The sequence below is a fragment of the Streptomyces zhaozhouensis genome (assembly GCF_900230195.1).
In the GTDB taxonomy this organism is placed as follows: domain Bacteria; phylum Actinomycetota; class Actinomycetes; order Streptomycetales; family Streptomycetaceae; genus Streptomyces; species Streptomyces zhaozhouensis.
In genome coordinates this window covers 57672-110598 of the sequence record NZ_OCNE01000004.1, presented here as the reverse complement: position 1 = coordinate 110598, position 52927 = coordinate 57672, and the positions used below count along the sequence as shown (strand labels likewise).

The following is a 52927-nucleotide window of genomic DNA, read 5'->3' as shown; positions in this document are numbered from 1 at the left end:
GGCGTCTCCCGACGCCCCCTCAGCACGCGATTCCAGACTCCCCCAGGCCGGCCCGGCGCGCCGCCCGAGCGCGTCCCCCCGGTACGCGCCCGGCCTCGCCGGTCGACGCAATCCACCCTTTCTGTCATATATGCCCGTAACCTGACCGGTAGCGCATATGCCCTCCCCGGGGGGAGCGGCAGAAGGGAAGGGAGCCGCCCGCGTATGCCCGCTGATCTCGCCGTTCTCGGCCTTGGGCCCATGGGACTGCCCGCCGCCAGGGCGGCCGCCGCCGCCGGCATCTGTACCGTCGCCTTCGTACCGGATGCCCGGCTCGCGTCGGGCTTGAACGCGGGCCGGCCGCCCGCCGACGGCTCGCTCTCCGCGCCCGCGCTGCGGCGGATGCTGGCCGGCGGCTTCCGCGCCGCCAGCGACCCCGTCGTGCTCGGCCGGGTCCGCACCGCGCTGATCTGCGCGCCGACCCCGCCCGACGACCGGGGCGCCCCCGACCTCACCGGCGTACGCGAGGCCGCCGCCGCGCTCGCGCCCCGACTGCGCCCGCGCACGCTGGTGGTGCTGGAGTCCACGGTGCCGCCCGGCACCACCGAGGGCGTGCTGCGCCCGGTCCTGGAGCGCGGCTCGGGGCTGCGCGCCGGGCGCGACTTCCAACTGGCGCACGCCCCCGGACGCTCCGGCCCGCAGCCGGCCGGCGGCCCCGCCACCGCCCCCCGGGTGATCGGCGGCCTCACCCCCGACTGCGTCGAGGCGGCCGCCGCGTTCTACGGACGGCTCACCGACAAGGTGGTGCGCGCCCGTGGCCTGCGCGAGGCGGAGGCGGTGAAGGTGCTGGAGACCAACGTGCAGCACGTCTCCGCGGCGCTGATCAACGAGATGGCGATGTTCTGCCACGAGCAGGGCATCGACCTGTGGGACGTCGTCCGCTGCGCCGAGACCCGCGCCCCCGCGCCCGGCGTGCGCCGCCCCGGTCCCGGCGTCGCGGGCCCGGACGCGCCGGTCAACCCGGGCGAACGGCTGCGGCTGGTGGGCCTGGCCCACGAGCTCAACGCACGGATGCCCGGCTATCTGACCGGCCGGGCCACCGCCCTCCTCAACGAGCACGGCAAGTCGGCCAGGGGCGCCGACGTCCTGCTGCTCGGCGTCGCCCACCCCGAGCTGCCGGAAGCGGAACGCGGCGCCGCACGCGAGATCGCCTCCCGGCTGACGACGCTCGGCGCGCGGCTGACCTTCCACGACCCGGGCGTCGCCGAATGGCGGGTCGCGGGCCGGCGGGTGCCGCGCGCCGACTCACCGTACGAGTCGGCGGCGGCGGCCGATCTGACGCTGCTGCTGCACCACCACGGCACCTACGACCTCCAGGGCCTGGCCGCCAAGGCGCAACTGCTCTTCGACACCAGGGGCGTCACCCCGGCGGGCGCCGCCCACCGGCTGTGAGACGGCCGGCGGGGCGCCCTGTCGCTCAACGCGAGCGCGCGACCGTGACCTCGACCCGCTGGAACTCCTTCAGCTCCGAGTAGCCCGTGGTCGCCATCGCCCGGCGCAGCGCGCCGAAGAAGTTCATCGAGCCGTCCGGGATGTGCGAGGGGCCCGCCAGCACCTCGCGGGTGGTGCCGACCGTCCCCAGGTGCACCTTCTTGCCGCGCGGCACGTCCTCGTGCACCGCCTCCATGCCCCAGTGGTGCCCACGCCCCGGGGCGTCGGTGGCGCGGGCCAGCGGCGAGCCCATCATCACGGCGTCGGCGCCGCAGGCGATCGCCTTCGGCAGGTCACCCGACCAGCCGACGCCGCCGTCGGCGATCACGTGGACGTAGCGCCCGCCCGACTCGTCCAGGTAGTCGCGCCGCGCGGCGGCGACGTCCGCCACCGCCGTCGCCATCGGCACCTGGATGCCGAGCACGTTGCGCGTGGTGTGGGCGGCGCCGCCGCCGAAGCCCACCAGCACGCCGGCCGCCCCGGTCCGCATCAGGTGCAGCGCCGCCGTGTAGGTGGCGCAGCCGCCGACGATCACCGGGACGTCCAGCTCGTAGATGAACTGCTTGAGGTTCAACGGCTCGGCCGCGCCCGAGACGTGCTCGGCCGAGACCGTGGTGCCCCTGATCACGAAGATGTCGACGCCCGCGTCGAGCACCGCCTTGGAGAACTGCGCCGTCCGCTGCGGGGAGAGCGCCGCGGCCGTGACCACGCCCGCGTCCCTGACCTCGCGGATGCGCCGGGAGATCAGCTCCTCCTGGATCGGCGCCGCGTAGATCTCCTGGAGCCTGCGGTTGGCCAGCTCCTCGTCCAGCCCGGCGATCTCGGCGAGCAGCGGCTCGGGGTCCTCGTAACGGGTCCACAGCCCCTCGAGGTTGAGCACCCCGAGCCCGCCCAGCTCACCGATGTGGATCGCGGTCCTCGGCGACACGACGGAGTCCATCGGCGCCGCCAGGAACGGCAGCTCGAAGCGGTAGGCGTCGATCTGCCAGGCGATCGAGACCTCCTTCGGGTCGCGGGTGCGGCGCGAGGGCACCACGGCGATGTCGTCGAAGGCGTAGGCGCGACGCCCACGCTTGCCACGCCCGATCTCGATCTCAGTCACAGGTAGAGCCCCTTCATACGGTGTGCGCCCCCCAGTATCACCGATGCCGTCCCGGCGGCATCGGGCCCACTACCGCCGCGAGTAGTTGGGGGCCTCCGTGGTCATCTGGATGTCGTGCGGGTGGCTCTCCTTGAGGCCGGCCGAGGTGATCCGCACGAACTGGCCGCGCTCCTTGATCTCCGGCACGGTCCGCCCGCCGAGGTAGTACATCGACTGGTGCAGCCCGCCCACCAGCTGGTGGACCACGGAGGCCAACGGGCCCCGGTAGGGCACCTGGCCCTCGATGCCCTCGGGGATCAGCTTGTCGTCGTCGCCGACGCCCTGCTGGAAGTAGCGGTCCTTGGAGTAGGAACGGCGCTCGCCGCGCGACTGCATCGCGCCGAGCGAACCCATGCCCCGATAGGACTTGAACTGCTTGCCGTTGATGAACTGCAACTCGCCGGGGGACTCCTCGCAGCCCGCCAGCAGGCTCCCCAGCATCACCGTGTCGGCGCCGGCGACCAGCGCCTTCGCGATGTCGCCGCTGTACTGGAGGCCGCCGTCGCCGATCACCGGGACGCCCGCCTCGCGGGCGGCGAGCGACGCCTCGTAGATCGCGGTGACCTGCGGCACACCGATGCCGGCGACCACCCGGGTGGTACAGATCGAACCGGGGCCCACGCCCACCTTGATGCCGTCCACGCCGGCGTCGACCAGCGCGCGGGCGCCGTCCCTGGTCGCCACGTTCCCCGCGACGACGTCGACGCCCGCGTGGCTGCCCTTGATCTTGGCGGCCATCTCCGGCACCAGCCGGGAGTGGCCGTGCGCGGTGTCCACCACAACGAAGTCGACACCGGCCTCGATCAGCGCCTCGGCCCGCTCGTAGGCGTCGCCCGCGACGCCCACGGCCGCGCCGACGATCAGCCGGCCCTCGGCGTCCTTGGCGGCGTTGGGGTACTGCTCGGCCTTGACGAAGTCCTTGACCGTGATCAGGCCCTTGAGCCGGCCCGCGCCGTCCACCAGCGGCAGCTTCTCGATCTTGTGCCGGCGCAGCAGCTCGACGGCCTCCTGCGGGGAGATCCCCACCTGGCCCGTGACCAGCGGCATCGGCGTCATCACGGCCCGCACCTCACGGGAGCGGTCCGTCTCGAAGGCCATGTCGCGGTTGGTGACGATGCCCAGCAGCCGGCCCGAGTCGTCCGTCACCGGCACGCCGCTGATCCGGTAGCGCCCGCACAGCTCGTCGGCCTCGCGGAGGGTGGCGTCCGGACGGATGGTGATCGGGTCGGTGACCATCCCGGACTCCGAGCGCTTCACCCGGTCGACCTGGGCGGCCTGCTCCTCGATCGACAGGTTCCGGTGGAGCACCCCGGCGCCGCCCTGGCGGGCCATGGCGATGGCCATCCTGGCCTCGGTGACCTTGTCCATCGCGGCGGAGAGCAGCGGAACGTTGACCCGGACGTTGCGCGAGATCCGCGAGGAGGTGTCGATCTCGTCGGGTGCCAGATCCGCCGGGCCGGGCAGCAACAGCACGTCGTCGAAGGTCAGCCCGAGCGCCGCGAACTTCTGCGGCACCTCGCCCACGTGATCAGTCATGACACCACTTTTCCGAATGAACCGAACGATCCGAACACTCCCCTCGGGCTCACTCGGCCGGGGTGTCCAGCTTACGACCCTCGGAACACCCGGACGGCCTACCGTCCGGCGAGCGCCCGCAGCCGGGTCAGCGCCCGGTGCTGCGCCACCCGGACCGCGCCGGGGGACATCCCGAGCCGGTGCCCGGTCTCCTCCGCGGTCAGCCCGACGGCCACCCGCAGCAGCACCAGCTCGCGCAGATGGGCGGGGAGGTTGGCCAGGAGCTTCCGGGCCCACTCGGCGTCGCTGCTGAGCAGCGCGCGCTCCTCGGGCCCCAGCGAGTCGTCGGGCCGCTCCGGCATCTCGTCCGAGGGCACCGCCATGCTGCCGGGATGCCGCAGCGCGGCGCGCTGGAGGTCGGCGACCTTGTGCTGGGCGATGGCGACGACGAAGGCGTCGAACGGACGGCCGGTGTCCCGGTAGCGCGGCAGTGCGCAGAGCACCGCCAGGCACACCTCCTGCGCCAGGTCGTCCACGAAGTGCCGCGCCTCGCCCGGAAGTCGGGAGAGCCGCACCCGGCAGTAGCGCAACGCCAGCGGGTGCACATGGGCCAGCAGATCGTGGGTGGCCTGGGCGTCGCCCGTGGCCGCACGATGCGCCAGGGCGGCGATCGCCGAGGTGTCGTCATCGCGCATCGGTCCATGGTGCACCCCCGCCGACCGGTCCGTGACCGTCGAGGCGGAGTTGTGCACCGAAGCGTTATGCGCGGGAGCGCTGAAGGTCACGATCCTGGCCCTCCCCTTCACACCCGGCTGGCTCGTCCCCAAGGAGCTTCATACTTCCAGGATGCGACACCGGTGGACCGTTTGCGTCCCGCCTCCCGCCGGACGGGGTGGAGCGCCGCCGGCGAACACCCCGTCCCGTCCCGGGCACCGCCTGCGGTCAGCGGACCAGCCCCCACCGAAAACCCAAGGCCACGGCGTGTGCCCGGTCCGAGGCGCCGAGCTTCTTGAAAAGCCGGCGGGCGTGGGTCTTGACCGTGTCCTCGGAGAGAAACAACTCACGGCCGATCTCCGCGTTCGACCGGCCGTGGCTCATGCCCTCCAGCACCTGGATCTCCCGGGCGGTGAGCGTGGGCGCCGCACCCATGTCCGAGGACCGCAGCCGGCGGGGGGCCAGCCGCCAGGTCGGGTCGGCCAGGGCCTGGGTGACCGTGGCCCGCAGCTCGGCGCGTGAGGCGTCCTTGTGGAGATAGCCGCGGGCGCCGGCGGCGACGGCCAGGGCCACGCCGTCGAGGTCCTCGGCGACCGTCAGCATGATGATCCGGGCGCCCGGGTCGGCCGAGAGCAGTCGGCGGACCGTCTCGACACCGCCGAGTCCCGGCATCCGCACGTCCATCAGGATGAGGTCGGAGCGGTCGGCACCCCAACGGCGGAGGACCTCCTCGCCGTTCGCCGCCGTCGTGACCCGCTCGACGCCGGGCACGGTCGCGACCGCGCGACGGAGTGCCTCCCGGGCGAGCGGGGAGTCGTCGCAGACAAGGACAGAAGTCATGGCCGCCCTCCGCAGCTGATGCGCGTCACCTTGAGCCTCCAGGGAGTGTGATTCGTCGTCCTGGCGATTGACAGCCGCGCCAACCGCCTCCGCCCTCTCAACGACGGTCACCCGAAAGAGTTACGGCTTCCAACCTCGCAGCATCAGCACTGTACGTGACTGATCCATCACCCCGAAGCGGGGGTCCGGCAAACACGCCGGGGTTTGAGTTTTGCCCTATTTAGACCTTCTTTTCCGCTTTGACGTGTCTAAGGCTATATTCGGCTGGTAGTCATATTTACATCTACTTCCTGGGCTCCTCGCTGGCTCAAGGGCTGGTCGTGCCGACGACCCCGATGACGATGGGACATGCCATGGCAGATTTCTCCCGCCTACCCGGCCCCAACGCCGATCTGTGGGACTGGCAGTTGATGGCCGCCTGTCGGGGGGTGGACAGCTCGCTGTTCTTCCATCCCGAGGGGGAACGCGGGGCCGCGCGCAGCGCCCGGGAGGAGGCGGCGAAGGAGGTCTGCACCCGCTGCCCGGTGCGCACCGAGTGCGCGGCGCACGCCCTCTCCGTCCGCGAGCCCTACGGGGTCTGGGGCGGGCTCACGGAGGACGAGCGCGAGGAACTGCTGGGGCGGGCGCGGCGCGGACTCGCCGAGAGCGGCGCCGTGCGCCGCGCCTGAGGAGCGCGGGGCGGTGCGGACGCACCGCGACGCGGCCGCTACCGTCGCCCCATGACGACCGCATTGGTGACCGGGGCGAGCGCGGGGATCGGCGCGGCCTTCGCCCGCAGACTGGCCGGCGACGGCCTGGACCTGGTGCTGGTGGCCAGGGACGAGGAACGGCTGGCGGCCCAGGCCGCCGAGCTGGCCGAGCGCCACGGCGTCTCGGTGACGCCGCTGCCGGCGGACCTGGCCTCCGACGAGGGCGTCGAGGCGGTGGCCGCACGGCTCTCCGACGCCGACCGTCCGATCGACCTGCTGGTGAACAACGCCGGCTTCGGCCTGGGCGGCGGCTTTCTGCGCGCCTCCCTCGACGACGAGCTGCGGATGCTGCGGGTGCACTGCGAGGCCGTGCTGCGGCTGACCTCGGCCGCCGTGCCGGGGATGCGGGAGCGCGGACGCGGCGGGGTGGTCAACGTGGCCTCCGTCGCCGCGTTCGTGCCGCGCGGCACCTACGGCGCCTCGAAGGCGTGGGTGGTCAGGTTCACCGAGGGCGTCGCGCTGGAGCTGGCCGGCAGCGGGGTGCGGCTGATGGCGCTCTGCCCGGGGTTCGTGCGCACCGAGTTCCACCGGCGGGCCGAGATGGACATGACCTCGCTGCCCGGCTGGATGTGGCTCGACGCCGACCGGGTGGTGGCCGTCGCGATGCGGGACCTGGCCCGGCGGCGGGTGGTGAGCGTGCCGTACTTCCGCTACAAGGCGCTGCTGGGCGCGGCGAAGCTGCTGCCGGTCGGCGCGTTGGGGCGGGTCTCGGCGCGGGCCGGGCGGGAGTTCGGGCCGCGCCGGCGCGGCGAACGCCCCGGGGCGCTGGCCAGGCGGGCGGCGGCCCGCGACGCGTCGGCCTCCGGCCCGCGCCCCGAATAGGTCCGGGCGCGCGGTCCGGCGCGGAAACGGCGAACGGCCGGCCCCGGCACCCCTCGCGGGGCGCGGGACCGGCCGTCGTGCGCTCTGCCGGTCAGGCGGGCCGTGGGCTCAGTGGGAGTGCCCGTGGCCGTGGCCGGCGGCGGCCTCCGGCTCCTCTTCCTTCTTCTCCACCACGAGGGTCTCGGTGGTGAGCAGCAGCGAGGCGATGGACGCCGCGTTCTGCAGGGCGGAGCGGGTGACCTTGACCGGGTCGATCACGCCGTCCTTGACCAGGTCGCCGTAGGAGCCGGTGGCCGCGTTGTAGCCCTGGCCCTTGTCCAGCTCGGAGACCTTGGAGGTGATGACGTAGCCCTCCAGGCCCGCGTTCTCCGCGATCCAGCGCAGCGGCTCGACGGCGGCGCGGCGGACGATCGCCACGCCGGTGGCCTCGTCGCCGGTGCGGTCCAGGTCGTTCTCCAGGACCTTGGCCGAGTGGACCAGGGAGGCGCCGCCGCCGGGGACGATGCCCTCCTCGACCGCCGCGCGGGTGGCCGAGATGGCGTCCTCCAGACGGTGCTTCTTCTCCTTGAGCTCCACCTCGGTGGCGGCGCCGACGCGGATCACGCAGACACCGCCGGCGAGCTTGGCGAGGCGCTCCTGGAGCTTCTCGCGGTCCCAGTCGGAGTCGGTGGCGTCGATCTCGGCCTTGATCTGGGCGACCCGGTCCTGGATGGCGGCGGCGTCACCGGCGCCGTCCACGAGGGTGGTGTCGTCCTTGGTGACCGTGACGCGGCGGGCGGTGCCCAGCACCTCGAGGCCGACCTGGTCGAGCTTGAGGCCGACCTCCTCGGAGATCACGGTGCCACCGGTGAGGGTGGCCATGTCGCCGAGCATCGCCTTGCGGCGGTCGCCGAAGCCGGGGGCCTTGACCGCGACGGAGTTGAACGTGCCGCGGATCTTGTTGACCACCAGGGTGGAGAGGGCCTCGCCCTCGACGTCCTCGGCGATGATCAGCAGCGGGCGGGAGCCGCCGGACTGCATGATCTTCTCCAGCAGCGGCAGCAGGTCCTGGATGGACCCGATCTTGCCCTGGTGGATCAGGATGTACGGGTCGTCGAGGACGGCCTCCATGCGCTCCTGGTCGGTGACCATGTAGTGCGAGAGGTAGCCCTTGTCGAAGGCCATGCCCTCGGTGAAGTCCAGGTCGAGACCGAAGGTCTGCGACTCCTCGACGGTGATCACACCGTCCTTGCCGACCTTGTCCATGGCCTCGGCGATCAGCTCGCCGACACGCTTGTCCTGGGCGGACAGGGCGGCGACAGCGGCGATGTCCTCCTTGGAGTCGATCGGCCGGGCGCTGGCGCGCAGGTCGTCGGCGACGGCGGCCACGGCCGCGTCGATGCCGCGCTTCAACCCCGAGGGGGAGGCGCCGGCGGCGACGTTGCGCAGGCCCTCGCGCACGAGCGCCTGGGCGAGCACGGTCGCGGTGGTGGTGCCGTCACCAGCGATGTCGTTGGTCTTGGTCGCCACCTCCTTCACCAGCTGGGCGCCGAGGTTCTCGTACGGGTCCTCGGCCTCGACCTCGCGGGCGATGGTGACGCCGTCGTTGGTGATGGTCGGGGCGCCGAACTTCTTGTCGATCACGACGTTGCGGCCCTTGGGGCCGATGGTCACCTTGACCGCGTCCGCCAGCTGGTTGACGCCGCGCTCAAGGGCCCGACGGGCGTCCTCGTCGAATTTCAGGATCTTCGCCATGGGTCTTGGGTGTCCCTTAGTTCCTCTAGGAGTCAGGCCTCAGGGCCGTGGAGTCAGGCCGTGGAGTCAGGCCGCGGCCGTGGAGTCGGGGCCGCGAACGGGCCGCGAACGGGCCGCTCGCGTCAGACAGCGCCCCGGCCCCGGCAGCCGGTACGGCGCGGGTCCGGGGCGCGGTCTGACACAGGCGTCGCGTGTTACTTCTCGACGATGGCGAGAACGTCGCGGGCCGAGAGAACGAGGTACTCCTCGTTGTTGTACTTGACCTCGGTGCCGCCGTACTTGCTGTACAGCACGATGTCGCCGACCTTGACGTCGAGCGGCAGGCGGTTGCCGTCCTCGAAGCGGCCCGGGCCCACGGCCAGGACGGTGCCCTCCTGGGGCTTCTCCTTGGCGGTGTCAGGAATGACCAGGCCCGAGGCCGTGGTCTGCTCGGCGTCGAGCGGCTGGACCACGATGCGGTCCTCAAGCGGCTTGATGGCAACCTTGGAGCTGGCGGTCGTCACGATCCGACCTCCCCCTTCGGAGATCTCACGGGGTTTTCTAGGGCTGGATGGCGACCTGGTGGACCCGTCGTCGCGGGTGCCGAGTCCGCCTGTCGCGCGGTTGGCACTCCTTGAGTGAGAGTGCCAGCCACGAGAGTATGACGCGGTTAGCACTCAGTCAACTAGAGTGCCAATGAGGCGCCGTCCGGCGGGTTTCGGAGCGACCACGGAGCCGGGGGGCGGGCGGGGCGACCACGGAACCGGGGGGCGGGGGCGGTCGTCGGCCCCGGGCGCGCGAGGGTTGCTCGCGCAGTTCCCCGCGCCCCCTCTGTCCCCCCGGGAACGCCGTTACCCGCGGGATGCCGGGCGGGGCGACCAGGGGCGCGCGAGGGTTGCTCGTGCGGGTCCCCGCGCCCCCTCCGTCCCGCGTCCCTTCGGACTTGGCTGGGGTGGCGTCAGAGGTAGTCCTCCAGGCGGGCGATGGCGAAGCCCTGGTCGGTGGCGGCGTCCACCAGTCGCCGGACCATGTCGGTCATCGCCGCGTCCCACTCCGCCTCGCCCCGGAAGTGCGTGAGCACGATGTCCCCGGGGTGGAACTTCTTGTCCGCCCGCCCGTACTCGATCCGGTCGGGGAACGCCTCGGACGCCCACAGCGGCACGACCTCGATCCCGCAGTCGGCCGCCGCGCGGAGCGTGGCCTCGTCGTAGGCGCCGTACGGCGGCCGGAACAGCTTCGGGCGGTGGCCCAACTCCCTTTCCATGTTGTCCTGTTGTCCACAGATCTCGGCGCGCTGGGCGGCCTCGTCCAGGGTGTTCATCTGCCGGTGGTTGATCGCGTGGTTGTGCATCGCGAAGCCCTCGCGCTGGGCCTCGCGGAAGTAGCCGTAGTCGGCACGGGCCACCTCGTCGGAGAGGAAGCCGCTCATCGGGATGTCGAGCGAGCGCAGCATCCGCAGCAGCGCGGGGTCCTTCTCCTCGCCGTCGTCGACCGTGAGGAAGATGACCTTCTCGTCCGTCGGGACCTGGACGATCACCGGGGGCAGGCCCTCGCCCACGATGTGCCCCGGCTCGGTGGTCAGCTTCGGCTTCTTCTCGGGGGGCGCGGGTGCGCGCAACGGCGCGCGGCGCAGTTTCCAGTCCTTGGCGGCCGCCCCCCGGCGCGCTTCGGCGCGTTGGAGCTCCTGGGCGTACGCCTGGAGTGAACGCGCGATGTCGGGCGCCTGCACCCGCTGCGCCACGCCCCGGAAGGCTCCGTTGACGGGGCTCGCGACCTCCGCCGCCAGCGGGCGCCACCGGGGGTCGTCCGAGGACGGTCCCGCGTCCGAGGGCGGCGGCAGGCCGACGCCCGAGCAGACCACGGCGAGCACACCGGCCCCGGCCAACGCCCCGTACCGCCGCAGCCGCGCGGTGACCGCCGGGGGCGGCCCGCCGGCCATGCCCGCCAACCGGCGCGCGGGCATCACGCGGGGGCGTGCGTGACGGGGAGCGCGGGCGCGCCCCCCAAGCCAAGTCCGCCAATAATTTTGTACTACTTGTCGGATTAGCTTCATGGTTCGGGATCGTGCCACCGGGAAGGACCACTCCCCCGCAGGCCCCACCGGGCGTCCGGGCAGAATGACCCGGGTGGCCCCACCCCCAGCGACCTCGGCGGAGTCCGAGCGACCCGACGCCCCAGCCGCCTTCGCGGCCCTGCTCACCGAGCGGGGACAACAGCTTCTGGAACGGGTGCGCGAGGTCACCCCGGCCGAGGAGTTGGCCGTCGCCACCCGGCTGCGCAGGGAGCACCCGCCCGCACTGGTCGCGGCGGCGTTGGGTCAGGCGCGGCTGCGGCAGCGCGCGGTCGCCAAGTTCGGCGACCGCGCGGCGGCGATGTACTTCACCCCCGACGGCCTCGAACAGGCCACCAGGACCGCCGTCGCCGACTGGCGCGCGCGGCGCCTCGCGCGCGCCGGCGCGCGACGGGTCGCCGACCTGTGCTGCGGCATCGGCGGCGACGCGCTCGCGCTGGCCGAGGCCGGGCTCACGGTGCTCGCCGTCGACCGTTCCCCGCTGACCCGCGCCGTCGCCGAGGCCAACGCGGCGGCGCTCGGCCTGGCCGACCGGATCGAGGTGCGGGAGGCGGCCGTCGAGGACGTCGCGCTGGACGACTTCGACACGGTCTTCGTCGACCCCGCGCGGCGCGGCGGCCGGGGCCGGGTCTTCGACCCGGCGGCCTACTCACCGCCGCTGTCCTGGGCCGTTCGGACGGCCGCCCGGATGCCGAACGCCGCGCTGAAGATCGCGCCCGGCGTGCCGCACGAGGCGATCCCCGCCGAGGCCGAGGCCGAGTGGGTCTCGCACCGGGGCGAGGTGAAGGAGGCGGTGCTGTGGTTCGGCGGCGACGCCGCGCCCGGCACCCGCAGGGCCACCCTGCTGCCCGGCGGCCACTCGCTGACCGGGACGCCGGAGCCGGCGCCCGTCGGCGCCCCCGGGCGCTGTCTGTACGAGCCGGACGGCGCGGTCATCAGGGCCGGTCTCGTGGGCGAGGTGGCCGAGGCGATCGACGGCCGGCTGGTCGACGCGAGCATCGCCTATCTGACCACCGACGCGCCCGCGCCCACCCCGTACGCCACCGGTTACGAGATCACCGACGTGCTCCCGTTCCACCTCAAGCGGCTGCGGGCGCTGCTGCGCGAACGGGGCGTCGGCACGCTCACGGTCAAGAAGCGCGGCTCCGCGATCAGCCCGGAGGAGCTGCTGCGCCGCGTGCGGCCCAGCGGGCCGAACGCCGCGACCGTCTTCCTCACCAGGGTCGCCGGCGCCCCCACCATGATCCTCGGCCGGCCGCTGTAGCCCCCGGGGGCGTTCTCAGGGGTCGACCGGGGTGAACCGCCAGCGGTGCGGCGGGCGGGCCACCAACTCCTCGGGAGGCTCCGGCAGTTCGGGGGGCTCGGCGACGTGCTCCGGCCACCAGGTGATCACCAGCACCCGGTCCTGGGGCGCGGTGAACGTCTCCCGCCGCTCCGGCGCCGGGTCAAGCGACCGGGCGCGGGCCCACTCCAGCAGCGCGGCACCGCGCCCCGGCGCCGCCTTCGCCTCCCACATCAGCGCCGACGCCATCAGCCCGGCTCCCCCGCCGGCACCAGCGGCTCCGTCACCGGCAGCGAGGAGTCGGCCGGCAGGTCGAGCGCCGAGGCCGGGCGGTTCCGCGCCACCATCTCGGCGCCCAGCGCCGCCACCATCGCGCCGTTGTCCGTGCACAGCCCCGGCCTCGGCACCCGCAGCGTGATGCCGGCGGCGGCGCAGCGCTCCTCTGCCATGGCGCGCAGCCGGGTGTTGGCCGCCACCCCGCCGCCGATCATCAGATGGTCGACGCCCTGCTCGCGGCAGGCGCGGACGGCCTTGCGGGTCAGCACGTCCGTGACCGCCTCCTGGAACGAGGCCGCCACGTCGGCCACCGGCACCTCGACGCCGGCCCGCCGCTGCGCCTCGACCCACCGCGCCACCGCCGTCTTCAGCCCGGAGAACGAGAAGTCGAACGGCGCGTCGCGCGGACCCGTCAGGCCACGCGGGAAGGCGATCGCCCCCGGGTCGCCGTCCCGGGCCCGGCGGTCGATGGCGGGACCGCCGGGGAAGCCGAGCCCGAGGACGCGGGCGACCTTGTCGAACGCCTCGCCCGCCGCGTCGTCGATGGTGGCGCCCAACGGCCGGACGTCCGTGGTGATGTCCGGCGCCAGCAGCAGCGAGGAGTGCCCGCCGGAGACCAGCAGCGCCATCGTCGGCTCGGGCAGCCGCCCGTGCTCCAACTGGTCGACGCAGATGTGCGAGGCGAGATGGTTCACCCCGTAGAGCGGCTTGTCCAGCGCGTAGGCGTACGCCTTGGCGGCCGAGACCCCCACCAGCAGCGCCCCGGCGAGTCCCGGGCCGGCGGTGACCGCGATCCCGTCCAGGTCGGTGGCGCGCACGCCCGCGCGGGCGAGGGCCCGCTCGATGGTCGGGACCATCGCCTCCAGATGCGCGCGGCTGGCGATCTCGGGGACCACACCGCCGTAGCGCGCGTGGTCGTCCACACTGGACGCGACGACGTCGGCCAGCAGCGTGGTGCCCCGCACCACGCCGACGCCCGTCTCGTCGCAGGAGGTCTCGATACCGAGGACCAGCGGCTCGTCAGCCATCCTCGCGCCCCCCACCGTTCACGGCCTCTCCCTTCACTGCCCGCACGGAAACGTTCTCCCGGGTCGGCTCCGGCCCCGACGCGGCCTCGGTGGCCAGTTCCCTGCGCATCACCAGGGCGTCCCGGTTCCCCGGCTGGTAGTAGCCGCGCCGCACGCCCACCTGACGGAAGCCGAAGCGCCGGTAGAGACGCTTGGCCGGCTCGTTGTCCACCCGGACCTCCAGCATCACCGCCGCGCAGCCGAACGCCCCGGCGGCGCCGAGCATCCGGGCCAGCAGCCGGCCGCCGAGGCCGGTGCCCTGGTGGGCGCCGGCGACGCCGATGGTCATCACCTCGCCGGTGTCCCCGGCGACGCCGAGGCCCGCGTAGCCGGCGAGGCCGACCTCGCCCGGGGCCTCGGCCACCACGTACTCCCTGGTCGGCGCCGGGCCGGTCGCGCCGGCCAGCTCCGCCCAGAGCATCCCGGCCGACCAGGCGTCCTGCGCGAACAGCTCCGCCTCCAGGGCCAGCACCGGCTCGATGTCCCACCAGCGCATGGGGCGCAGCTCGACGCCTCCGGGGCTGTCCGGCGCGGTCATCGCCCACCGCCCGCGTCCGCCGGCGTGACCGCCTTGTAGCCCGCCGGCTCGCGCGCGTCGGGACGGCGCAGATACAGGGGCGTGGGCGCGTCCAACGGCTCGCCGGCGGCCAACCGGCGCGCGGCGACCGCCGCGAGCGCCCCGGCAGAGGCGTGCGCCGGCAGATCGGCGCGCACGCCGGGGAACGCCTCCGGATAGAGCGCCGCGCCCGCGCCCAACGCGGGCCGGCCGGCGACCCGTTCGGCGATCTCCGCCGGCCGGTCGACGGCCGGGCCGCCGACCCTGGTGTGGGCGTCGGCGTACTCGGCCCAGTACACCTCCTTGCGGCGGGCGTCCGTGGCCACCACGAACGGCTCCCGCAGCCCGCCGGCGTGCGCCAGACCGTCGAGGGTGCAGACGCCGTACACGGGCAGGTCCCTGGCGGCGCCCAGCGCGGCGGCCGTCACCAGGCCGACGCGCAGCCCCGTGTAGGGGCCGGGCCCGGTGCCGACGACCAACGCGCCGACGTCGCCGAGCCCCCGACCGGCCTCGGTCAGCACCGCGTCGACGGAGGGCATCAGCAGCTCCCCGTGGCGGCGCGCGTCCACCCGCTCCCGCGCGGCGAGCACCCGGCCCGCCTCGGCGTCGAAGAGGGCGACGGTGACGGCGGGGGTCGCGGTGTCCAAGGCGAGCAGCAGCACGCGGCAAGCCTACGGCGCCCGCGCGGTGTCCCCGTCTCCTGGTAGCTTCGGTGGGTGGGGCCCGCGCTGGCCCCGGCCGTTCCGGTCACCGACCGGTGCGGGGCAGACCCCAGGTTGAGCCGGTCGGGAAGCCGGCCCACGTCGCGAAAGGCGGCACCGACACCGTGGCGCGCCACACCTCAGGTTCAGGTTCCGCGGTCTTCGTCGCCGCGTTGACCGCGCTCGCCCTCGCCGTCGTCGGCTTCTTCGCCTACCAGGCCTCGGCCTCCGACAGCTGGCCCCCGCCGCACCGCGCCACCCCCACGCCGGAGGAGACCGACGACGAGGCGGGCGGCGACGACGAGCAGGCGGCCGAGCAGCCGCCGCTGCCGGCCGAGTCCGGCGAGGGCCGCCGGGTGGTCTACGCGTTGGAGCAGCGGCGGGTCTGGCTGGTCGACGACGAGGAGAGCGTGCTCTCCACCCACGAGGTCTTCCCCAGCGCCCTCCACCCCCAGCCCGGCACCTACGCGGTCAGCTCGCGCTCGGAGCGCGGCACCGGCTCGGACGGCGTGGCGATGGAGCACGCGGTGGTCTTCCATGTCTCGGACGAGGGAACGGTCTTCGGCTTCTCCGCCGCGTTGGACGGCTCGACGCCGGAGCCGGGGGCGGCCCAGGGCACCGGCGGCATCCGCCAGTCCCGCCAGGACGGCGCCATGATGTGGGACTTCGCCCGCGACGGCATCCCGGTCATCGTCGTCCCCTGACCGCCGGCCACCTCACCGGTGCGGCACCGGCGCACCTCGCCGGTGCGGCACCGCAGTCGTCTCACGCCCGCCACCCATGCACCGCGCAGTTCCCCGCGCCCCCAAACCGCCCACCGGCATCGAAGGGGCGCGGGGAACTGCGCGAGCAACCACACACCGGGGCGAGGACGACAACCCACCCAGCCAGCCAGGACCGCAGTCGTCCGCACCCCGCCACCCACGCACCGCGCAGTTCCCCGCGCCCCCAAACCGCCCACCGGCATCGAAGGGGCGCGGGGAACTGCGCGAGCAACCACACACCGAGGCGAGGACGACAACCCACCCAGCCAGCCAGGACCGCAGTCGTCCGCACCCCGCCACCCACGCACCGCGCAGTTCCCCGCGCCCCCAAACCGCCCACCGGCATGGAAGGGGCGCGGGGAACTGCGCGAGCAACCACACACCGAGGCGAGGACGACAACCCGCCCACACCACGCACACGAGCAGTCGCGACCCGCCGCGCTCAGCCCAGCGCCGCGCCCAGCGCCGCGCCCAGGTCGACGCCGTGCCAGCGCGCGCCGACCCCGCGCAGTTCCACCACGCGCGGGTCCCGCCCGTCCGGGCCCCCCTCGGCCTCCGTCGCCGCGCGGTGGATCACCACGTGGAGCCGGTCCTCGGCCAGTTCCTCCACCCGGTCCTCGCCCCACTCCACGACGACCACCGACTCCGGCAGCGCCACGTCGAGGTCCAGGTCCTCCATCTCCTCAAGACCGCCACCCAGCCGGTAGGCGTCCACGTGCACCAGCGGCGGCCCGCCGGCCAGCGACGGGTGGACCCGGGCGATGACGAACGTCGGCGAGGTGACCGCGCCGCGCACGCCGAGACCCTCGCCCAGGCCACGGGTCAGCGTCGTCTTGCCCGCGCCCAGGTCGCCGCTGAGCAGCACCAGGTCCCCCGGGCGCAGCAGCCCGGCCAGGCGTCTGCCCAGCTCCACCATCAGCTCGGCGGTCTCCACCTCGTGGCTGAGGCGCGGTTCAGTCAGCGGTCGGCCCATGGCACCCGATGCTACGGGTGAGCAGCTCCACCAACCGCGCGGTCACCGCCTCCGGCTCCTCCAGCAGCACCAGATGGCCCGCGCCCGGCAGCGTCGTGAACTCGGCCGCCGGCAGCGCGGAGGCGATGCGTCCGCTGTGCTCGGGCGGGGTGATCTCGTCCCGGTCGCCGACCAGCACCAGCACGGGCAGGTCCTCGGAGAGCGTGTGCAGGGTGGTCAGCGCCTCCCACGTGGCGTGCTCGGCGAACGCCGGGTAGAACTCGGCGACCACGTCGATCGGCACCGACTCGATCAGCCGCTCCGCGAACCTGGCGACCGCCGGGTCGACCGTCTCCGGGTCGCCGAAGGAGTAGCGACGGATCAGCCCGGCGTACAGGTCGCCGACCGCGCGCCGGCCGCGTTCCACCAGCTCGGCCTGGGAGCCGAGCGCCCGCAGCACCCCGGGCGCGGCCCGGCGCGCGGCGCGGACCACCGGCGCGGGGAAGCCGTAGTCCACCTGCGCCAGGTCGCCCGCCGAGGTGGCGAGCAGCGCGACACCCGCGACCCGGCGGGCGACGTAGTCGGGGTGCCGCTCGACCAGCGACATCACCGTCATACCGCCCATCGAGTGCCCCACCAGCACCACGGGCCCCTCCGGGGCCGCCGCGTCCAGCACCGCCCGCAGGTCGCGTCCCAACTGACGGATGTGCAACGGCTCCCCGCGCTCCCGTTGCGCGCGCCCCGGCGCGGAACGGCCGTGCCCGCGCTGGTCCCAGTAGACGGCGCGCACCCGGCCGCGCAGCGCGGCGCGCTGGAAGTGCCAGACGTCCTGGTTGAGGCAGTAGCCGTGGCAGAAGACCACGGTGCCCGCCGCGCCGCCCGGCGCCTCCTCGACCTCGTAGTGGAGCTCGGTGCCGTCGTCCGCGAACGCCGTCCCCGGCTCCCCGCGCAGCGTGCCGAACGGTCCGGCCGCGTCCAGCGCCTCCCGCGCCTGCCGGCGCACCGAACGGCTCACCGTCAGCCGTTCCACCGCCACCGTGGTGGCCACCGCCCCCAGCGCGAGCCCGGCCAGCCCCGCCCTCGTCGCCCAACGCATCGTCAGTCCACCGGCTCCCTCGGGTCCGGCTCGACCCCGTGGTAGACCCGGGGCACCCGGGGGCCGATCCGGGTGACGATCTCGTAGCCGATGGTGCCGACCGCGCGCGCCCAGTCCTCGGCCGTCGGCTCGCCCCCGTCGCCCGGCCCGAAGAGCACCGCCTCGTCGCCGACCTCGGCGACGTCCCCGCCGAGGTCCACCACGAACTGGTCCATCGCCACCCGCCCGGCGACCGTCCGCCACTTCCCGGCGACCAGCACCGGGCCGGAGCCGGAGGCGTGCCGGGGAACGCCGTCCGCGTAGCCGGCGCCGACCAGCGCCAGGGTCGTGGGGCCCGGCGTCGTGTAGTGGTGCCCGTAGGAGACACCGTGGCCGCCGGGCACCCGCTTGACCTGGGCGAGCGGGGCGCGCAGCGTCATCACCGGGCGCAGCCCGAAGTCCTCGGGGGTGCCCACCTCGGCCGAGGGCGACAGGCCGTAGACGGAGACCCCGGTGCGCACCAGGTCGTAGTGCGCCTCGGGGAGGGTCAACGTGCCCGGCGAGTTCGCCAGATGGCGCACCTCGGGGGTGAGCCCCGCCGCCTCGGCCGCCGCGACCGCCTCGGCGAACGCGGCCAGTTGGGGCGCGATCGACGGATGCCCCGGCTCGTCGGCACACGCCAGATGCGACCAGACGCCCGTCACCCGCACGTCCCCCGCGGCCTCGGCGGCGCGCGCCGCCGCGACCAGCGCGGGCCAGTCGGCGGGCGGCGCGCCGTTGCGGCCAAGGCCGGTGTCGGCCTTCAGCTGCACCCGGGCCGGACGGCCGGCGGCGCGCGCGGCGGCGACCGCGAGGTCCAGCGCCCACCGGCCGCTGACCGAGACGTCGACGTCCGCCGCGACCGCCTCCCGCCAGGGCCCGTCCGGCGTCCACAGCCAGCACAGCACGGGACCCGTGTCACCGGCCGCGCGCAGCGCCAGCGCCTCCCACGGGGTCGCGGTGCCCAGCCAACGCGCCCCCGCCCGCCGCGCGGCGACGGCGCAGGGCACCATGCCGTGGCCGTAGCCGTCGGCCTTGACCACGGCCATCAGCGCCGCCCCGCCGGTCAGGCGGCGGCGCAGGGCGCGCACGTTGGCACGCAGCGCGGCGAGGTCGATGTCCGCGCGCAGGGGCGGCCCCTCGCCCGGTCCCCCTGCGGTCACATGGTCGTTCATCGCCCCCAGTGTCGCAGCACACCCACCGGGGCCCGACCGTCGACCGGCCATGCCGGCGTTCCTGACGCGCCGACAGCCGAAGCGGAACGCGCCTGGGCGAGACTGGGGCCATGAGGACCGCATACCGCGTGGAGACCGTGCGCGCCGCCGAGCGCGCGCTGCTGGACCGGCTTCCCGAGGGCGCGCTGATGGACCGCGCCGCCGCCGCGCTGGCCGCCGCCTGCGCCGGAACGCTCCGCGCCCGGCGCGGCCGGCTGGCCGGCGCCCGGGTGGTGGCGCTGGTCGGCGGCGGCGACAACGGCGGCGACGCGCTGCTGGCCGCCGCCCGGCTGGCGCGGCGCGGCGTCGGCGTCACGGCCGTGCTACTGGCGCCGGACCGCGCGCACCCGCGCGGGCTGGCCGCGCTGCGGGCGGCCGGCGGGCGCGCGTCGGCCCTGGCGGACACGGCGAGCGAGGCGTTGGACGCGCTGCTGGGCCGCGCCTGCCTGGTGCTGGACGGCATCACCGGCATCGGCGGGCGCGGCGGACTGCGCCCGGCCGCCGCCGAGTTGGCGGAACGGGTGACGGCCGCCGGCGTCCCGGTCGTCGCCGTCGACCTGCCCAGCGGTGTCGACGCCGACAGCGGCGAGGTCGAGGGGCCGGTGCTGCCGGCCGCGCTCACCGTCACGTTCGGGGCGCTGAAGCCGGGGCTGCTGATCGCCCCGGCGCGCGACCACGCGGGCGAGGTGCGGCTGGTGGACATCGGGCTGGGCCCGCTGCTGCCCGCCGCGCCGGACGTCGCCGCGTTGACCACCGCCGAGGTCGCCGCGCTGCTGCCCCGGCCGACCGGCGAGAGCGACAAGTACCGGCGCGGGGTGCTCGGCGTGGCCGCCGGCTCGCCGCGCTACCCGGGCGCGGCGGTGCTCACCGTCGGCGGCGCGCTGCGCGGCGGGGTCGGCGCGGTCCGCTACGCGGGCCCGGCCGGCGACGCGGTGATCGCCCGCCACCCGGAGACGCTGGTCAGCCACGGCACCCCGGCCGAGGCGGGCCGGGTGCAGGCGTGGGCGGCGGGCCCCGGCCTCGGCGACGACCCGCGCCGCGAACGGGTCGTCGCCGAGGTGCTGGCCGCCGACGTTCCGCTGCTGCTGGACGCGGACGCGCTGCGCGGCCTCGACCCGGCGCGGGTCCGCGCCCGTTCGGCGCCGACGCTGCTCACCCCGCACGCCGGGGAGGCGGCCGCGCTGCTCGGCGCGGAGCGCGAACGGGTGGAGGCGCGGCGGCTGGCGTCCGTCCGCGCACTGGCCGAACGCTTCGGCGCGACCGTGCTGTTGAAGGGCTCGACGACGGTGGTCGCCGCCCCCGAGGGACCGGTGCTGGTGAACGAGACGGGCACGCCGTGGCTGGCGACCGCGGGCAGCGGGGACGTGCTGACCGGCCTGGTCGGCGGGCTGCTGGCCGCCGGCCTCGCCCCGCGCGACGCGGCCGCCGCCGGCGCGCACCTGCACGGCCTCGCCGGCCGCGCGGCGGCCCCGCCGCCCTCCGCGACGACGGTCACGGACGCGCTGCCCGAGGTGTGGCGGCGGCTGCTCGCGGAGCGCGCCGGCAGGTCGCCGAGGGGCGCGGGGAACCGCGCGGCGCGTCCGTGACGGGCCGCGGACGCCCCGGCACCCGCGCCACCCCGGTGGGTCGTCGGGTGCGGTGACTCACTCCCGCGCCTCGGCGATGACGACCGCCGAGGCCACCCCCGCGTCGTGGCTGAGGGACACGTGCCAGCCCGTCACGCCCAGCTCCGCCGCGCGGGCCGCGACCGTGCCGCGCACCTCGAGGCGCGGACGCCCCGAGTCCTCCTGCACCACCTCCGCGTCCGTCCAGCGCAGGCCGCCCGGCGCCCCCAGCGCCTTCGCCAGCGCCTCCTTCGCCGCGAACCTGGCCGCCAACGACGCGACGCCGCGCCGTTCCCCGCTCGGCAGCAGCAGCTCCGCGTCGACGAAGAGGCGCCGCGCCAGCTCCGGCGTCCGTTCCAGCGAAGCGGCGAACCGCTCGATCTCCGCCACGTCGATGCCCACCCCGACGATCATGCGCGCAGCACGCCCCCCTCGGCGTCGGTGACCTCGCACCGCACGTCGTCCCACTCCCGGCGCACCACCACGACCTGCTCGCCCGGGGTACCGGCCAGCGAGATGACCTCGCGGGGCGGCCGCGCCGCCCAGGCCGACTCGTCCGAGGCGAGCAGCGCCTCCCCCGCGTCGAGCCCCACCGCCAGCGGCAGGCCGCGCCGGGCGGCGACGACCGTGTCGGGGGCGTCGGCGTGCAGCGCCAGCAGCGCGAAGTCGCCCTCCAGCGCGCGGCACAGCTGGCGCGTCGCCTCCGCCGGCTCGTACGCCGAGGAGAACGCCTCGGCCAGCAGCCGCGCCACCACCTCCCCGACGCCGCCGGTGCGCAGCGCGTGGCCGCGTTCGGTCAACTCGGCGGCGAGCGCCGGCCCGTTGGACGGCTCGCCCAGCACGGCGACGGCCACCCGGCCGGCCTCGTCGAGCTGCGGCCCGGCCTCGCCGGGCGGCCCCTCGGCGCGGCGGCTGAGGCCGATGCCGCTGCCGGCGGTGGGAAGCGGACGGCCGCGCAGCGCCGTCGTCAGGGCGGGCAGCGACTCGGCCGCGGGGGAACACGCCAACCCGCCGTCCGCCAGCACCGCCACGCCGCAGGCGTCGTGCTCGGGCGCGCGCACCCGGCCGAGCTGGGCCAGCACCACGTCGAGGGCGGACTGGACACCCGTGTACCCCACGATCCCGCACATGCCGGCAGGGTATCGGGGCGCCCGCACGGGGCGCCAAGCCGGACGGAACAAGCGGACGGAACAATGAGGGCGTGGCAACCTCACCCTCCGAGCACCCCCGACGCCCCGCGACCCCGGGCACCCCCGGCCCCCAGGGACGTTCCGCGCGTTCCGCGCGCCCCAGCCCCTACGTGGACCTCTCCCGCGCCGACTGGAGCCGGCCCAGGGACCGTTCCGCCTCGCCGCTCAGCGCCGAGCAGGTGGAACGGCTGCGCGGCCTGGGCGACGTGATCGACCTGACCGAGGTCCGGGACGTCTACCTCCCGCTCTGCGACCTGCTGCGGCTGCACATCGACGCGGCCCGCCAGCTGCGCGCCAGGGTCGGCGGCTTCCTCGGCGGGCCGCAGCCGCCGACGCCGTTCGTCGTCGGCATCGCGGGCAGCGTGGCGGTCGGCAAGTCGACGGTGGCGCGGCTGCTGCGCGCGCTGCTGGCCCAGGGCCCCGAGGGGTACCGGGTCGCGCTGGTGCCGACGGACGGGTTCCTGCTGCCCAACGCCGAGCTGGAACGACGCGGGCTGATGCGCCGCAAGGGCTTCCCCGAGTCCTACGACCGGCGCGCGCTGACCCGCTTCGTCGCCGAGGTGAAGTCCGGCCGGCCCGAGGTGAGCGCCCCGGTCTACTCCCATCTGGTGTACGACATCGTGCCGGGCGAACGGGAGACCGTGGAACGGCCCGACATCCTGATCCTGGAGGGGCTCAACGTCCTCCAGCAGCCACCGCCCGGACGCGTCGGGGTCGCCGACTACTTCGACTTCTCGGTCTATGTCGACGCCCGCGTCGGCGACATCGAGTCCTGGTACCTGGAACGCTTTCTGGCGCTGCGCGCCACCGCGTTCCAGGACCCGCTCTCGTACTTCCGCAAGTACGCGGAGATCTCCCAGGAGGCGGCGCTGGACTTCGCGCGGAACATCTGGCGCGAGGTCAACGGCCCCAACCTCGTCGACAACATCGCCCCCACGAGGGGCCGCGCCTCCCTGGTGCTGCGCAAGGGCCCCGATCACACGGTCCAGGGCCTCCGCCTGCGCAAGCTGTGATCCTTCTCGCGGGGGCGACCACCCACCCGACCGGTGCACGTGGTTGGTCGTCCGCGCCCCGCCACGAAGGCACCGCGCCCCCCAGCCGCCCACCGGCAGTACGGGGGCGCGGGGAACTACGCGAGCAACCCAACACCGGGCCGCACCCGACACCCCACCCAGCCACGAAGCTCCGCAGTCGACCAACCCCCGCCACACAGCAATCGCGCAGTTCCCCGCGCCCCCAAGCCCGCCGTCACCCGCCGAACGCGAACCCGCACCCGACCGACCACGCCAGCCCACAACCAGAGGCGCGGGGAACTACGCGAGCAACCCAACACCGGGCCGCACCCGACAACCCGCCCAAGCCAGCGCCGCGCTTCAGCCCAGCGCCGACTTCACCACGTCCGCCAGGCCGCCGGCCACCGTCCGGGCCTGGGTCGCGTCCGCCGCCTCCACCATGACGCGCACCAGCGGCTCCGTGCCGGAGGGGCGCAGCAGCACCCGGCCCGTCTCGCCCAGAACGCGCTCCGCCTCGGCGACCGCCTCGGCCAGCTCCCTGCTGTCGGCGACCCGCGCCCGGTCCACGTCCCGCACGTTGATCAGCACCTGCGGCAGCCGCGTCATCACGCCCGCCAGCTCGGCCAGCGGCCGGCGGGTCGCCGCCACCCTGGCGGCCAGCATCAGCCCGGTGAGGGAACCGTCGCCCGTGGTCGCGTGGTCCAGCACGATCACGTGTCCTGACTGCTCGCCGCCCAGCGAGTAGCCGCCGCGGCGCATCTCCTCCAGCACATAGCGGTCGCCGACGGCGGTCTGCCGCACCCGCAGCCCCTGGTGCTCCATCGCCAGCGTGAAGCCCAGGTTGGACATCACGGTGGACACCACGGTGTCCTCCCGCAGCGTGCCGGCCTCCCGCATCGCCACGCCGAGCACGGCCAGGATCTGGTCGCCGTCCACCTCGGCGCCGTCGCGGTCCACCGCCAGGCAGCGGTCGGCGTCGCCGTCGACCGCGATGCCGAGGTCGGCCCCGTGGGCGAGGACCGCCTCACGCAGCGCGTTCAGATGGGTGGAGCCGCAGCCGTCGTTGATGTTGAGCCCGTCCGGGGCGTCGCCGATGCTGATCACGTCGGCCCCGGCGCGGGCGAACGCCTCCGGCGCGACCCGGGAGGCCGCGCCGTGCGCCGCGTCGACGACGATCCGCAGCCCGTCGACGCGGTTGGGCAGCACGCCGACCAGGTGCGCCACGTACGCGTCGAAGCCCTCGGTGTGCTCGGTGACGCGGCCGACGCCGGCGCCCACCGGGCGGTCCCACGGCTGGCCGGCGGCGTGCTCGCGGTAGAGGGCCTCGATCCGGTCCTCCAGCTCGTCGGCCAGCTTGTGGCCGCCCCGCGCGAAGAACTTGATCCCGTTGTCCGGCATCGGGTTGTGGCTCGCGGAGAGCATCACCCCGAAGCTCGCCCCCAGCGAACCGGTCAGATACGCCACCGCGGGCGTCGGCAGCACGCCCACCCGCAGCACGTCCACACCGGCGCTGGCCAGCCCGGCGACCACGGCCGCCTCCAGGAACTCGCCCGAGGCCCGCGGGTCGCGCCCGACGACGGCCGTCGGCCGACGCCCGCACGTACTCTCCTGACTCTCCGTCACGGTCAGCACCCGCGCCGCCGCCACGGACAGGCCGAGCGCCAGCTCGGCCGTCAGATCCGCGTTGGCGACGCCACGTACACCGTCCGTACCGAAGAGTCGTCCCACTGTTTTTCCTCCGAGTTCACCAACGCGGCCCCGAGACCGGTATTCCCTTGTGGACCCTACAAAAGGGGGCGCCCCGGCAGCACGGAAGTGCTGCCGGGGCGTGAGCAAAATCCCGCGAGCGATTACCGCTTGCTGTACTGCGTGCCCTTACGGGCCTTCTTCAGACCGGCCTTCTTCCGCTCCACCGCACGGGCGTCACGGGTGAGGAAGCCGGCCTTCTTCAGCGGGCCGCGGTTGTTCTCCACGTCCGCCTCGTTCAGCGCACGGGCGACACCCAGGCGCAGCGCGCCGGCCTGCCCGGAGATGCCGCCGCCGGCGATGCGCGCGACCACGTCGTAGCGCTCGTCCAGCTCCAGCACCTTGAACGGCTCGTTCACGGACTGCTGGTGCACCTTGTTGGGGAAGTACCCCTCCAGGGTGCGACCGTTGATGCGCCACTTGCCGCTGCCGGGGATGATCCGGACGCGGGCGATGGCGTTCTTGCGGCGGCCGGTCCCGGCGCCGGGGAGCGGGTCACCGAAGCGAGCGTTCAGCTCCTCGCCGGAGGCGGCGAAGTCCTCGCTCGCGCTCTCGGTGGTGTACTCCTCGACCTCGGGGACCTCGGCGTCCAGGTTCTCGGTGGTGGTCTCGGCCACGATTCTCCTTGAGATGTTTCTTCGTCTGAGGGTGTGGCCGGACTACTGCGCGACCTGGGTGATCTCGAACGGCACCGGCCGCTGGGCGGCGTGCGGGTGCTCGGGGCCGGCATAGACCTTCAGCTTGGAGAGCATCTGACGGCCCAGGGTGTTCTTCGGGAGCATCCCGCGCACGGCCTTCTCGACGGCGCGCTCGGGGTTCTGCTCCAGAAGGTCCCCGTAGCGCACCGAGCGGAGACCGCCCGGGTAGCCGGAGTGACGGTAGGCGAGCTTCTGGGTCCGCTTGTTGCCGGACAGGTGCACCTTGTCGGCGTTGACGATGATGACGAAGTCACCGGTGTCAACGTGCGGCGCGTACACCGGCTTGTGCTTGCCCCGCAGAAGGGTGGCGGCCTGAGAGGCCAGGCGGCCCAGCACGACATCGGCGGCGTCGATGACGTGCCACTGACGCTGGACGTCGCCGGGCTTGGGGCTGTACGTACGCACGGGTCGTAGCCTTCGCTTTTCAGTGAGTGGTTCCTGACAAGGCCACCCGGCGATCAGCAGAACCGTCGGCTCCCGGTGACGCAAACCGGGGTGCCGTCCGCTGGCGACCGTCCTGGTGGACCGGCGCTGGGCCCCTCACGTGAGATCGAGCAAGCCAAACGCATTATCGACCAGGCAGAATACCGCGCCCCCGCCAGAAGGGTCAAAACGAGCCCCCGGCCCCCACCGGGACCCGCGCCCCGCGCCGCCGTCGCCCGTTGCCAATCCGTGCCCACACGGCTACCAGAACGGCACGCACCGACGCCTCGGGCGGAGCGCGGCGCCACTAAACTGCGGGCCATGAGTCAAGGGCAGGGGGGACCCCAGTGGGTTCCCGGGGGAGACGCGCGGCCGAACTGGGACCAGCTGGCCGCCGACGCGGACCGGCAGCGCGCCAGGAAGCGCTGGACGGTCATCGGGACCAGCGTGGGCGCCGCCGTCGTCATCGGCGTCGTGGTGGCCCTCGCCATCGTCGGCCAGGGTGACGACGACGGCGGCGGCACGGCGGGACCCTCGGCGACCCTGCCGGAGAGCACCGACGAGTCCGACGACGCCGAGCCGACGTTCGCCGAGACCACGCTGCCGCCGGTGCCCTCGGCCCGCGAGTTCATCAGCGACCCGGAGAAGGACGTCGCGCCGTTCCAGGCCGGCGACTTCTTCGGCGAGGACCCGCTGGAGGCCGAGGACCGCTCCTACGCGCTGGTCGACAGCGACGGCAGCGAGGACTGCGCCTCGCTGGCCTCGGGCGCGGTCGCCTCGGCGCTGGCCGACGCCGGCTGCACCGGCCTGCTGCGCGCCACCTACGCGGGCGGCGGCGTCGCCGTCACCGTCGGCGTCGCCCAGTTGCCCAGCGAGGAGGCCGCCGCCGGCCTGCACGGCACGGAGGGGCTCACCGGCCAGCTCCAGGCGCTCCAGGGCGGCGACGCCGGCTCCCTCTGCGACAGCGGCGGCTGCCGCACCACCCGCAACCAGGTCGGCCGCTACGTCTATCTGACCATCGCGGGCAACACGGACGGCAGCCCCGACAGCGGCGACGGCACGGCCGCCCAGCAGGCGGCACGGGACGGCAACGACCACGCGTTCGCGCAGATCATCAAGCGCGGCGAGGCCCAGGCGTCCGCGTCCGCCAGCGCCATCGTCGAGGAACGCCGCCGCGCTCAGGAGTAGCCTCCGGCGAACCACCTGGCCGGTGCGGCACCGCAGCCGCCCGCACCCCGCCACCCAGCACTCGCGCCGGCGCGCGGACGACACCCCACCCGGGCCGGCCAGAACCGTCGTCGACCGACCCCCGCCACGGACGCACCGCGCGGTTCCCCGCGCCCCTGACGGGGCCCGACCCCGCCGGCGAAGAAACCCGCACCCCACGGCGAACGCCAACCCACACAAGGGGCGCGGGGAACTGCGCGAGCAACCACACACCGGGGCGAGGACGACACCCCACCCGAGCCGACCAGAACCGTCGTCGACCGACCCCCGCCACGGACGCACCGCGCAGTTCCCCGCGCCCCTGACGGGGCCCGACCCCGCCGGCGAAGAAACCCGCACCCCACGGCGAACGCCAACCCACACAAGGGGCGCGGGGAACTGCGCGAGCAACCACCCACCGGGGCGAGGACGGCGGCGAGAGGGTCCCCGGCGGGCGAGCAGCCGCCCCCGTCAAGACCCCAGCGTGCGCAGCGTCCGCGCCTCCCGGTTGCGGTCGGCCAGCAGCCCGTCCTCCGGGTAGGCGACCTCCTCCAGCGTCAGCCCGTGCGGCCTGACCACGTGCACCGCCGAGTCCCGCACCCCCCCGGCCAGCACCCGCGCCGGCCACTCCGGCGGCCGGTGGCCGTCCCCGACGAACAGCAGCGCCCCGACCAGCGCCCGCACCATGTTGTGGCAGAACGCGTCGGCCCGCACCGTTCCCTCGATCACGCCGTCCGCCCCCCGGGTCCAGTCCAGGGTCAGCAGCCGCCGGATGGTCGTCGCGCCCTCCCGCCGCCGGCAGTACGCCGCGAAGTCGTGCTCGCCGAGCAGCCGCGCCGACGCCTCGTTCATCGCCGCCACGTCCAGCGGCCAGTTGTGCCACAGCACATGCCCGCGCCGCAGCGGGTCGACGCCGCCCGGGTGGTCGCTGACCCGGTACGCGTAGCGCCGCCACAGCGCCGAGAAGCGCGCGTCGAAGTGGGCGGGCGCCTCGGACACCCGCCAGACCCGCACGTCGTGCGGCAGCCGCCCGGCCAGCCGCCGCAGCAGCCGTTCCCGCTGCTCGTCCCAGACCTCGGCCGGCAGGTCCACGTGGGCCACCTGCCCGCGCGCGTGCACACCGGCGTCCGTCCGCCCGGCCACGGTCAGCTCCCACGGCCGCTCGGCCCGTGTCACCACCCGCAGCGCGTCCTCCAGCTCCTCCTGCACGGTGCGCCTGCCGCGCTGCCGCGCCCAGCCGGAGAAGTCCCGCCCGTCGTACGCCAGATCGAGGCGCACCCGCACCCGTCCCGACTCGGGCTCCACGCTCACGACGCCTCCTCAACGCCGACGGGCCCGCACCCGGGGCGGGTGCGGGCCCGTCGAACCAGTCAAACCGGTCAAACCAGGAACCTCGGGAAACGAGAGACCGAGTCGAAAGGACTCAGTCCTCCTTCTTCTCCTCGGCCTTCTCCTCGGCCTGCTCGTCCTTGGCCTCGGCCTCGGCGGCCTCGGTCGCGGCCGGCTGCTCGGCGGCGGTCTCCCGCTCCTTGGCCGCGCGCCGGGTGGCGCCCTCGGCCTCGCCCACCGCGTTCTGCTGCACGGTCAGCGCCTCGACCAGCTCGATCACGGCCATGGGCGCGTTGTCGCCGCGGCGCGGGCCGATCTTGGTGATCCGGGTGTAACCGCCGGGACGGTTCTCGTACCGGGGACCGATCTCGGTGAAGAGGGTGTGGACCACGCTCTTGTCCCGGATGGTCTGCATCACCTGGCGACGGTTGTGCAGGTCGCCCTTCTTCGCCTTGGTGATCAGCCGCTCGGCCACCGGCCGCAGCCGACGGGCCTTGGCCACCGTGGTGGTGATGCGGCCGTGCTCGAAGAGCGAGGTGGCGAGGTTCGCCAGCATGAGGCGCTCGTGGGCGGGGCTGCCGCCCAGCCTGCGGCCCTTGGTGGGCTGAGGCATGACTCTCTCCTGTCATCTCTGCACCGGCCGTGTCAGGTACCGGTGTCAGGTCGCCCGGGGCGGGTGCCCCGGAAGTCAACGGCGGTCCGGGGCGGTCGCGTTCCGCCCCGGCACGCTCAGTACTGCTCGGTCTCCGCGAAACCGGTGTCGCCCTCGTCCTCGGCGCCGAACGCGTCGGCGGCCGTGGTCGGGTCGAATCCGGGCGGGCTGTCCTTCAGGGCCAGGCCCATGCCGGCCAGCTTCGCCTTGACCTCGTCGATCGACTTGGCGCCGAAGTTCCGGATGTCCAGCAGGTCCGCCTCGGAACGGGCGACCAGCTCGCCGACGGAGTGGATGCCCTCGCGCTTGAGGCAGTTGTAGGAGCGGACGGTCAGCTCCAGCTCCTCGATCGGCAGCGCCAGGTCGGCGGCGAGCGCCGCGTCCGTCGGGGACGGGCCCATGTCGATGCCCTCGGCGTCGACGTTCAGCTCGCGGGCCAGGCCGAACAGCTCGACCAGGGTCTTGCCGGCCGACGCCATGGCGTCCCTGGGCCGCATGGACTCCTTGGTCTCGACGTCGACGATCAGCTTGTCGAAGTCGGTCCGCTGCTCGACTCGGGTCGCCTCCACCTTGTAGGTGACCTTGAGCACCGGGCTGTAGATGGAGTCCACCGGGATGCGGCCGATCTCCTGACCGACCTGCTTGTTCTGCACCGCGGAGACATAGCCGCGACCGCGCTCGACGGTCAGCTCCATCTCCAGCTTGCCCTTGTTGTTCAGCGTGGCGAGCACCAGGTCCGGGTTGTGCACCTCGACACCGGCCGGCGGCGCGATGTCGGCGGCGGTCACCAGGCCGGGGCCCTGCTTGCGCAGGTACATCACCACGGGCTCGTCGTGCTCGGAGGAGACCACGAGCTGCTTGATGTTGAGGATCAGGTCGGTCACGTCCTCCTTGACCCCCGGCACGGTGGTGAACTCGTGCAGGACCCCGTCGATCCGGATGCTGGTGACGGCGGCACCGGGGATCGAGGAGAGCAGCGTGCGCCGCAGGGAGTTGCCGAGGGTGTAGCCGAAGCCCGGCTCCAGCGGCTCGATGACGAACCGGGAACGGAACTCGTCCACGACCTCTTCGGTCAGGGAGGGACGCTGAGCGATCAGCATGAGGTGAACTCCAGTCTTCGGCACCCGCTATTTGATGCCGAGCCAGACGATGTGTGCGAAAGAACGGGGGTCTCCCCCCAAGGGTACGGTCGTCGCCGGGTGAGCTGGCCCACCCGGCGACGACCGGTGTTACCCGTGTGACTCCGAGCCGCCCGGGTTACTTCGAGTACAGCTCGACGATCAGCTGCTCCTGCACCTGGGTGTCGATCACCTGGCGCTCGGGCAGCGAGTGGACCAGGATGCGGAGCCGCGCGGGCACCGCCTCCAGCCACGCCGGAACGGTCTTGTCGCCGGCCTCGGCCTGCGCGACCTGGAACGGGGTCAGCTCCCGCGAGGACTCCCGCACCTCGACGATGTCGCTGGGCGACACGCGCGCGGAGGGGATGTCGGTCTTGCGGCCGTTCAGCAGGATGTGGCCGTGCCGGACCAGCTGACGTGCGTGGTCGCGGGACTTGGCGAAGCCCGCGCGGTAGACCACGTTGTCGAGACGGGACTCCAGGATGCGGAGCAGGTTCTCACCCGTCTTGCCGGACTGGCGGTTGGCCTCGTTGTAGTACCCCCGGAACTGCTTCTCCAGGATGCCGTAGATGCGCGCGCACTTCTGCTTCTCGCGCTTCTGCAGCAGGTACTCGCTGTCCTTGGTGCGCCCGCGTCCGTGCTCACCCGGGGGGTAAGGACGGATCTCGATCGGGCACTTCGCGCTCTCGCACTTAGCTCCCTTGAGGAAGAGCTTCTGCTTCTCCCGACGGCAACGCTTGCAGTCGGCCCCGGTGTAACGCGCCATTGTCTTGGTGTCTCCTACTTCTGCTGGCTCAGACGCGGCGGCGCTTGGGCGGGCGGCAGCCGTTGTGCGGGGTGGGGGTGACGTCCTGGATGGACCCGACCTCGAGGCCGGTGGCCTGGAGCGAACGGATCGCGGTCTCCCGGCCGGAGCCGGGGCCCTTCACGAAGACGTCCACCTTGCGCATCCCGTGCTCCTGCGCGCGGCGAGCGGCGTTCTCCGCGGCCATCTGGGCGGCGAACGGCGTGGACTTACGCGAGCCCTTGAAGCCCACGTGGCCTGCGGAGGCCCAGGAGATCACGTTCCCGGTCGGGTCGGTGATCGAGACGATCGTGTTGTTGAACGTGCTCTTGATGTGAGCGTGCCCGTGGGCGACGTTCTTCTTTTCCTTCCGGCGCACCTTCTTGGCGCCGGCCGTACGGCCCTTTGGAGGCATAGAGGTGTCTCACTCCCGTGGAGGTGGTCGGTCCTGCCAGTGACGGACCGGTGGTCTACGTCCTGGCGGACTACTTCTTGCCCGGCTTCTTCTTGCCGGCGATCGCGCGACGCGGGCCCTTGCGGGTGCGGGCGTTGGTCCTGGTCCGCTGCCCGTGCACGGGCAGGCCGCGGCGGTGACGCAGCCCCTCGTAGCACTGGATCTCGACCTTGCGCCGGATGTCGGCCTGGATCTCCCGGCGGAGGTCACCCTCGGTCTGGAGGTTGTTGTCCACGTACTCGCGGAGCTTGACGAGGTCCTCCTCGGCAAGGTCGCGCACGCGGGTGTCCGGGCTGACGCCCGTGTTGGCCAGGGTCTCCTTGGCAAGGGTCCGGCCGATGCCGAAGACATAGGTGAGGGCGACCTCGATGCGCTTGTCGCGCGGGAGGTCAACGCCTGCGAGGCGTGCCATGTATGTGGCTCCTGATGTTTGCTCGGAGGTCTTCCGCAGCACCGTTCCCGTAAGACTCGAAGGGCTTACGAGCCGGGTCCCCGGCCTCCGACCGGGGGTGTCGTCCCCGCGCTGAGCGAGGGGTCGGGTGTCTGCGTCTCTTGTTGTCGCTCGCGTCGCGGCGAAGCTGCGGGGTCGTGCGGTGCGTCAGCCCTGGCGCTGCTTGTGGCGCAGGTTCTCGCAGATGACCATGACGCGCCCGTGGCGGCGGATCACCTTGCACTTGTCGCAGATCTTCTTGACGCTCGGCCTGACCTTCATGGACTGAGGCTCTCCGGGTCTCGATCTGACTCTTGAGTTCTACTTGTAGCGGTAGACGATCCGCCCGCGGGTCAGGTCGTAGGGAGACAGCTCCACCACGACCCGGTCGTCGGGAAGAATACGGATGTAGTGCATCCGCATCTTGCCGCTGATGTGCGCGAGGACCTGGTGACCGTTCTGGAGCTCCACCTTGAACATCGCGTTCGGGAGAGACTCGACGACCGTGCCCTCGATCTCGATGGCCCCTTGTTTTTTGGCCATGCTTGAGCGCTTCACCTTCCGGGATCGGCTACCTGGATGGCCCTGGGCAGACGGGTGCGCCAGGACCGACGTGTCAGTCTACGACGCCCCACCCGAAAAGACGAATCGATGATCCATTCCCCAGGGAAGAGATCATTATGCCAAGGGATCGGGAGCGGCCGTCACGCCCAGCGCCGCCAGCCGGGCCCGGCCGCCGTCCACGGCCGTCAGCACCAGGGGGCCCTCCTCGGTGAGCGCCACCGAGTGCTCCCAGTGCGAGGCCCAGGTGCCGTCGTTGGACTTGACCGTCCACTCGTCGGCCAGCACATGCGTCTTGGGGGTGCCCAGGGTCAGCATCGGCTCGATCGCCAGGCAGAAGCCCGGAACCAGCTTCGGGCCGCGCCCGCGCCGGCGGTCCACGTAGTTCAACAGGTGCGGGTCCATGTGCATCTCGCTGCCGATGCCGTGCCCGCCGTAGCCCTCGACGATGCCGTACTTGCCGCTGGCCGGCTGCGGCTGGCGGCGGATGTGGCTCTCGATGGCGCGGGAGACGTCGACCAGCCGGTTGCCCTTGCGCATCGCGGCGATCCCGGCCCAGAGGGAGTCCTCGGTCACCTTGTTGAGCGCGGTCAGCCGGGCCGGCCGCTCGGTGTCGGCGTCGCCGCCGACGAAGATGGTGATCGCGGCGTCCGCGTGCCAGCCGTCGACGATGGCGCCGGCGTCGATGGAGAGCAGGTCGCCGTCCTTCAGCACCGTCTTCTCGTCGGGGATGCCGTGCACCACCACGTCGTTGACCGAGGTGCAGATGTTGCCGGTGAAGCCGCCGTAGCCCAGGAAGTTCGGCTTGGCACCGTGGTCGGCCAGCGTCCGCGCCGCCACCCGGTCCAGATCGGCGGTGGTGGCGCCCGGGACGGCGGCCTCGGCACACCTGCGGTGCATCTCGGCCACCACCAGACCCGCGGCCCGCATCCGGGCGATCTGCTCCGGGGTCTTGATCTCCACCATCGGAAGGTTCCTTTCCCACGCCGGCCTCGGGCCGGCGGTCAGCCGGCGCCCGGGCCGGCGGTCACCCGTGGGCGCCGACTCAGCCGAGGCCGGGCAGCACCGCCAGGGCCCGCCGGGTCACCTCGGGCACCGGGGCGAGGGCCGAGATCGTGGAGACCAGGCCCTGCGCACGGTAGTAGTCGATGATCGGCTCGGTCTCCTCGTGGTAGACCGCCAGCCGCTTGCGGACCGTCTCGGCCCGGTCGTCGTCCCGCTGGTACAGCTCGCCGCCGCAGACGTCGCAGACGCCCTCCCGCCGCGGCGGGTTGTACTCGACGTGGAAGACGTGGGCGCTGTCCCGGCGGCACATCCGGCGGCCGGCGATCCGCTTGACCACCTCGTCCTCGGGGACCTCCAGGTCCAGCACCGCGTCGAGCTTCTGCCCCGCCTCGGCCAGGGAGGCGTCGAGCGCCTTCGCCTGGCCGATGTTCCGCGGGAAGCCGTCCAGCAGGAAGCCCCCCTGGGCGTCCTCCTGCGCCATCCGCTCCGCGGCCATGGCGATGGTCAGCTCGTCGGGGACGAGCCCACCCTCCCGGAGAATGGACTCGACCCGCCGCCCCAGCTCGGTGCCCTCGCTGATGTTGGCCCGGAAGAGATTGCCGGTGGAGATGTGCGGGATGGAGAGCTGCTCGGCCAGGAGTGCGGCCTGAGTGCCCTTGCCCGCGCCCGGCGGACCGACGAGGACGATGCGCATCAGCGGAGGAACCCTTCGTAATTTCGCTGGTGGAGCTGGCTCTCGATCTGACGAACGGTCTCCAGGCCGACACCCACGATGATCAGGATCGAGGTGCCGCCGAACGGGAAGTCCTGCTGCGCGTCGAACATGATCAGAGCCAACGTGGGCACCAGGGCGATCAGGCCGAGGTACAGCGAACCAGGCCAGGTGATCCTGTTCAGCACATAGCTCAGATATTCGACCGTAGGCCGGCCCGCCCGAATACCCGGGATGAAACCACCATACTTCTTCATGTTCTCGGCCACGTCTTCAGGGTTGAAGGTGATGGCCACGTAGAAGAAGGCGAAGAAGACGATCAGCAGGAAGTACGTGATGATGTAGTACGGGTGGTCACCGCCCGTGAAGTACCGCTGCACCCAGTCCGTCCAGCCGCCGGAGTCGTTCCCGGCGAACTGCACGAGCAGCTGCGGGATGTAGAGCAGCGACGAGGCGAAGATCACGGGGATGACGCCGGCCTGGTTGACCTTGAGCGGGATGTAGGTCGAGGTACCGCCGTAGGAGCGGCGACCGATCATCCGCTTGGCGTACTGCACCGGGATGCGGCGCTGGGCCAGCTCGACGAAGACGACCAGGCCCACCATGGCCAGACCGCAGGCGACGACGGTGCCGAACTCGATCCAGCCGCCGGCCAGGGTGCCCTGCTGCTTGATCTGCCACAGCGAGGCGGGGAAGCCCGCGGCGATCGAGACGAACATCAGCATGGACATGCCGTTGCCGATGCCCCGGTCGGTGATCAGCTCACCCATCCACATGATGAGGGCGGTGGCCGAGGTCAGCGCGACGACCATCACCAGCGTGGTGAAGATCGAGTCGTCCGGGATGATGTCGTTGGCCACCGTGCACTGCGGGAACAGGGTGCCACTGCGCGCGGTCGCGACCAGGCCGGTGGCCTGGAGCACCGCGAGGGCGATCGTCAGATACCGGGTGTACTGGGTGATCTTCGCCTGCCCGGACTGGCCCTCCTTCTTCAGGGCCTCCAGCCTCGGGATCACCACCACCAGCAGCTGGAGGATGATGCTCGCCGTGATGTACGGCATGATCCCCAGGGCGAAGATGGTGAGTTGCAGCAGCGCGCCGCCGCTGAACATGTTGACGAGGCCGAACAGCCCTGAACCGGCGCCCGCTTCGGCCTCTTTCACACATTGATCGACGTTCTGGAAGCTGACCCCCGGCACCGGTACGTGCTGGCCCAGGCGGAACACCACGACGATGCCCAGGGTGAAGAGCAGCTTTTTACGCAGATCAGGCGTTTGGAACGCCCGGGCGAACGCGGTGAGCACGGCTCCTCCTGCACCCCCCTGCGGCCACGCGGGAGGTTAGGGTCTTGAAGTCCAACGGATATGACAGTTCAGGTCAGGCGGCGACACAACGACCGCCACCTTACCGGCGGATGGGCCCGGCCGGAACGACTGACCGGGGATGCCCGCTGACAGGCATCCCCGGTCACTCAGCTAACCGGCCGAAGTTCCACCGGCTTTCAGGACAACTCGGTCACGGAGCCACCGGCCGCGGTGATCTTCTCCTTGGCGGAGGCGGAGACGGCGTCAACCGTCACCGTCAGCGCCACCGAGATCTCGCCGCTGCCCAGCACCTTCACGAGCTCGTTCTTCCGCACCGCGCCCTTGGCGACCAGGTCCGCCTTGGTCACCTCGCCACCCTCCGGAAAGAGGGAAGCGAGGCGCTCGACGTTGACGACCTGGAAGTTCTTGTGGGCGGGGTTCTTGAAGCCCTTGAGCTTGGGCAGCCGCTGGATCAGCGGGAGTTGCCCACCCTCGAAGCCGGCGCGCACCTGGTAACGGGCCTTGGTGCCCTTGGTGCCGCGACCCGCGGTCTTGCCCTTCGACGCCTCACCGCGACCCACACGGACCTTGGACTTCTTGGCGCCGGGGGCCGGCCTGAGGTCGTGCAGCTTCAGCGGGCCGTCCGACGCGTTTCCCTTGGCGAGATCCGCCATCTCAGTCCACCTCCTCGACCGTCACCAGATGCCGCACGGTCTTGGCCATGCCACGGATCTCCGGCCGGTCCTCCTTGACCACCACGTCGTTGATCCGCCGCAGCCCGAGGGAACGCAGCGTCTCGCGGTGGTTCTGCTTGGTCCCGATGCGGGACCTGACCTGGGTGATCTTCAGCTGCGCCATCACGCACCCACCCCGGCGCGGGCACGCAGCAGGGCGGCCGGCGCCACGTCTTCGAGGGGCAGACCGCGGCGGGCCGCGATCTCCTCGGGACGCTGGAGACCGCGCAGGGCGGCCACCGTGGCGTGCACGATGTTGATCGGGTTCGACGAACCGAGCGACTTGCTGAGCACGTCGTGGATGCCGGCGCACTCCAGCACGGCGCGCACCGGGCCACCGGCGATCACACCGGTACCGGGCGAAGCCGGCTTCAGCAGCACCATCCCGGCCGCCTCCTCACCCTTGATCGGGTGGGGAATCGTGCCCTGGATGCGGGGGACCTTGAAGAAGTGCTTCTTCGCGGCCTCCACGCCCTTGGCGATGGCGGCCGGCACCTCCTTGGCCTTGCCGTAGCCGACACCGACGGTGCCGTCGCCGTCGCCCACCACGACCAACGCGGTGAAGCTGAAGCGACGACCACCCTGAACTACCTTGGCGACGCGGTTGATCGCGACGACGCGCTCGACGTACGCGGTCTTCTCGGCGGCCGAGCCACCGTCCCGACCCTTACGATCCCGCCGCTCGCCACCGGCGCCGCCACCGCGACGCTGGGGTCCAGCCATTGGAATTACCTCTCTCGAATCTTCGGACGGGACCGGCTCAGAACTTGAGCCCGGCCTCGCGGGCGGCATCGGCCAACGCCGCCACCCGGCCGGCGTACTTGTTGCCACCGCGGTCGAACACGACGCTCTCCACACCGGCGGCCTTGGCCCGCTCGGCGACCAGGGCGCCGACCTGCTTGGCCTTGTCGCTCTTGGCGCCGTCGACGCCACGGATGGAGACGTCGAGCGACGAGGCCGAGGCGACCGTGTGACCGGCGGAGTCGTCCACGATCTGCGCCACCATGTGGCGGTTCGACCGGGTCACCACCAGACGCGGGCGCTCGGGCGTGCCCAAGATCTTCTTGCGGATGCGGATGTGCCGCCGCTTGGTCGCCACCCGCTTGCGGGCGTCGCCCTTGGCGATCTTGACACCGTATGCCATGGCTACTTACCAGCCTTTCCGACCTTGCGGCGGATGACTTCGCCCTCGTACTTCACGCCCTTGGCCTTGTACGGGTCGGGCTTCCGCAGCTTGCGGATCTTCGCCGCGACCTCGCCGACCTTCTGCTTGTCGATGCCCTCGACGCTGAAGCGGGTGGGCGACTCGACCTTGAAGGCGATTCCCTCCGGGGGCTCCACCAGGATCGGGTGGCTGTAGCCGAGCGAGAACTCCAGGTTGGAGCCCTTCGCCTGGACGCGGTAGCCAACTCCGCTGATTTCGAGCTTCTTGACGTACCCCTCGGTCACACCGGTGATCATGTTGGCCACCAGGGTGCGCGAGAGACCGTGCAGCGCGCGATTGCGGTTCTCGTCGTTGGGCCGGGAGACGACGATCAGACCGTCCTCGCCCTTGGCCACCTCGATCGGCGCGGCGATGGCCTGCGACAGGTTGCCCTTGGGGCCCTTCACCGCGACCGTGGCGCCGTCGATGGTGACGTCCACGCCGGCGGGAACCTGGATGGGCATCTTGCCAATACGTGACATGGCTGTCCTCCGTTCCCTTCCGTCACCAGACGTAGGCGAGGACTTCCCCGCCCACGTTCTTCTTCTGAGCCTGCTTGTCGGTCAGCAGGCCGTTCGACGTGGAGATGATCGCCACGCCCAGGCCGCCAAGCACGCGCGGCAGCGCGGTGGACTTGGCGTAGACCCGCAGCCCCGGCTTGGAGATGCGCTTGATGCCAGCGATCGAACGCTCGCGGTTCGGGCCGTACTTCAGCTCCAGAACGAGGCTGGTGCCCACCTGGGCGTCCTCGGTCTTCCAGCCGGTGATGTAGCCCTCCTGCTGGAGGATCTCCGCGATGTGCGACTTCAGCTTGCTGTGCGGCATCACCACGGTGTCGTGGTAAGCCGAGTTCGCGTTACGCAGACGGGTCAGCATGTCTGCGATCGGGTCGGTCATGGTCATGAAACGGCCTTGGGCCTCTCTCGCCGGGGTTTCCGCAGGCTCCCCAGGAGTCGGGGAGCCCACCGGACCTACGGCGTAGTCGTTGTTACCAGGAACTCTTGGTGACGCCCGGCAGCTCGCCGCGGTGCGCCATCTCACGCAGGCACACGCGGCACAGGCCGAACTTCCGGTACACCGAGTGCGGCCGGCCGCAGCGCTGGCAGCGGGTGTACCCACGCACCGAGAACTTGGGCTTGCGGGCGGCCTTGGCGATCAGAGCCTTCTTCGCCACGCTCACGCCTCCTTGTTTCGATACTCAGCCATCGTGCGACGCCTCAGGCTTCCTTGAACGGGAATCCGAGGTGACGCAGCAGGCTGCGACCCTCGTCATCGGTCTGGGCCGTGGTGACCACGGTGATGTCCATGCCGCGAACCCGGTCGATCCGGTCGGGGTCGATCTCATGGAACATGACCTGCTCGGTCAGGCCGAAGGTGTAGTTGCCGCGCCCGTCGAACTGCTTGGGCGACAGGCCGCGGAAGTCACGGATCCGCGGCAGCGCCAGCGACAGCAGACGGTCGAGGAACTCCCACATCCGGTCGCCGCGGAGCGTCACATGCGCACCGATCGGCTGACCCTCGCGCAGCTTGAACTGCGCGATCGACTTGCGGGCCTTGGTCACGGTCGGCTTCTGGCCGGTGATCGTGGCGAGGTCGCGCACGGCGCCCTCGATCAGCTTGGAGTCGCGGGCGGCGTCGCCCACACCCATGTTGACCACGATCTTGGTCAGGCCCGGCACCTGCATGACGTTGCCGTAGGCGTACTCGTCACGCAGCTTGCCGATGATCTCTTCGCGGTACCGCGTCTTGAAGCGCGGTGCGGTGCTGGTGGCAGTGGTCATCAGATGTCCTCACCGGTCCGGCGCGCGACGCGGATCTTGGTGCCGTCCTCGTCGAACCGGTAGCCGACCCGGGTGGTGACCTTCTTGCCGTCCTGCTCCACGACCAGCTGAACATTGCTGACATGGACGGGGGCCTCGGTGGTGATGATCCCACCGGTCTTGGAACCACGCGCCGTCGTACCGGCCTTGGTGTGCTTCTTGACCCGGTTGACACCCTCGACCAGGACGCGGTCCTCGCGGGGGAAGGCCACGATGACCTTGCCCTGCTTGCCCTTGTCCTTGCCGGTGATGACCTGAACCAGGTCGCCCTTCTTGATCTTCATCGGTTACAGCACCTCGGGGGCGAGTGAGATGATCTTCATGAACTTCTTCTCGCGCAGCTCACGCCCGACCGGGCCGAAGATGCGGGTACCCCGGGGGTCACCGTCGTTCTTGAGGACGACGGCGGCGTTCTCGTCGAAGCGGATGTACGAGCCGTCCGGGCGGCGGCGCTCCTTGACGGCGCGCACGATGACCGCCTTGACGACGTCACCCTTCTTCACGTTGCCACCGGGGATCGCGTCCTTGACGGTGGCGACGATGACGTCACCGATGCCCGCGTAGCGGCGTCCAGAGCCACCGAGCACGCGGATGCAGAGGATCTCCTTCGCACCCGTGTTGTCGGCGACGCGCAGTCGCGACTCCTGCTGGATCATGGGTTACTTCGCCTTCTCCAGAATCTCCACGACGCGCCAGCGCTTGGTCGCGGACAGCGGACGGGTCTCCATCAGAAGAACGCGGTCGCCAACGCCAGCCGCATTCTGCTCGTCGTGGGCCTTCAGGCGGCTGGTACGGCGGATGATCTTGCCGTACAGGGCGTGCTTGACCCGGTCCTCGACAGCGACGACGACGGTCTTGTCCATCTTGTCGCTGACCACCAGGCCCTCGCGGGTCTTCCGCCGGCCGCGCTCGGTCGTCGTCTCAGTCACAGTCTTCTCACTCATCAGGCGTTCTCCACCGCCTCGGCCTCGACCGGCTCCACCGACTCGATGCCCAGCTCACGCTCGCGCATCAGGGTGTAGACCCGGGCGATGTCCTTGCGGACGGCCTTCAGCCGGCTGTTGTTCTCCAACTGTCCGGTGGCCGCCTGGAAGCGGAGCCTGAACAGCTCCTCCTTCGCCTCACGCAGCTTCTCAACCAGCTCCTGGTTGTTCAGCTCGCGCAGCTCGGAGGTCTTGGTACCGGCTGCCATCACGCCTCACCTGCCTCGCGCCGGACGATCCGGCACTTCATCGGAAGCTTGTGCGCGGCGCGGGTGAGCGCCTCACGGGCAATCTTCTCGTTCGGGAACGACAGCTCGAACATCACGCGTCCGGGCTTGACGTTGGCCACCCACCACTCGGGCGAGCCCTTACCGGAACCCATGCGGGTCTCGGCCGGCTTCTTGGTCAGCGGGCGGTCCGGGTAGATGTTGATCCAGACCTTGCCGCCACGCTTGATGTGCCGGGTCATCGAGATACGAGCGGCCTCGATCTGCCGGTTGGTGACGTACGCACCGGTGACGGCCTGGATGCCGTACTCGCCGAAGGAGACCTCGGTACCGCCCTTGGCGGCGCCGCGGCGCTTGGGGTGGTGCTGCTTACGGTACTTGACCTTGCGAGGGATCAGCATGGGTCAGCTCTCCCCTCCGGCAGAGCCGGTCGACTGGGTGGAGCCGCCGGCGCCCTCGGAGGCCGGAGCGGCCGCGGCAGCTTCGGACTTGGGGGCCTCGGTCGAGGGAGCGCTCTGCTGCTGCGGCCTGCGGCCACGGCCTCCGCGCTCGCCACGGCCACGGGCCGGACGGTCGCCGCCGGCGCCACCACCGCGCGCGGGACGGTTGCCCGCCCGGGCGGCGGCGTTCTCGGCGCGCACCTCGGCGATGTTCTTCACGTCGCCCTTGTAGATCCACACCTTGACGCCGATGCGGCCGAAGGTGGTGCGGGCCTCGAAGAAGCCGTAGTCCACGTTGGCGCGCAGCGTGTGCAGCGGGACGCGACCCTCGCGGTAGAACTCGGAACGGGACATCTCAGCCCCGCCGAGCCGGCCACCGCACTGGATCTTGATGCCCTTGGCGCCCGCCTTCATCGTGCTCTGCATCGACTTGCGCATCGCACGACGGAAGGAGACGCGGGAGGACAGCTGCTCCGCGACGGCCTGGGCCACCAGCTGGGCGTCCAGCTCCGGGTTCTTCACCTCGAGGATGTTGAACTGGATCTGCTTGCCGGTCAGCTTCTCCAGGTTGCCCCGGAGACGGTCGGCCTCGGCGCCCCGGCGGCCGATCACGATGCCGGGCCTGGCGGTGTGGACGTCGACGCGGACCCGGTCACGGGTGCGCTCGATCTCCACCTTGGAGATGCCGGCCCGCTCCATGCCCTGCGTGAGCATCCTGCGGATCGCGACGTCTTCCTTGACGTAGTCCTTGTACAGCTTGTCGGCGTACCAGCGCGACTTGAAGTCGGTCGTGACGCCGAGCCGGAACCCGTGCGGGTTTACCTTCTGGCCCATTACCGGGTTCCTTCCTTGCTGCCGAGGACCACGGTGATGTGGCTGGTCCGCTTGCGAATCCGGTACGCGCGTCCCTGCGCGCGCGGCCGGAACCGCTTCAGCGTGGGGCCCTCGTCGACGTACGCCTCTTTGACGTACAGGGTCTCGGCGTCCGGGTGGTTGTGGTTGTGCACGGCGTTGGCGATGGCACTGTCCAGCACCTTGCCCACCGGCACGGTGGCGGCCTGCGGGGCGAACCGCAGGACCGCCTGCGCCTCCGTGGCGTCAAGGCCACGGATCAGGTCCACCACACGGCGGGCCTTCATGGGCGTGACACGGATGTACCGCGCCTGGGCCCTGGCTTCCATGGTCGTCCCTTCGGTCTTGGTAGGGGAGTTCGTCATGATTCACAAACCCCGCTCAGCGCCGACGCGACTTGCGGTCGTCCTTCACGTGCCCACGGAAGGTGCGGGTCGGCGCGAACTCGCCGAGCTTGTGGCCCACCATCGACTCGGAGACGAACACCGGCACGTGCTTGCGGCCGTCGTGCACGGCGATCGTGTGGCCCAGCATCGCCGGGACGATCATCGAGCGACGAGACCAGGTCTTGATGACGTTCTTGGTACCGGCTTCGTTCTGCGCGTCCACCTTCTTGATCAGGTGGTCGTCGACGAAGGGCCCCTTCTTGAGACTGCGCGGCATCGACCTGCTCCCTAGCGCTTCTTGTTCGTCTTGCGGCGGCGGACGATGTACTTGTTGCTGGCCTTCTTCGGCGAGCGCGTACGGCCCTCCTTCTTGCCCCAGGGCGAGACCGGGTGGCGACCACCCGAGGTCCGGCCCTCGCCACCACCGTGGGGGTGGTCGACGGGGTTCATCACGACACCGCGCACGCTGGGCCGAACGCCCTTCCAGCGCATCCGGCCGGCCTTGCCCCAGTTGATGTTGGACTGCTCGGCGTTGCCGACCTCGCCGACGGTGGCGCGGCAGCGGACGTCGACCAGCCGGATCTCGCCGGAGGGCATCCTCAGGTGGGCCATGCGGCCCTCCTTCGCCAGCAGCTGCACCGAGGCACCGGCGGAGCGGGCGAACTTGGCGCCGCCGCCGGGCTGGAGCTCGATGGCGTGGATGACCGTACCGACCGGGATGTGGCGCAGCGGGAGGTTGTTGCCGGGCTTGATGTCGGCGCCGGCGCCGTTCTCCACGCGGTCACCCTGCTTCAGGTGGGCCGGCGCGATGATGTACCGCTTCTCGCCGTCCGCGTAGTGCAGCAGCGCGATGCGGGCGGTGCGGTTCGGGTCGTACTCGATGTGCGCGACCTTGGCCGGCACACCGTCCTTGTCGTGCCGACGGAAGTCGATGACGCGGTAGGCGCGCTTGTGGCCACCACCCTGGTGGCGCACCGCGACGCGTCCGGCGTTGTCCCGGCCACCCTTGCTGTGCAGCGGGCGGACCAGCGACTTCTCCGGCGTGGACCGCGTGATCTCGACGAAGTCGGCGACGCTGGAGCCACGACGGCCCGGGGTCGTCGGCTTGTACTTGCGGATTCCCATTTCTTAGTCCTCGTCCGGTATCGGACGGCAGGTCCCCGTCAGGAGACCGGGCCGCCGAAGATGTCGATGCTGTCGCCCTCAGCAAGGGTCACGATCGCGCGCTTGGTGCTGGCGCGACGGCCGTAACCGGTGCGGGTGCGCTTGCGCTTGCCCTGCCGGTTGATCGTGTTGACCCCGACGACCTTGACCGCGAAGACGGCCTGGACGGCCTGCTTGATCTGGGTCTTGTTGGCCCGGGGGTCGACGATGAAGGTGTACTTGTTCTCGTCGAGCAGCGCGTAGCTCTTCTCCGACACGACCGGCTTGACCAGGATGTCGTGCGGGGTGGAGAACTCCTTGCTGGAGAACTCGGCGACGTTCGCCTCACTCATCAGGCGTCGCTCCCTTCGGGCTTGTCGAGCGCCACGGCGCCGGAGGCGCGGCCGGCCACGAAGCGGTCGAAGGCGGCCTTGGTGAACACCACGTCGTCGGAGTCGACCACGTCGTACGTGTTCAGCTGGCCCGGGTCGATGATGTGCACCTGGGGCAGGTTGCGCGCCGAGAGCCAGGAGGCGTTGTCCGCGCGGTCGGCGACCAGCAGGACCTTCTTGCGGTCGCTGATCTTGCCGAGCAGGGTCTTCGCGGCCTTGGTGGAGACGTCGCCGTCCACCACGCCGGTGACCACGTGCACGCGGTCGTGGCGCGCCCGGTCGGTGAGGGCACCGCGCAGGGCGGCGGCCTTCATCTTCTTCGGGGTGCGCTGGCTGTAGTCACGCGGCACGGGGCCGTGGACGACGCCACCGCCGGCGAACTGCGGCGCGCGGACCGAGCCCTGGCGGGCACGGCCGGTGCCCTTCTGGCGGTACGGCTTCTTGCCGCCACCGCGGACCTCGCCACGGGTCTTGGTCTTGTGCGTGCCCTGGCGGGCGGCGGCCAGCTGCGCGACGACGACCTGGTGGATCAGCGGAACGCTGACCCGGGCGTCGAAGATCTCCGCCGGAAGCTCGACGGTGCCGGCCTCCTCACCCGCGGGCGAGAGGATGACGATGCTCTTTGGGGTACTCATGATTAACCTCAGGCCCCCTTGGCCGCGGAACGGACCAGGACGAGGCCGCCGTTGGGACCGGGCACCGCGCCCTTGATGAGGAGCAGGCCCTTCTCCGCGTCCACGGCGTGGACGGTCAGGTTCTGGGTGGTGACGCGCTCGTTGCCCATCCGACCGGCCATCCGGAGGCCCTTGAAGACCCGGCCCGGGGTGGCGCAGCCGCCGATGGAGCCCGGCGAGCGGTGCTTGCGCTGGGTGCCGTGCGAGGCGCCGAGGCCGCCGAAGCCGTGGCGCTTCATCACACCGGCGAAGCCCTTGCCCTTGGTGGTGCCGGTCACGTCGACCTTGACGCCGGACTCGAACGCCTCGGCCGTGACTTCCTGGCCCAGGGTGTACTCGGCGGCGTCGGCGGTCCGCAGCTCGACCAGGTGGCGGCGCGGGGTGACCTCGGCCTTGGCGAAGTGGCCCTTGAGGGGGCGGTTCACCTTGCGCGGGTCGATCTCACCGAAGGCGATCTGGACGGCCTCGTAGCCGTCCCTGTCGTTGGTACGGACCTGGGTGACGACGCAGGGCCCGGCCTTGACCACGGTCACGGGGACGACACGGTTGTTCTCGTCCCAGACCTGGGTCATGCCGAGCTTCTCGCCCAGGACGCCCTTGATCTGCTTGGTCATCTCTACCGGCCTCTCAGAGCTTGATCTCGATGTCGACGCCGGCCGGCAGGTCCAGGCGCATCAGCGAGTCAACGGTCTTGGGGGTCGGGTCGAGGATGTCGATCAGCCGCTTGTGGGTGCGCATCTCGAAGTGCTCGCGCGAGTCCTTGTACTTGTGCGGCGACTTGATGACGCAGTACACGTTCTTCTCAGTGGGCAGCGGCACCGGGCCCGCGACCGACGCACCCGTGCGGGTCACCGTCTCGACGATCTTCTTCGCCGAGTTGTCGATGACCTCGTGGTCGTAGGCCTTGAGCCGGATGCGGATCTTCTGTCCCGCCATGGCTACTTCGTAGTCCTGTTCTCTTCGTCAACGCTCTGGAACCCGGCTCACCCCCCTGGGCGACCCCGACCCACGCGGTCGGGCGTGTCGTACTCGTTCTCAGAATTCACCGCAGGGGTTTCCTCTGGGAGGAGTGGGGGGAAGTAATCCACCGGGTGCCTGGTGTCGGGCCCCGCTCACGCTTCCCGGAAGATCTCGGTATTTCCATCCCTGCCCCGTTGACCAGGGCATCTATGGGATGACGAATACAGTGAGACTCGCTTCCAGTCCTCCCGGCGGGAGGCGCGCGGCATCGGCCGTCTACCGAGCAACCTGGTCAGTGTGCCATAGCAGACCGCGCCCCCGCCAATCGGGCGGTATCCCCCACCTGCGGCGCAGCCCGCCTCCCCGGCCGCGCGCGCCGCCCGGCGGTCAACCCGGCAGGTGCAGCCGCAGCACCGCGCGTTCCGCCCACTCGGGCACGGTACCGCGCAGCGATACCACGATCATGACCGCGAACGCCAACGGGACGGTCCAGGCCGCCGGTTGGGCCAGCAGCACGGTCAGCCACCCCGGGCCCCCGTCGGTCAGCACCGAGGCCAGCGCGGCCCCGGTGGCCGCGCTCACCCCGGTGGCCAGCCCGGCGGCGGCGCCGGCCGTGGTCAGCCCGCGCCACCAGATGCCCAGCACCAGCAGCGGGCAGAACGTCGAGGCCGCGACGGCGAACGCCCAGCCGACCGCCACGTTGATGTCGACGCTGCGCGCCGGCAGCGAGAGCCCGACGGCCACGGCGGCCCCGGCGGCGACGGCCCAGCGCAGCCGGGGCACGGTGGCGCGGGACAGGTCGTGCGAGAGCCCGCCGGCCAGCGCCATCAGCAGCCCGGACGAGGTGGAGAGGAACGCGGCGAACGCCCCGGCGGCGACCACCGCGGTCAGCACGGAGCCCCAGACCCCGGGGACGATCGCGCCCGGCAGCACCACGGTCACCATGTCGGTGTCGCCGCCGTTGACCAGCTCGGGCGTGAAGACCCGGCCCAGCAGCCCGTAGACGGCGGGGAAGAGGTAGAAGACGCCGAGCAGCACGATCACCCCGACCGCGACCCGGCGGGCGGCCATGGCGGTCGGGCTGGTGTGGAAGCGCATGATCACGTGCGGCAGCCCGACCGCGCCGAGCGTCGTCGCCAGCAGCACCGACCAGGTCGCCAGCAGCGGCGCCCCCGAGCTCTCCAGGTCCAGCAGCGGCCGGGCCCAGTCGTCCGAGACGTCGAAGCGCAGCGCGTCGGCGCGCGCCCCCGCCCCCGCGTGGGCCACGAGGAAGAGCGCGGGCACCGCGATGAACAGCAGCTTCACGCCGTAGTGGAACGCCTGCACATAGGTCGCGGAACGCATCCCACCGGCCGCGATGGAGACGCTCACCACCAGCCCGGCCAGCACCACGCCCACCCAGTACGGGGTGCCGCTGACCGCGTGCAGCACCATGCCGGCGCCCTTGAACTGGGGCACCAGATAGAGCCACATGATCACCAGGACGATCACCGCGCAGAGCTTCCTGATCCGCTCCGAGCCCAGCCGGTAGTCGGCGAAGTCCGGCACGGTGTAGGCGCCCGAGCGCCGCATCGGCCCGGCGACCAGGGCGGCGACGGCGACATAGCCGGCCGTGAAGCCGACCGCGTACCAGAGGGTGCCGACGCCGTTCTTCAGCATCAGCCCGGCCAGGCCGAGCACCGAGGCGGCCGAGACGTACTCGCCGGCGATCGCCATGGCGTTCCAGCCGGGCGCGACCCGGCGGGAGGCGACGAGGAAGTCCGGGGTGGTCCGCGCGGCCCGCACCCCGTAGACGCCGATGGCGACGCTGACCACGAAGAGCAGTCCGATGGAGAGCAGTCCGATCACGGCGCGCGCTCCGTCCCCGTCCCCGTGCCCGGGGCGCTGGCGCGCTCCAGGCGCTCGGCGCGGCGGACGTGGCGGACGGCGATGGCCAGCAGCACGGGGTAGCTGCCGCCCATCAGCAGCAGCCAGGAGAGCGGGACGCCGACCAGCGTGACGCGGCTGAGCGCGGGGGCGGCGGCCAGCAGCCCGCTGAGCCCGAAGAGCACGGCGCCCAGCAGGGCGAGGGTGCGGGCGGCCTGCCGTCGCTGGTCGGCGAAGAGGGCGCGGACCGCCTCGGTGGTGTCGCGGTCGTCGGGGCCCTGGATCGTCGGGGGCAGCAGGTGCTGGGCCGGGCGGTGGCGGCGGGCCAGCGCGATCCTGGTCTGCGGGCTGGTGATCCGCACCCGCCGGGGGGCGCTCACGCGCCGGCCCGCACGGGGGTCGCGCGCCGGGTCACGTTGACTCCTCGTCCCGCACGGCGGCGAGCAGCCGTTCCTTCAGGGCGCGCGCGTGCCGGCGGCTGACCGGGACGTCGCCGGCGGGGGTGCGGGCGAGCAGGCCGGCGGAGCTGGAGACCCACAGGTCGCGGACCCAGCCGATGGCCACCAGATAGCCGCGGTGGGCGCGGACGAAGCCGGCCGGCGCCCAGACCTCCTCCAGGTAGGACAGCGGCATCCGGATCAGATGGCTGCCCTCCCCCGTGTGCAGCCGGACGTAGTCGCCGTGGGCCTCGACGTACTGGATGTCGTCGCGGTGCACGAAGGCGGTGTGGCGGCCGTTCTCGACCTGGACGACGGCCAGTTCGTCGACCTGGGAGGGGCGCGGGGCTGCGGCCCCCGGGCGGCGCGGGGCGGCGGCGCGGGAGACGGCCTCGGCCAGCCGCTCGGGGCGGACGGGCTTGAGCAGGTAGTCGATGGCGCCGATGCCGAACGCGTCGACGGCGTGCTGCTCGGAGGCGGTGACGAAGACGATGGCCGGTGGGGTGGAGAGGCGGCCGACGACGCGGGCGACGGCCATCCCGTCGAGTCCCGGCATGGAAATGTCGAGGAAGACGGCGTCGAAGGCGGTCTCCCCCAGCTGCCGGACCGCGCTCTCCCCGCCGTCCGCCTCCCGGACGTCCCCTATCTCGGGCAGCGCGTCCAGCATGGCGGCCAGCTCACGTCGGGTGAAGGTCTCGTCCTCCACCACCAGCGCGCGCAGTCGGGTCTCGGCGGTCAATGCGCGACCACTCCTCGTCTGAATCGGGGCACCCGGATCACGACCTTGGTGCCGCTGCCGGGCGCGGTCTCGATGACCAGCCCGTACTCGGCGCCGTAGACGGTGCGCAGCCGCTGGTCGACGTTGGCGAGGCCGACGCGGCGGCGCGGTTCGCCCAGCGGGTGGCCGGGGTCGGCCGGTCGTTCCCCCGCGAGCACGGCCTCGGCGACCTCGGGTGTCATCCCGACCCCGTCGTCCTCGACCTCGATGACGCACAGCGGTCCCTCGCCGAAGCCGGAGACCTGGATGGCGCCGGGGCCCGGCTTGGGTTCCAGGCCGTGCCGCACGGCATTCTCCACGATCGGCTGGATGACGAGGAAGGGAATGGCGACGGGCAGGATCTCGGGCGCCATCCGGACGGTCAGCTCCATCCGGTCGTCGAAGCGGGCGCGCTGCAACTCCAGATAGGTCTGGATGGCCTGCAGCTCCTCGGCGACGGTGGCGTAGTCGCCCTGCGGGGAGAAGCTGTAGCGCAGGTAGTCGGCGAAGTCGCTGAGCAGCGCGCGGGCGCGGTCGGGGTCGGTGCGGATGCGGGCGCCGATCACGGCGAGCGCGTTGTGCAGGAAGTGCGGCGATATCTGGGCGCGGAGGGTGCGCAGCTCGGCCTGGGCGATGCGCTCCCTGGCGCGGCGCAGGGCGGCGTGGTCCAGCGAACGGGCGACGAGCGCGGCCACGGCGGTGACCTCGGGCTCGGCGCCGCCGCGCACCAGCAGCCCGCCGGTGAGCTCGCCGGCGACCAGCAGCGGGACGGCGGACCAGGGCGGGCGGTGGACGGGGCTGCCGTGTTCGTATGCCTGGGCCAGCAGGCCGCCGGCCCCCGGCTCCTCGGGGGCCGGGCCGGCGGTGGCGACGGGGCCCGCGAGGTCGGCCAGGAGCACGGTCTCGGCGCCGAGCAGGCGGCGGAGGCGGCGGGCGGCCTGTCCCGGGCCGCGCCCGGTCAGTCCCTCGCGCAGGTCGTCGTCCAGCTCCCGTACGGCGGTGAGCAGCCGCACGGTGGCCCCCTCGCCCGCCTCGGCCCTGCGTCGCCGTCTGCCATCCAGCATGGGCCGAACCTAGCCCAGCCAGGGGCGCCGGTGTAGGGAGTCGCACGGGCGGATCGGCCCGCGCGGGGGTGCCCGCCCCGGCGGGTGGGGGTCTACTCGGGCAGCGGGGGGTGGATCGGGCAGGGGCCGTAGGGGTCGAGGTCGGTGGGGCGGGGCGGTTCCGGGCCGTCGGGGCCGAAGCGGATCATCCGCTCGACGCGGATGACGCGGAAGCGGCGGCCCAGCACGGTGACCTCGTCGGTGCGCGGCCCGGTGCGGAACTCCTCGGCGGCGCGGGCGTAGGCGGCGGCGTCCTCGGGCGACACCTCGTGCTCCAGCTGCGGCAGGAACTCGGCGAGGTAGGCATGCAGGGTGGCGCGGGCCTCGTGGGGGCTGGGCTGGAGGGCGGCCATCGGCTCCCAGGAGCTGCGTCGGCGCTCGGCGAAGGTGAAGGCGGCGGGGAGCAACACGACCCCGGGGTGGGTCTCGATCGCGCGTGCGGAGTCGGCGCGCACCTCGGCGGGGATGCGGGGCGCCTCGTAGCGGAGGGCGAGCAGCTCCATCCGCTGGATGGACTCCATGATCCCGGTGGGGCTGGCGTGGTCCAGCAGCAGTCCCCTGGTGCGGCGCGGGACGGAGCGCCGCCGGCGCCAGTCGGCGGCGGCGACGGGCTCGTCGGGGTCGGTGGGGCGCGGTCCCTCGATGCCGTCGGGGCCGACGCGGGCGAACTCGTCGCCGCGCACGACGCGGTAGCGGACGCGGTCGACGGTCAGCTCGTCGACCGGCTCGTTCTCCAGCGTGCGGACGGCGGCGAGCAGGCGGGCGCGCAGCGGGTCGCCCGGCGCGGTCTCGTCGCGGGCGCGGGTCCACAGGTGGGAGTTGAGCGCTTCCCTGGCGTGCTGGGGGAACGCCTCGTCGACGTCGTCGAGGAGGCGCCAGGCCGGCCCGTCGGCCGGTCGTTGCTCGGCGAAGCCGAAGACCGGGCCCCGGACGATCACGTGCGGATAGCGCTCCGCGGCCCGGACGGTGTCGACCTCGGTGACCTCGGAGACGGGATCGTTCCGCCGGGCCACCCGGATGGTGAGGTGGGGCGGCGCGTTCCTCCGGTGATCCTCCATGAGCCCAGTGTGACGCGGGCGGCGCCGCTCCGTCCTCCGATTGCCCAAAGCCCCCACCATCGGGGGGCTACCTTGCCCCCATGTTCACGTGCCGGTTCAGGATGGTCATACTTTCGCGACCGCCCGTTCGTGTGAACCGCCGTCGAGGCCGGGGCGCGGCGCTCAGCGCTGGAGGCCGAGTACGACGCGCATCGCGTCCTCGACACCCCGAAGCTCCCCCGGCGCGAGGAGTCCGAGGCGTCTACGCAGCCGTGCCTTCACCACCGTGTGGAGATCGGCGCAGTTCACATAGGACTCGTCGTACTTCGCCAGCCCCGAGTCGGGGCCGATCGGGATGTGGGTGGTACGCGGCCCTGTGGTGCCCGTGACCAGCGCGACGGTGACCGCCGACAAGGGGCGGGCGACGCGGTTGACCGTCAGGACGACGACCGGATGAGGACCCAGCGGTCGAGGCAGCGCACATCCCCAGACCTCCCCGCGCAGGGGTGGACCGACGTTCACCACGTCATCTCGTCCGCTGCCCGCAGCTCCTCCTCCGTCGGCGGGAGGACTCCGTCCGGCAAGGGCGCGGGCCGCTCCCCGTAGAAGGAGCGGATCTCCTCGGCGGCCCCGGCCTCCGCCGCTTCCCTGACCAGGAGATGAAGCCCTTCGCGGAGGGCGTCGGAGGTCGATCCCAGGTTCAGCGTCCGCATCGCCTGCTGGAGCGCCTCCACCTCGTCGGCCTGGAGCCGAACCTGGGCCAACTTGCCCCGGCGCGGCTCCTTGGGTGAGGAATCCATCTCCGGTGCCACCACCTCTCGCGACTCGACCTGTACGACATTCGTCATACAGCAGTATGGCGCGCGTCCAGGAGGGACAAACGACTCCGCCGCTGCCTTCGGCCGGACGACACGCCGCCGCGCGGAAGGTGCGCCCCGGGGCCCCGCCTGGGGGAAGTGCGGGGGAGGCGGGGCCCCGGGCGCGGGGGTACAAGGACCCCCTCCAGCGAGCCGAACCCGGCTCAGTGCTTGGTCGCGCGCTCGGCCCCGGCGCCCGTGAGGGCCCGGACCTGGAGCTTCGCGAACCTCTCGGGCTCGGACTCACGGGACATGAGGGTGCCGATCACGGCACAGAGCAGGCCCAGCGGGATGGAGACCAGCCCGGGGTTCTCCAGGGGGAACCAGGAGATGTCGATGCTCTTCGGCAGCAGCGCCAGGTTCTCCCCCTCGGCGTCGACCTTGCCGGAGACCACCGGGGAGAAGATCACCAGGCCGACGGAGCTGATCAGACCGCCGTAGATGCCGGCCACCGCTCCCCTGGTGTTGAACCGCTTCCAGAAGAGGCTCAACAGGATCACCGGCAGGTTCGCCGAGGCCGCGATGGCGAAGGCCAGCGCGACGAGGAACGCCACGTTGAGGTCCTGCGCGAAGACCGCCAGCACGATGGAGACCGCGCCCACGCCGATCGCGGCGAAGCGGGCCACCCGCACCTCCTCCTTCTCGCTCGCCTTCCCGCCGCGCAGCACCGCGTTGTAGAAGTCGTGCGCCAACGAGGAGGACGAGGCGATCGTCAGCCCGGCGACCGTCGACAGGATCGTCGCGAACGCCACCGCCGCGATCAGCGCCAGCATCACCGCGCCCAGGAAGTCGCCGCCGAAGTGGCTGCCGACCTCCTCGGCCAGCTGGGGTGCCGCCGTGTTGCCCGCGCTGTTCTGCGCGGTGATCGCGTCGGCGCCGACCAGCGCCGCGGCGCCGAAGCCCAGGATGAGGGTCAGCAGGTAGAAGGTGCCGATGAGGCCGATCGCCCAGTTGACCGACTTCCGGGCGGTCTTGGAGTCCGGCACCGTGTAGAAGCGGATCAGGATGTGCGGCAGCCCGGCCGTGCCCAGCACCAGCGCGAGGCCGAGGCTGATCAGGTCCAGCTTGTTGACCATGGTCTGCCAGGCGTCGCCGGCGACTTCGACGCCGTAGCGCTGGCCGGGTTCGAGGAACGCGTTGCCCGCCCCGCTGGCCTCGGCCGCGTCGTTCATCAGCGAGCCGAAGTTGAAGTCGTAGATCGACAGCACCAGCAGCGCGACCAGCAGCGCGCCGCCCATCAGCATCACGGCCTTGACGATCTGCACCCAGGTGGTGCCGGTCATCCCGCCGAACGAGACATAGGTGATCATCAGCAGGCCGACGACGACGATGCCCACGATCTTCGCGGTGTCGGCGCTCATCCCGAGGTAGGTCTCGCCCTCCTCGATGCCGAGCAGCAGCGCCACCAGCGCGCCGGCGCCCACCATCTGCGCCAGCAGGTAGAAGATCGAGACGGTCAGCGTCGAGACCGACCCCGCCGTCCGCACCGGCCGTTGCCTCATCCGGTAGGAGACGACGTCGGTCATGGTGAACCGGCCGGAGTTCCGCAGCAGTTCCGCGACCAGCAGCAGCGCCACCAGCCAGGCGACCAGGAAGCCGATCGAGTAGAGGAAGCCGTCGTAGCCGTAGAGCGCGATCATGCCGGCGATGCCGAGGAACGACGCGGCCGACATGTAGTCGCCGCCGATCGCGAACCCGTTCTGGATGCCGGTGAAGCCACGGCCACCGGAGTGGAAGTCGGTGGCGGACTTGGTCTGCCTGCTGGCCCAGACGGTGATGCCCAGCGTCAACGCGATCAGCGCGCCGAAGAGGACGACGGTGATCAGCCGCTGGTCCGAGGTGTTCTCCGCGGCGATGGTGATCAT

The 52927-nt window shown here is 72.3% G+C and carries 68 protein-coding genes (1 of these 68 running past the window's edge); 8 read left to right on the top strand and 60 right to left on the bottom strand.

Annotated elements, in window-relative coordinates:
* Window positions 1-204 precede the first annotated feature (204 nt).
* On the top strand, window positions 205-1431 hold the full coding sequence (locus CRP51_RS08560; RefSeq protein ID WP_097230439.1) for a nucleotide sugar dehydrogenase: 1227 nt from the start codon (window positions 205-207) through the stop codon (window positions 1429-1431).
* Window positions 1432-1456: 25 nt separating this feature from the next.
* Here CRP51_RS08560 and CRP51_RS08555 read toward each other — a convergent pair whose 3' ends face one another.
* The 4 genes from CRP51_RS08555 to CRP51_RS08540 form a co-directional block, all read right to left on the bottom strand.
* Window positions 1457-2572 carry a GuaB3 family IMP dehydrogenase-related protein gene (locus tag CRP51_RS08555; RefSeq protein WP_097230438.1) on the bottom strand — a complete coding sequence of 372 codons (1116 nt, stop codon included), beginning with the start codon at window positions 2570-2572 and terminating at the stop codon, window positions 1457-1459.
* Between the two features lie 69 nt (window positions 2573-2641).
* Window positions 2642-4147: an IMP dehydrogenase gene (gene guaB, locus CRP51_RS08550; RefSeq protein WP_097230437.1), complete on the bottom strand. Its 1506-nt coding sequence runs from the start codon at window positions 4145-4147 to the stop codon at window positions 2642-2644.
* A 98-nt stretch (window positions 4148-4245) separates the two neighbouring features.
* Window positions 4246-4821, bottom strand: a complete 576-nt coding sequence (gene shbA / locus CRP51_RS08545) for an RNA polymerase sigma factor ShbA (RefSeq protein ID WP_281259638.1) — start codon at window positions 4819-4821, stop codon at window positions 4246-4248.
* A 247-nt stretch (window positions 4822-5068) separates the two neighbouring features.
* Window positions 5069-5680 carry a response regulator transcription factor gene (locus CRP51_RS08540; RefSeq protein ID WP_019431595.1) on the bottom strand — a complete coding sequence of 204 codons (612 nt, stop codon included), beginning with the start codon at window positions 5678-5680 and terminating at the stop codon, window positions 5069-5071.
* A gap of 353 nt (window positions 5681-6033) precedes the next feature.
* Between CRP51_RS08540 and CRP51_RS08535 the strand changes: the two genes are divergently transcribed.
* Together CRP51_RS08535 and CRP51_RS08530 are read left to right on the top strand one after the other, a co-directional pair.
* Window positions 6034-6348 (top strand): WhiB family transcriptional regulator, encoded by a 315-nt coding sequence (locus CRP51_RS08535; protein WP_097230436.1) that lies wholly within the window; start codon window positions 6034-6036, stop codon window positions 6346-6348.
* 51 nt (window positions 6349-6399) lie between these two features.
* The gene (locus tag CRP51_RS08530; RefSeq protein ID WP_097230435.1) at window positions 6400-7251 is read left to right on the top strand and encodes an SDR family NAD(P)-dependent oxidoreductase; all 852 of its coding nucleotides are present in this window, start codon (window positions 6400-6402) and stop codon (window positions 7249-7251) included.
* A 108-nt stretch (window positions 7252-7359) separates the two neighbouring features.
* Here the strand turns inward: CRP51_RS08530 and groL are convergent, their stop codons facing one another.
* The 3 genes from groL to CRP51_RS08515 form a co-directional block, all read right to left on the bottom strand.
* Entirely contained in the window at window positions 7360-8985 is a 1626-nt protein-coding gene (gene groL / locus CRP51_RS08525; RefSeq protein WP_097230434.1) for a chaperonin GroEL, read from the bottom strand.
* A gap of 194 nt (window positions 8986-9179) precedes the next feature.
* A complete protein-coding gene (gene groES / locus CRP51_RS08520; protein ID WP_097230433.1) occupies window positions 9180-9488 on the bottom strand; it encodes a co-chaperone GroES in 309 nt (102 codons plus the stop codon).
* Window positions 9489-9922: 434 nt separating this feature from the next.
* Complete coding sequence (locus CRP51_RS08515) at window positions 9923-10927, bottom strand: polysaccharide deacetylase family protein (protein ID WP_245880448.1); 1005 nt, start codon at window positions 10925-10927, stop codon at window positions 9923-9925.
* 154 nt (window positions 10928-11081) lie between these two features.
* On the opposite strand from CRP51_RS08515, the gene CRP51_RS08510 reads away from it, so the two are divergent.
* The gene (locus CRP51_RS08510; protein ID WP_097230431.1) at window positions 11082-12299 is read left to right on the top strand and encodes a class I SAM-dependent methyltransferase; all 1218 of its coding nucleotides are present in this window, start codon (window positions 11082-11084) and stop codon (window positions 12297-12299) included.
* 15 nt (window positions 12300-12314) lie between these two features.
* On the opposite strand, the gene CRP51_RS08505 is transcribed toward CRP51_RS08510, so the two are convergent.
* The 4 genes from CRP51_RS08505 to tsaB are packed head-to-tail and all read right to left on the bottom strand — an operon-like array spanning window position 12315 to window position 14878.
* Window positions 12315-12566, bottom strand: coding sequence for a hypothetical protein (locus CRP51_RS08505; protein WP_097230430.1), 252 nt, complete (start codon window positions 12564-12566; stop codon window positions 12315-12317).
* Window positions 12566-13621 carry a tRNA (adenosine(37)-N6)-threonylcarbamoyltransferase complex transferase subunit TsaD gene (gene tsaD, locus CRP51_RS08500; RefSeq protein ID WP_097230641.1) on the bottom strand — a complete coding sequence of 352 codons (1056 nt, stop codon included), beginning with the start codon at window positions 13619-13621 and terminating at the stop codon, window positions 12566-12568. Before tsaD ends, CRP51_RS08505 begins: the two co-directional genes overlap by 1 nt.
* A complete protein-coding gene (rimI, locus tag CRP51_RS08495) occupies window positions 13614-14198 on the bottom strand; it encodes a ribosomal protein S18-alanine N-acetyltransferase (RefSeq protein WP_097230429.1) in 585 nt (194 codons plus the stop codon). Before rimI ends, tsaD begins: the two co-directional genes overlap by 8 nt.
* The gene (gene tsaB, locus CRP51_RS08490; protein ID WP_097230428.1) at window positions 14195-14878 is read right to left on the bottom strand and encodes a tRNA (adenosine(37)-N6)-threonylcarbamoyltransferase complex dimerization subunit type 1 TsaB; all 684 of its coding nucleotides are present in this window, start codon (window positions 14876-14878) and stop codon (window positions 14195-14197) included. Before tsaB ends, rimI begins: the two co-directional genes overlap by 4 nt.
* A gap of 164 nt (window positions 14879-15042) precedes the next feature.
* Between tsaB and CRP51_RS08485 the strand changes: the two genes are divergently transcribed.
* On the top strand, window positions 15043-15621 hold the full coding sequence (locus CRP51_RS08485) for a hypothetical protein (RefSeq protein ID WP_097230427.1): 579 nt from the start codon (window positions 15043-15045) through the stop codon (window positions 15619-15621).
* A 502-nt stretch (window positions 15622-16123) separates the two neighbouring features.
* Here CRP51_RS08485 and tsaE read toward each other — a convergent pair.
* The 3 genes from tsaE to alr are packed head-to-tail and all read right to left on the bottom strand — an operon-like array spanning window position 16124 to window position 18922.
* Window positions 16124-16654: a tRNA (adenosine(37)-N6)-threonylcarbamoyltransferase complex ATPase subunit type 1 TsaE gene (gene tsaE, locus CRP51_RS08480; RefSeq protein ID WP_097230426.1), complete on the bottom strand. Its 531-nt coding sequence runs from the start codon at window positions 16652-16654 to the stop codon at window positions 16124-16126.
* A complete protein-coding gene (locus tag CRP51_RS08475) occupies window positions 16635-17729 on the bottom strand; it encodes an alpha/beta fold hydrolase (protein ID WP_097230425.1) in 1095 nt (364 codons plus the stop codon). The genes tsaE and CRP51_RS08475 overlap by 20 nt, the downstream gene beginning before the upstream one ends.
* Window positions 17730-17731: 2 nt before the next feature.
* Window positions 17732-18922, bottom strand: a complete 1191-nt coding sequence (gene alr / locus CRP51_RS08470; protein ID WP_097230424.1) for an alanine racemase — start codon at window positions 18920-18922, stop codon at window positions 17732-17734.
* 110 nt (window positions 18923-19032) lie between these two features.
* Between alr and CRP51_RS08465 the strand changes: the two genes are divergently transcribed.
* Window positions 19033-20547 carry an NAD(P)H-hydrate dehydratase gene (locus CRP51_RS08465; RefSeq protein WP_097230423.1) on the top strand — a complete coding sequence of 505 codons (1515 nt, stop codon included), beginning with the start codon at window positions 19033-19035 and terminating at the stop codon, window positions 20545-20547.
* A gap of 57 nt (window positions 20548-20604) precedes the next feature.
* On the opposite strand, the gene CRP51_RS08460 is transcribed toward CRP51_RS08465, so the two are convergent.
* Window positions 20605-20979: a holo-ACP synthase gene (locus CRP51_RS08460; RefSeq protein WP_097230422.1), complete on the bottom strand. Its 375-nt coding sequence runs from the start codon at window positions 20977-20979 to the stop codon at window positions 20605-20607.
* Window positions 20976-21695 (bottom strand): glutamine--fructose-6-phosphate aminotransferase, encoded by a 720-nt coding sequence (locus CRP51_RS08455; protein ID WP_097230421.1) that lies wholly within the window; start codon window positions 21693-21695, stop codon window positions 20976-20978. The genes CRP51_RS08460 and CRP51_RS08455 overlap by 4 nt, the downstream gene beginning before the upstream one ends.
* Before the next feature lie 71 nt (window positions 21696-21766).
* Here CRP51_RS08455 and coaA point away from each other — a divergent pair, with 71 nt between their 5' ends.
* A complete protein-coding gene (gene coaA, locus CRP51_RS08450) occupies window positions 21767-22768 on the top strand; it encodes a type I pantothenate kinase (protein ID WP_097230420.1) in 1002 nt (333 codons plus the stop codon).
* Window positions 22769-23128: 360 nt separating this feature from the next.
* On the opposite strand, the gene glmM is transcribed toward coaA, so the two are convergent.
* From glmM to rplM, 3 genes are all read right to left on the bottom strand, one after another.
* Entirely contained in the window at window positions 23129-24496 is a 1368-nt protein-coding gene (glmM, locus tag CRP51_RS08445) for a phosphoglucosamine mutase (protein ID WP_097230419.1), read from the bottom strand.
* A gap of 122 nt (window positions 24497-24618) precedes the next feature.
* Complete coding sequence (gene rpsI / locus CRP51_RS08440; RefSeq protein WP_097230418.1) at window positions 24619-25131, bottom strand: 30S ribosomal protein S9; 513 nt, start codon at window positions 25129-25131, stop codon at window positions 24619-24621.
* A 42-nt stretch (window positions 25132-25173) separates the two neighbouring features.
* Window positions 25174-25617, bottom strand: a complete 444-nt coding sequence (rplM, locus tag CRP51_RS08435; protein WP_097230417.1) for a 50S ribosomal protein L13 — start codon at window positions 25615-25617, stop codon at window positions 25174-25176.
* Between the two features lie 339 nt (window positions 25618-25956).
* Here rplM and CRP51_RS08430 point away from each other — a divergent pair, with 339 nt between their 5' ends.
* Window positions 25957-26823 (top strand): hypothetical protein, encoded by an 867-nt coding sequence (locus CRP51_RS08430; RefSeq protein ID WP_141514567.1) that lies wholly within the window; start codon window positions 25957-25959, stop codon window positions 26821-26823.
* 489 nt (window positions 26824-27312) lie between these two features.
* Here CRP51_RS08430 and truA read toward each other — a convergent pair whose 3' ends face one another.
* On the bottom strand, window positions 27313-28152 hold the full coding sequence (gene truA, locus CRP51_RS08425) for a tRNA pseudouridine(38-40) synthase TruA (protein ID WP_097230415.1): 840 nt from the start codon (window positions 28150-28152) through the stop codon (window positions 27313-27315).
* 112 nt (window positions 28153-28264) lie between these two features.
* Entirely contained in the window at window positions 28265-28783 is a 519-nt protein-coding gene (gene rplQ, locus CRP51_RS08420) for a 50S ribosomal protein L17 (RefSeq protein ID WP_097230414.1), read from the bottom strand.
* 116 nt (window positions 28784-28899) lie between these two features.
* A complete protein-coding gene (locus CRP51_RS08415) occupies window positions 28900-29922 on the bottom strand; it encodes a DNA-directed RNA polymerase subunit alpha (protein WP_097230413.1) in 1023 nt (340 codons plus the stop codon).
* A gap of 157 nt (window positions 29923-30079) precedes the next feature.
* On the bottom strand, window positions 30080-30706 hold the full coding sequence (gene rpsD, locus CRP51_RS08410; protein WP_097230412.1) for a 30S ribosomal protein S4: 627 nt from the start codon (window positions 30704-30706) through the stop codon (window positions 30080-30082).
* Between the two features lie 28 nt (window positions 30707-30734).
* Window positions 30735-31139, bottom strand: a complete 405-nt coding sequence (rpsK, locus tag CRP51_RS08405; RefSeq protein WP_016473404.1) for a 30S ribosomal protein S11 — start codon at window positions 31137-31139, stop codon at window positions 30735-30737.
* A gap of 70 nt (window positions 31140-31209) precedes the next feature.
* Window positions 31210-31590 (bottom strand): 30S ribosomal protein S13, encoded by a 381-nt coding sequence (gene rpsM, locus CRP51_RS08400; protein WP_097230411.1) that lies wholly within the window; start codon window positions 31588-31590, stop codon window positions 31210-31212.
* A 186-nt stretch (window positions 31591-31776) separates the two neighbouring features.
* Window positions 31777-31890, bottom strand: a complete 114-nt coding sequence (gene rpmJ / locus CRP51_RS08395) for a 50S ribosomal protein L36 (RefSeq protein WP_049567412.1) — start codon at window positions 31888-31890, stop codon at window positions 31777-31779.
* Window positions 31891-31929: 39 nt separating this feature from the next.
* Window positions 31930-32151 (bottom strand): translation initiation factor IF-1, encoded by a 222-nt coding sequence (gene infA / locus CRP51_RS08390; protein WP_003948620.1) that lies wholly within the window; start codon window positions 32149-32151, stop codon window positions 31930-31932.
* 135 nt (window positions 32152-32286) lie between these two features.
* Window positions 32287-33135 (bottom strand): type I methionyl aminopeptidase, encoded by an 849-nt coding sequence (map, locus tag CRP51_RS08385; RefSeq protein ID WP_097230410.1) that lies wholly within the window; start codon window positions 33133-33135, stop codon window positions 32287-32289.
* A 79-nt stretch (window positions 33136-33214) separates the two neighbouring features.
* Window positions 33215-33868, bottom strand: a complete 654-nt coding sequence (locus CRP51_RS08380) for an adenylate kinase (RefSeq protein WP_097230409.1) — start codon at window positions 33866-33868, stop codon at window positions 33215-33217.
* On the bottom strand, window positions 33868-35190 hold the full coding sequence (gene secY, locus CRP51_RS08375) for a preprotein translocase subunit SecY (protein WP_097230408.1): 1323 nt from the start codon (window positions 35188-35190) through the stop codon (window positions 33868-33870). The genes CRP51_RS08380 and secY overlap by 1 nt, the downstream gene beginning before the upstream one ends.
* Window positions 35191-35387: 197 nt before the next feature.
* Window positions 35388-35864 carry a 50S ribosomal protein L15 gene (rplO, locus tag CRP51_RS08370; protein WP_097230407.1) on the bottom strand — a complete coding sequence of 159 codons (477 nt, stop codon included), beginning with the start codon at window positions 35862-35864 and terminating at the stop codon, window positions 35388-35390.
* 1 nt (window position 35865) lies between these two features.
* Window positions 35866-36048, bottom strand: a complete 183-nt coding sequence (rpmD, locus tag CRP51_RS08365) for a 50S ribosomal protein L30 (RefSeq protein WP_097230406.1) — start codon at window positions 36046-36048, stop codon at window positions 35866-35868.
* Window positions 36048-36647, bottom strand: coding sequence for a 30S ribosomal protein S5 (gene rpsE, locus CRP51_RS08360; RefSeq protein ID WP_097230405.1), 600 nt, complete (start codon window positions 36645-36647; stop codon window positions 36048-36050). Before rpsE ends, rpmD begins: the two co-directional genes overlap by 1 nt.
* A 37-nt stretch (window positions 36648-36684) precedes the next feature.
* The gene (rplR, locus tag CRP51_RS08355) at window positions 36685-37068 is read right to left on the bottom strand and encodes a 50S ribosomal protein L18 (RefSeq protein ID WP_097230404.1); all 384 of its coding nucleotides are present in this window, start codon (window positions 37066-37068) and stop codon (window positions 36685-36687) included.
* Window positions 37069-37070: 2 nt separating this feature from the next.
* Window positions 37071-37610, bottom strand: coding sequence for a 50S ribosomal protein L6 (gene rplF, locus CRP51_RS08350; RefSeq protein WP_097230403.1), 540 nt, complete (start codon window positions 37608-37610; stop codon window positions 37071-37073).
* A 22-nt stretch (window positions 37611-37632) separates the two neighbouring features.
* Entirely contained in the window at window positions 37633-38031 is a 399-nt protein-coding gene (gene rpsH, locus CRP51_RS08345) for a 30S ribosomal protein S8 (RefSeq protein ID WP_097230402.1), read from the bottom strand.
* Window positions 38032-38116: 85 nt separating this feature from the next.
* The gene (locus CRP51_RS08340; RefSeq protein WP_097230640.1) at window positions 38117-38302 is read right to left on the bottom strand and encodes a type Z 30S ribosomal protein S14; all 186 of its coding nucleotides are present in this window, start codon (window positions 38300-38302) and stop codon (window positions 38117-38119) included.
* A gap of 43 nt (window positions 38303-38345) precedes the next feature.
* Window positions 38346-38909 (bottom strand): 50S ribosomal protein L5, encoded by a 564-nt coding sequence (gene rplE, locus CRP51_RS08335; RefSeq protein WP_097230401.1) that lies wholly within the window; start codon window positions 38907-38909, stop codon window positions 38346-38348.
* Entirely contained in the window at window positions 38909-39232 is a 324-nt protein-coding gene (gene rplX / locus CRP51_RS08330) for a 50S ribosomal protein L24 (protein WP_097230400.1), read from the bottom strand. The genes rplE and rplX overlap by 1 nt, the downstream gene beginning before the upstream one ends.
* Window positions 39233-39235: 3 nt before the next feature.
* Entirely contained in the window at window positions 39236-39604 is a 369-nt protein-coding gene (gene rplN / locus CRP51_RS08325) for a 50S ribosomal protein L14 (protein ID WP_097230399.1), read from the bottom strand.
* A gap of 3 nt (window positions 39605-39607) precedes the next feature.
* Window positions 39608-39892, bottom strand: coding sequence for a 30S ribosomal protein S17 (gene rpsQ / locus CRP51_RS08320; RefSeq protein WP_097230398.1), 285 nt, complete (start codon window positions 39890-39892; stop codon window positions 39608-39610).
* Window positions 39892-40140, bottom strand: coding sequence for a 50S ribosomal protein L29 (gene rpmC / locus CRP51_RS08315; protein WP_097230397.1), 249 nt, complete (start codon window positions 40138-40140; stop codon window positions 39892-39894). The genes rpsQ and rpmC overlap by 1 nt, the downstream gene beginning before the upstream one ends.
* Entirely contained in the window at window positions 40140-40559 is a 420-nt protein-coding gene (gene rplP / locus CRP51_RS08310) for a 50S ribosomal protein L16 (protein WP_097230396.1), read from the bottom strand. The genes rpmC and rplP overlap by 1 nt, the downstream gene beginning before the upstream one ends.
* Window positions 40560-40562: 3 nt before the next feature.
* The gene (gene rpsC / locus CRP51_RS08305; protein ID WP_097230395.1) at window positions 40563-41432 is read right to left on the bottom strand and encodes a 30S ribosomal protein S3; all 870 of its coding nucleotides are present in this window, start codon (window positions 41430-41432) and stop codon (window positions 40563-40565) included.
* Window positions 41432-41779 carry a 50S ribosomal protein L22 gene (rplV, locus tag CRP51_RS08300; protein ID WP_097230394.1) on the bottom strand — a complete coding sequence of 116 codons (348 nt, stop codon included), beginning with the start codon at window positions 41777-41779 and terminating at the stop codon, window positions 41432-41434. The genes rpsC and rplV overlap by 1 nt, the downstream gene beginning before the upstream one ends.
* Window positions 41780-41831: 52 nt before the next feature.
* Window positions 41832-42113, bottom strand: coding sequence for a 30S ribosomal protein S19 (rpsS, locus tag CRP51_RS08295; protein WP_097230393.1), 282 nt, complete (start codon window positions 42111-42113; stop codon window positions 41832-41834).
* Between the two features lie 11 nt (window positions 42114-42124).
* Complete coding sequence (gene rplB / locus CRP51_RS08290; protein ID WP_097230392.1) at window positions 42125-42961, bottom strand: 50S ribosomal protein L2; 837 nt, start codon at window positions 42959-42961, stop codon at window positions 42125-42127.
* 38 nt (window positions 42962-42999) lie between these two features.
* A complete protein-coding gene (gene rplW, locus CRP51_RS08285; RefSeq protein WP_097230391.1) occupies window positions 43000-43332 on the bottom strand; it encodes a 50S ribosomal protein L23 in 333 nt (110 codons plus the stop codon).
* Entirely contained in the window at window positions 43332-44006 is a 675-nt protein-coding gene (rplD, locus tag CRP51_RS08280) for a 50S ribosomal protein L4 (RefSeq protein WP_097230390.1), read from the bottom strand. Before rplD ends, rplW begins: the two co-directional genes overlap by 1 nt.
* Window positions 44007-44014: 8 nt before the next feature.
* Window positions 44015-44659 carry a 50S ribosomal protein L3 gene (rplC, locus tag CRP51_RS08275; protein ID WP_097230389.1) on the bottom strand — a complete coding sequence of 215 codons (645 nt, stop codon included), beginning with the start codon at window positions 44657-44659 and terminating at the stop codon, window positions 44015-44017.
* A gap of 13 nt (window positions 44660-44672) precedes the next feature.
* Complete coding sequence (rpsJ, locus tag CRP51_RS08270; RefSeq protein WP_016473429.1) at window positions 44673-44981, bottom strand: 30S ribosomal protein S10; 309 nt, start codon at window positions 44979-44981, stop codon at window positions 44673-44675.
* Between the two features lie 411 nt (window positions 44982-45392).
* Window positions 45393-46853, bottom strand: a complete 1461-nt coding sequence (locus tag CRP51_RS08265; protein ID WP_097230388.1) for a sodium/solute symporter — start codon at window positions 46851-46853, stop codon at window positions 45393-45395.
* Complete coding sequence (locus CRP51_RS08260; RefSeq protein ID WP_097230387.1) at window positions 46850-47251, bottom strand: hypothetical protein; 402 nt, start codon at window positions 47249-47251, stop codon at window positions 46850-46852. The genes CRP51_RS08265 and CRP51_RS08260 overlap by 4 nt, the downstream gene beginning before the upstream one ends.
* Window positions 47252-47282: 31 nt before the next feature.
* Window positions 47283-47975, bottom strand: coding sequence for a LytR/AlgR family response regulator transcription factor (locus CRP51_RS08255; RefSeq protein WP_212615872.1), 693 nt, complete (start codon window positions 47973-47975; stop codon window positions 47283-47285).
* Window positions 47976-48043: 68 nt separating this feature from the next.
* Window positions 48044-49129 (bottom strand): sensor histidine kinase, encoded by a 1086-nt coding sequence (locus tag CRP51_RS08250; RefSeq protein ID WP_097230386.1) that lies wholly within the window; start codon window positions 49127-49129, stop codon window positions 48044-48046.
* A gap of 92 nt (window positions 49130-49221) precedes the next feature.
* Window positions 49222-50226: a DUF5954 family protein gene (locus CRP51_RS08245; RefSeq protein ID WP_097230385.1), complete on the bottom strand. Its 1005-nt coding sequence runs from the start codon at window positions 50224-50226 to the stop codon at window positions 49222-49224.
* Window positions 50227-50388: 162 nt separating this feature from the next.
* The gene (locus CRP51_RS08240; RefSeq protein ID WP_245880447.1) at window positions 50389-50727 is read right to left on the bottom strand and encodes a type II toxin-antitoxin system PemK/MazF family toxin; all 339 of its coding nucleotides are present in this window, start codon (window positions 50725-50727) and stop codon (window positions 50389-50391) included.
* Window positions 50724-51053, bottom strand: a complete 330-nt coding sequence (locus CRP51_RS29370; RefSeq protein ID WP_245880446.1) for a hypothetical protein — start codon at window positions 51051-51053, stop codon at window positions 50724-50726. The genes CRP51_RS08240 and CRP51_RS29370 overlap by 4 nt, the downstream gene beginning before the upstream one ends.
* A gap of 173 nt (window positions 51054-51226) precedes the next feature.
* Window positions 51227-52927 carry a monocarboxylic acid transporter gene (locus CRP51_RS08230; RefSeq protein WP_170970468.1) on the bottom strand — a complete coding sequence of 567 codons (1701 nt, stop codon included), beginning with the start codon at window positions 52925-52927 and terminating at the stop codon, window positions 51227-51229.
* Window positions 52924-52927, bottom strand: the end of a protein-coding gene (locus tag CRP51_RS08225; protein ID WP_097230383.1) for a DUF485 domain-containing protein. Its footprint extends 428 nt past the window's final position; 4 of the gene's 432 nt are visible here — the last part of the coding sequence; its start codon lies off the right edge, out of view; its stop codon occupies window positions 52924-52926. Before CRP51_RS08225 ends, CRP51_RS08230 begins: the two co-directional genes overlap by 4 nt.

Coding starts and splice junctions, on each gene's coding strand:
- rpmD (WP_097230406.1), bottom strand. CDS start 36,048: ATGGCGCAGCTGAAGATCACCCAGGTCAGGTCCCGCATCGGGACCAAG.
- rpsC (WP_097230395.1), bottom strand. CDS start 41,432: ATGGGCCAGAAGGTAAACCCGCACGGGTTCCGGCTCGGCGTCACGACC.
- rpmJ (WP_049567412.1), bottom strand. CDS start 31,890: ATGAAGGTCAGGCCGAGCGTCAAGAAGATCTGCGACAAGTGCAAGGTG.
- CRP51_RS08505 (WP_097230430.1), bottom strand. CDS start 12,566: ATGGCGTCGGCGCTGATGTGGGAGGCGAAGGCGGCGCCGGGGCGCGGT.
- rplN (WP_097230399.1), bottom strand. CDS start 39,604: ATGATCCAGCAGGAGTCGCGACTGCGCGTCGCCGACAACACGGGTGCG.
- CRP51_RS08255 (WP_212615872.1), bottom strand. CDS start 47,975: ATGCTGGACGCGCTGCCCGAGATAGGGGACGTCCGGGAGGCGGACGGC.
- CRP51_RS08540 (WP_019431595.1), bottom strand. CDS start 5,680: ATGACTTCTGTCCTTGTCTGCGACGACTCCCCGCTCGCCCGGGAGGCA.
- rpsD (WP_097230412.1), bottom strand. CDS start 30,706: ATGGCGCGTTACACCGGGGCCGACTGCAAGCGTTGCCGTCGGGAGAAG.
- rplF (WP_097230403.1), bottom strand. CDS start 37,610: ATGTCACGTATTGGCAAGATGCCCATCCAGGTTCCCGCCGGCGTGGAC.
- CRP51_RS08415 (WP_097230413.1), bottom strand. CDS start 29,922: ATGCTGATCGCTCAGCGTCCCTCCCTGACCGAAGAGGTCGTGGACGAG.
- rplX (WP_097230400.1), bottom strand. CDS start 39,232: ATGAAGATCAAGAAGGGCGACCTGGTTCAGGTCATCACCGGCAAGGAC.
- rplW (WP_097230391.1), bottom strand. CDS start 43,332: ATGAGTGAGGCGAACGTCGCCGAGTTCTCCAGCAAGGAGTTCTCCACC.
- groL (WP_097230434.1), bottom strand. CDS start 8,985: ATGGCGAAGATCCTGAAATTCGACGAGGACGCCCGTCGGGCCCTTGAG.
- CRP51_RS08465 (WP_097230423.1), top strand. CDS start 19,033: ATGAGGACCGCATACCGCGTGGAGACCGTGCGCGCCGCCGAGCGCGCG.
- CRP51_RS08430 (WP_141514567.1), top strand. CDS start 25,957: ATGAGTCAAGGGCAGGGGGGACCCCAGTGGGTTCCCGGGGGAGACGCG.
- CRP51_RS08515 (WP_245880448.1), bottom strand. CDS start 10,927: ATGCCCGCGCGCCGGTTGGCGGGCATGGCCGGCGGGCCGCCCCCGGCG.
- rimI (WP_097230429.1), bottom strand. CDS start 14,198: ATGACCGCGCCGGACAGCCCCGGAGGCGTCGAGCTGCGCCCCATGCGC.
- CRP51_RS08535 (WP_097230436.1), top strand. CDS start 6,034: ATGGCAGATTTCTCCCGCCTACCCGGCCCCAACGCCGATCTGTGGGAC.
- CRP51_RS08380 (WP_097230409.1), bottom strand. CDS start 33,868: ATGCGCATCGTCCTCGTCGGTCCGCCGGGCGCGGGCAAGGGCACTCAG.
- CRP51_RS08460 (WP_097230422.1), bottom strand. CDS start 20,979: ATGATCGTCGGGGTGGGCATCGACGTGGCGGAGATCGAGCGGTTCGCC.
- rplB (WP_097230392.1), bottom strand. CDS start 42,961: ATGGGAATCCGCAAGTACAAGCCGACGACCCCGGGCCGTCGTGGCTCC.
- rplV (WP_097230394.1), bottom strand. CDS start 41,779: ATGGAAGCCAGGGCCCAGGCGCGGTACATCCGTGTCACGCCCATGAAG.
- tsaE (WP_097230426.1), bottom strand. CDS start 16,654: ATGGGCCGACCGCTGACTGAACCGCGCCTCAGCCACGAGGTGGAGACC.
- CRP51_RS08230 (WP_170970468.1), bottom strand. CDS start 52,927: ATGATCACCATCGCCGCGGAGAACACCTCGGACCAGCGGCTGATCACC.
- rplR (WP_097230404.1), bottom strand. CDS start 37,068: ATGGCATACGGTGTCAAGATCGCCAAGGGCGACGCCCGCAAGCGGGTG.
- alr (WP_097230424.1), bottom strand. CDS start 18,922: ATGAACGACCATGTGACCGCAGGGGGACCGGGCGAGGGGCCGCCCCTG.
- rpsQ (WP_097230398.1), bottom strand. CDS start 39,892: ATGAGTGAGAAGACTGTGACTGAGACGACGACCGAGCGCGGCCGGCGG.
- tsaD (WP_097230641.1), bottom strand. CDS start 13,621: ATGGCTGACGAGCCGCTGGTCCTCGGTATCGAGACCTCCTGCGACGAG.
- infA (WP_003948620.1), bottom strand. CDS start 32,151: ATGGCCAAAAAACAAGGGGCCATCGAGATCGAGGGCACGGTCGTCGAG.
- CRP51_RS08475 (WP_097230425.1), bottom strand. CDS start 17,729: ATGCGTTGGGCGACGAGGGCGGGGCTGGCCGGGCTCGCGCTGGGGGCG.
- rpsH (WP_097230402.1), bottom strand. CDS start 38,031: ATGACCATGACCGACCCGATCGCAGACATGCTGACCCGTCTGCGTAAC.
- rplC (WP_097230389.1), bottom strand. CDS start 44,659: ATGACCAAGCAGATCAAGGGCGTCCTGGGCGAGAAGCTCGGCATGACC.
- rpsM (WP_097230411.1), bottom strand. CDS start 31,590: ATGGCACGCCTCGCAGGCGTTGACCTCCCGCGCGACAAGCGCATCGAG.
- shbA (WP_281259638.1), bottom strand. CDS start 4,821: ATGCGCGATGACGACACCTCGGCGATCGCCGCCCTGGCGCATCGTGCG.
- rplO (WP_097230407.1), bottom strand. CDS start 35,864: ATGGCGGATCTCGCCAAGGGAAACGCGTCGGACGGCCCGCTGAAGCTG.
- rpsS (WP_097230393.1), bottom strand. CDS start 42,113: ATGCCGCGCAGTCTCAAGAAGGGGCCCTTCGTCGACGACCACCTGATC.
- rpsK (WP_016473404.1), bottom strand. CDS start 31,139: ATGCCTCCAAAGGGCCGTACGGCCGGCGCCAAGAAGGTGCGCCGGAAG.
- rplQ (WP_097230414.1), bottom strand. CDS start 28,783: ATGCCTCAGCCCACCAAGGGCCGCAGGCTGGGCGGCAGCCCCGCCCAC.
- rpsJ (WP_016473429.1), bottom strand. CDS start 44,981: ATGGCGGGACAGAAGATCCGCATCCGGCTCAAGGCCTACGACCACGAG.
- rplP (WP_097230396.1), bottom strand. CDS start 40,559: ATGCTGATCCCTCGCAAGGTCAAGTACCGTAAGCAGCACCACCCCAAG.
- CRP51_RS08245 (WP_097230385.1), bottom strand. CDS start 50,226: ATGGAGGATCACCGGAGGAACGCGCCGCCCCACCTCACCATCCGGGTG.
- map (WP_097230410.1), bottom strand. CDS start 33,135: ATGGTGGAGATCAAGACCCCGGAGCAGATCGCCCGGATGCGGGCCGCG.
- CRP51_RS08455 (WP_097230421.1), bottom strand. CDS start 21,695: ATGTGCGGGATCGTGGGGTACACGGGTGTCCAGTCCGCCCTCGACGTG.
- rplE (WP_097230401.1), bottom strand. CDS start 38,909: ATGACCACTGCCACCAGCACCGCACCGCGCTTCAAGACGCGGTACCGC.
- CRP51_RS08510 (WP_097230431.1), top strand. CDS start 11,082: ATGACCCGGGTGGCCCCACCCCCAGCGACCTCGGCGGAGTCCGAGCGA.
- rpmC (WP_097230397.1), bottom strand. CDS start 40,140: ATGGCAGCCGGTACCAAGACCTCCGAGCTGCGCGAGCTGAACAACCAG.
- guaB (WP_097230437.1), bottom strand. CDS start 4,147: ATGACTGATCACGTGGGCGAGGTGCCGCAGAAGTTCGCGGCGCTCGGG.
- CRP51_RS08560 (WP_097230439.1), top strand. CDS start 205: ATGCCCGCTGATCTCGCCGTTCTCGGCCTTGGGCCCATGGGACTGCCC.
- CRP51_RS08530 (WP_097230435.1), top strand. CDS start 6,400: ATGACGACCGCATTGGTGACCGGGGCGAGCGCGGGGATCGGCGCGGCC.
- CRP51_RS08250 (WP_097230386.1), bottom strand. CDS start 49,129: ATGCTGGATGGCAGACGGCGACGCAGGGCCGAGGCGGGCGAGGGGGCC.
- rplD (WP_097230390.1), bottom strand. CDS start 44,006: ATGAGTACCCCAAAGAGCATCGTCATCCTCTCGCCCGCGGGTGAGGAG.
- CRP51_RS29370 (WP_245880446.1), bottom strand. CDS start 51,053: ATGACGAATGTCGTACAGGTCGAGTCGCGAGAGGTGGTGGCACCGGAG.
- rpsE (WP_097230405.1), bottom strand. CDS start 36,647: ATGGCTGGACCCCAGCGTCGCGGTGGCGGCGCCGGTGGCGAGCGGCGG.